General features: G+C 53.6%; 47 protein-coding genes, 3 tRNA genes, 1 rRNA gene and 5 pseudogenes (1 of these 56 running past the window's edge). 33 read left to right on the plus strand and 23 right to left on the minus strand.

The features are described from left to right. Nucleotides 1-9 precede the first annotated feature (9 nt). Nucleotides 10-125, plus strand: a 5S ribosomal RNA gene (gene rrf, locus F7Q90_RS08105). Nucleotides 126-650: 525 nt separating this feature from the next. Here rrf and F7Q90_RS08110 read toward each other — a convergent pair. The 12 genes and pseudogenes from F7Q90_RS08110 to msrP all read right to left on the minus strand — a co-directional run. Then, nucleotides 651-1355, minus strand: a pseudogene (locus F7Q90_RS08110) (amino acid ABC transporter ATP-binding protein); the annotation flags it as partial. Then, nucleotides 1352-1432 (minus strand): annotated as a pseudogene (locus tag F7Q90_RS27830) (hypothetical protein); the annotation flags it as partial. The pseudogenes F7Q90_RS08110 and F7Q90_RS27830, both read right to left, overlap by 4 nt. 546 nt (nt 1433-1978) lie before the next feature. Further along, nucleotides 1979-2275, minus strand: coding sequence for a DNA-binding transcriptional regulator Fis (fis, locus tag F7Q90_RS08120; protein ID WP_003855228.1), 297 nt, complete (start codon nt 2273-2275; stop codon nt 1979-1981). A 23-nt stretch (nt 2276-2298) separates the two neighbouring features. Continuing rightward, nucleotides 2299-3264, minus strand: a complete 966-nt coding sequence (dusB, locus tag F7Q90_RS08125) for a tRNA dihydrouridine synthase DusB (protein WP_006120988.1) — start codon at nt 3262-3264, stop codon at nt 2299-2301. 400 nt (nt 3265-3664) lie between these two features. Then, nucleotides 3665-4549, minus strand: a complete 885-nt coding sequence (gene prmA, locus F7Q90_RS08130; RefSeq protein WP_006120987.1) for a 50S ribosomal protein L11 methyltransferase — start codon at nt 4547-4549, stop codon at nt 3665-3667. Between the two features lie 15 nt (nt 4550-4564). Further along, a complete protein-coding gene (gene panF, locus F7Q90_RS08135; RefSeq protein ID WP_006120986.1) occupies nt 4565-6010 on the minus strand; it encodes a sodium/pantothenate symporter in 1446 nt (481 codons plus the stop codon). Next, nucleotides 6000-6242, minus strand: a complete 243-nt coding sequence (locus tag F7Q90_RS08140) for a YhdT family protein (RefSeq protein ID WP_006120985.1) — start codon at nt 6240-6242, stop codon at nt 6000-6002. Before F7Q90_RS08140 ends, panF begins: the two co-directional genes overlap by 11 nt. 72 nt (nt 6243-6314) lie before the next feature. Further along, entirely contained in the window at nt 6315-7664 is a 1350-nt protein-coding gene (accC, locus tag F7Q90_RS08145; protein WP_006120983.1) for an acetyl-CoA carboxylase biotin carboxylase subunit, read from the minus strand. An 11-nt stretch (nt 7665-7675) separates the two neighbouring features. Next, a complete protein-coding gene (gene accB / locus F7Q90_RS08150; RefSeq protein WP_006120982.1) occupies nt 7676-8140 on the minus strand; it encodes an acetyl-CoA carboxylase biotin carboxyl carrier protein in 465 nt (154 codons plus the stop codon). A gap of 25 nt (nt 8141-8165) precedes the next feature. Then, nucleotides 8166-8618: a type II 3-dehydroquinate dehydratase gene (gene aroQ, locus F7Q90_RS08155; protein WP_006120981.1), complete on the minus strand. Its 453-nt coding sequence runs from the start codon at nt 8616-8618 to the stop codon at nt 8166-8168. A gap of 221 nt (nt 8619-8839) precedes the next feature. Then, nucleotides 8840-9442, minus strand: coding sequence for a protein-methionine-sulfoxide reductase heme-binding subunit MsrQ (msrQ, locus tag F7Q90_RS08160; protein ID WP_006120980.1), 603 nt, complete (start codon nt 9440-9442; stop codon nt 8840-8842). Then, the gene (gene msrP, locus F7Q90_RS08165) at nt 9443-10447 is read right to left on the minus strand and encodes a protein-methionine-sulfoxide reductase catalytic subunit MsrP (RefSeq protein ID WP_006120979.1); all 1005 of its coding nucleotides are present in this window, start codon (nt 10445-10447) and stop codon (nt 9443-9445) included. 282 nt (nt 10448-10729) lie between these two features. Between msrP and csrD the strand changes: the two genes are divergently transcribed. The 8 genes from csrD to tldD all read left to right on the plus strand — a co-directional run bounded on the left by csrD (nt 10730) and on the right by tldD (nt 23220). Further along, on the plus strand, nt 10730-12679 hold the full coding sequence (gene csrD / locus F7Q90_RS08170) for an RNase E specificity factor CsrD (protein ID WP_006120978.1): 1950 nt from the start codon (nt 10730-10732) through the stop codon (nt 12677-12679). A 309-nt stretch (nt 12680-12988) separates the two neighbouring features. After that, nucleotides 12989-14032: a rod shape-determining protein MreB gene (gene mreB / locus F7Q90_RS08175; RefSeq protein WP_003855260.1), complete on the plus strand. Its 1044-nt coding sequence runs from the start codon at nt 12989-12991 to the stop codon at nt 14030-14032. Nucleotides 14033-14179: 147 nt separating this feature from the next. Then, the gene (gene mreC / locus F7Q90_RS08180; RefSeq protein ID WP_006120977.1) at nt 14180-15202 is read left to right on the plus strand and encodes a rod shape-determining protein MreC; all 1023 of its coding nucleotides are present in this window, start codon (nt 14180-14182) and stop codon (nt 15200-15202) included. Then, nucleotides 15199-15687 (plus strand): rod shape-determining protein MreD, encoded by a 489-nt coding sequence (mreD, locus tag F7Q90_RS08185; RefSeq protein ID WP_006120976.1) that lies wholly within the window; start codon nt 15199-15201, stop codon nt 15685-15687. Before mreC ends, mreD begins: the two co-directional genes overlap by 4 nt. Before the next feature lie 8 nt (nt 15688-15695). Next, nucleotides 15696-16277 (plus strand): Maf family protein, encoded by a 582-nt coding sequence (locus tag F7Q90_RS08190; protein ID WP_006120975.1) that lies wholly within the window; start codon nt 15696-15698, stop codon nt 16275-16277. A gap of 1 nt (nt 16278) precedes the next feature. Then, nucleotides 16279-17748, plus strand: a complete 1470-nt coding sequence (rng, locus tag F7Q90_RS08195) for a ribonuclease G (RefSeq protein WP_006120974.1) — start codon at nt 16279-16281, stop codon at nt 17746-17748. A gap of 133 nt (nt 17749-17881) precedes the next feature. Next, a complete protein-coding gene (gene yhdP / locus F7Q90_RS08200) occupies nt 17882-21709 on the plus strand; it encodes an AsmA2 domain-containing protein YhdP (RefSeq protein ID WP_006120973.1) in 3828 nt (1275 codons plus the stop codon). Between the two features lie 65 nt (nt 21710-21774). Then, entirely contained in the window at nt 21775-23220 is a 1446-nt protein-coding gene (tldD, locus tag F7Q90_RS08205) for a metalloprotease TldD (RefSeq protein WP_006120972.1), read from the plus strand. Nucleotides 23221-23400: 180 nt separating this feature from the next. On the opposite strand, the gene aaeR is transcribed toward tldD, so the two are convergent. Next, nucleotides 23401-24318 carry an HTH-type transcriptional activator AaeR gene (gene aaeR / locus F7Q90_RS08210; protein WP_006120971.1) on the minus strand — a complete coding sequence of 306 codons (918 nt, stop codon included), beginning with the start codon at nt 24316-24318 and terminating at the stop codon, nt 23401-23403. 229 nt (nt 24319-24547) lie between these two features. On the opposite strand from aaeR, the gene aaeX reads away from it, so the two are divergent. The 4 genes and pseudogenes from aaeX to F7Q90_RS08230 all read left to right on the plus strand — a co-directional run. Then, nucleotides 24548-24751 (plus strand): p-hydroxybenzoic acid efflux pump operon protein AaeX, encoded by a 204-nt coding sequence (gene aaeX, locus F7Q90_RS08215; protein WP_006120970.1) that lies wholly within the window; start codon nt 24548-24550, stop codon nt 24749-24751. Between the two features lie 7 nt (nt 24752-24758). Continuing rightward, on the plus strand, nt 24759-25691 hold the full coding sequence (aaeA, locus tag F7Q90_RS08220; RefSeq protein WP_006120969.1) for a p-hydroxybenzoic acid efflux pump subunit AaeA: 933 nt from the start codon (nt 24759-24761) through the stop codon (nt 25689-25691). A gap of 9 nt (nt 25692-25700) precedes the next feature. After that, nucleotides 25701-26222, plus strand: a pseudogene (locus F7Q90_RS08225) (FUSC family protein); the annotation flags it as partial. After that, nucleotides 26222-26718, plus strand: a pseudogene (locus tag F7Q90_RS08230) (Rpn family recombination-promoting nuclease/putative transposase); the annotation flags it as partial. The pseudogenes F7Q90_RS08225 and F7Q90_RS08230, both read left to right, overlap by 1 nt. 205 nt (nt 26719-26923) lie before the next feature. Here F7Q90_RS08230 and yhcN (F7Q90_RS08235) read toward each other — a convergent pair. The 4 genes and pseudogenes from yhcN (F7Q90_RS08235) to argR form a co-directional block, all read right to left on the minus strand. Continuing rightward, nucleotides 26924-27187 (minus strand): peroxide/acid stress response protein YhcN, encoded by a 264-nt coding sequence (gene yhcN / locus F7Q90_RS08235; RefSeq protein WP_006120965.1) that lies wholly within the window; start codon nt 27185-27187, stop codon nt 26924-26926. Between the two features lie 94 nt (nt 27188-27281). Then, a complete protein-coding gene (locus tag F7Q90_RS08240) occupies nt 27282-27554 on the minus strand; it encodes a YdgH/BhsA/McbA-like domain containing protein (RefSeq protein WP_006120964.1) in 273 nt (90 codons plus the stop codon). Between the two features lie 73 nt (nt 27555-27627). Next, nucleotides 27628-27891 (minus strand): peroxide/acid stress response protein YhcN, encoded by a 264-nt coding sequence (gene yhcN, locus F7Q90_RS08245; protein WP_006120963.1) that lies wholly within the window; start codon nt 27889-27891, stop codon nt 27628-27630. Between the two features lie 485 nt (nt 27892-28376). Further along, nucleotides 28377-28848: pseudogene (gene argR, locus F7Q90_RS08250) on the minus strand (transcriptional regulator ArgR). A 527-nt stretch (nt 28849-29375) separates the two neighbouring features. Here argR and mdh point away from each other — a divergent pair. Further along, on the plus strand, nt 29376-30314 hold the full coding sequence (gene mdh / locus F7Q90_RS08255; protein ID WP_006120961.1) for a malate dehydrogenase: 939 nt from the start codon (nt 29376-29378) through the stop codon (nt 30312-30314). Between the two features lie 137 nt (nt 30315-30451). Here mdh and mscM read toward each other — a convergent pair whose 3' ends face one another. The 3 genes from mscM to rsgA form a co-directional block, all read right to left on the minus strand. Next, nucleotides 30452-33790: a miniconductance mechanosensitive channel MscM gene (gene mscM / locus F7Q90_RS08260; RefSeq protein WP_006120960.1), complete on the minus strand. Its 3339-nt coding sequence runs from the start codon at nt 33788-33790 to the stop codon at nt 30452-30454. A gap of 11 nt (nt 33791-33801) precedes the next feature. Then, on the minus strand, nt 33802-34698 hold the full coding sequence (gene asd / locus F7Q90_RS08265; RefSeq protein ID WP_006120957.1) for an archaetidylserine decarboxylase: 897 nt from the start codon (nt 34696-34698) through the stop codon (nt 33802-33804). 92 nt (nt 34699-34790) lie between these two features. Continuing rightward, nucleotides 34791-35840, minus strand: a complete 1050-nt coding sequence (rsgA, locus tag F7Q90_RS08270) for a small ribosomal subunit biogenesis GTPase RsgA (protein ID WP_006120956.1) — start codon at nt 35838-35840, stop codon at nt 34791-34793. Between the two features lie 99 nt (nt 35841-35939). Here rsgA and orn point away from each other — a divergent pair, with 99 nt between their 5' ends. The 4 genes from orn to F7Q90_RS08290 all read left to right on the plus strand — a co-directional run bounded on the left by orn (nt 35940) and on the right by F7Q90_RS08290 (nt 36921). Continuing rightward, nucleotides 35940-36488 carry an oligoribonuclease gene (orn, locus tag F7Q90_RS08275; protein WP_006120954.1) on the plus strand — a complete coding sequence of 183 codons (549 nt, stop codon included), beginning with the start codon at nt 35940-35942 and terminating at the stop codon, nt 36486-36488. 153 nt (nt 36489-36641) lie between these two features. Further along, nucleotides 36642-36717 (plus strand) — tRNA-Gly (locus F7Q90_RS08280). A gap of 26 nt (nt 36718-36743) precedes the next feature. After that, nucleotides 36744-36819 (plus strand) — tRNA-Gly (locus F7Q90_RS08285). A 26-nt stretch (nt 36820-36845) separates the two neighbouring features. Beyond that, nucleotides 36846-36921, plus strand: a tRNA-Gly gene (locus tag F7Q90_RS08290). A 342-nt stretch (nt 36922-37263) separates the two neighbouring features. Here F7Q90_RS08290 and queG read toward each other — a convergent pair. Next, a complete protein-coding gene (gene queG, locus F7Q90_RS08295) occupies nt 37264-38403 on the minus strand; it encodes a tRNA epoxyqueuosine(34) reductase QueG (protein ID WP_006120950.1) in 1140 nt (379 codons plus the stop codon). Between queG and nnr the strand changes: the two genes are divergently transcribed. The 15 genes from nnr (at nt 38402) to F7Q90_RS08370 (ending at nt 56455) form a co-directional block, all read left to right on the plus strand. After that, a complete protein-coding gene (nnr, locus tag F7Q90_RS08300; protein ID WP_006120949.1) occupies nt 38402-39922 on the plus strand; it encodes a bifunctional ADP-dependent NAD(P)H-hydrate dehydratase/NAD(P)H-hydrate epimerase in 1521 nt (506 codons plus the stop codon). The two genes, queG and nnr, sit on opposite strands and share 2 nt — an antisense overlap. Continuing rightward, nucleotides 39919-40395, plus strand: coding sequence for a tRNA (adenosine(37)-N6)-threonylcarbamoyltransferase complex ATPase subunit type 1 TsaE (tsaE, locus tag F7Q90_RS08305; protein WP_006120947.1), 477 nt, complete (start codon nt 39919-39921; stop codon nt 40393-40395). Before nnr ends, tsaE begins: the two co-directional genes overlap by 4 nt. Then, nucleotides 40392-42068 (plus strand): N-acetylmuramoyl-L-alanine amidase AmiB, encoded by a 1677-nt coding sequence (gene amiB, locus F7Q90_RS08310; protein ID WP_006120946.1) that lies wholly within the window; start codon nt 40392-40394, stop codon nt 42066-42068. The genes tsaE and amiB overlap by 4 nt, the downstream gene beginning before the upstream one ends. Before the next feature lie 49 nt (nt 42069-42117). Beyond that, the gene (mutL, locus tag F7Q90_RS08315; RefSeq protein WP_006120945.1) at nt 42118-43962 is read left to right on the plus strand and encodes a DNA mismatch repair endonuclease MutL; all 1845 of its coding nucleotides are present in this window, start codon (nt 42118-42120) and stop codon (nt 43960-43962) included. After that, nucleotides 43955-44905: a tRNA (adenosine(37)-N6)-dimethylallyltransferase MiaA gene (gene miaA, locus F7Q90_RS08320; protein WP_006120944.1), complete on the plus strand. Its 951-nt coding sequence runs from the start codon at nt 43955-43957 to the stop codon at nt 44903-44905. Before mutL ends, miaA begins: the two co-directional genes overlap by 8 nt. A 104-nt stretch (nt 44906-45009) precedes the next feature. After that, on the plus strand, nt 45010-45324 hold the full coding sequence (gene hfq, locus F7Q90_RS08325) for an RNA chaperone Hfq (RefSeq protein WP_006120943.1): 315 nt from the start codon (nt 45010-45012) through the stop codon (nt 45322-45324). Nucleotides 45325-45399: 75 nt separating this feature from the next. Further along, nucleotides 45400-46680 carry a ribosome rescue GTPase HflX gene (gene hflX / locus F7Q90_RS08330; protein ID WP_006120942.1) on the plus strand — a complete coding sequence of 427 codons (1281 nt, stop codon included), beginning with the start codon at nt 45400-45402 and terminating at the stop codon, nt 46678-46680. A 177-nt stretch (nt 46681-46857) separates the two neighbouring features. Next, nucleotides 46858-48090 carry an FtsH protease activity modulator HflK gene (gene hflK / locus F7Q90_RS08335; RefSeq protein ID WP_006120941.1) on the plus strand — a complete coding sequence of 411 codons (1233 nt, stop codon included), beginning with the start codon at nt 46858-46860 and terminating at the stop codon, nt 48088-48090. A gap of 3 nt (nt 48091-48093) precedes the next feature. Next, on the plus strand, nt 48094-49098 hold the full coding sequence (hflC, locus tag F7Q90_RS08340; protein ID WP_006120940.1) for a protease modulator HflC: 1005 nt from the start codon (nt 48094-48096) through the stop codon (nt 49096-49098). A 55-nt stretch (nt 49099-49153) separates the two neighbouring features. After that, on the plus strand, nt 49154-49354 hold the full coding sequence (locus tag F7Q90_RS08345) for a DUF2065 domain-containing protein (RefSeq protein WP_006120939.1): 201 nt from the start codon (nt 49154-49156) through the stop codon (nt 49352-49354). Nucleotides 49355-49520: 166 nt separating this feature from the next. Next, on the plus strand, nt 49521-50819 hold the full coding sequence (locus tag F7Q90_RS08350) for an adenylosuccinate synthase (protein ID WP_006120937.1): 1299 nt from the start codon (nt 49521-49523) through the stop codon (nt 50817-50819). Between the two features lie 222 nt (nt 50820-51041). Next, nucleotides 51042-51485 carry a nitric oxide-sensing transcriptional repressor NsrR gene (gene nsrR, locus F7Q90_RS08355; RefSeq protein ID WP_006120936.1) on the plus strand — a complete coding sequence of 148 codons (444 nt, stop codon included), beginning with the start codon at nt 51042-51044 and terminating at the stop codon, nt 51483-51485. Nucleotides 51486-51501: 16 nt separating this feature from the next. Beyond that, nucleotides 51502-53937 carry a ribonuclease R gene (gene rnr, locus F7Q90_RS08360; protein ID WP_006120935.1) on the plus strand — a complete coding sequence of 812 codons (2436 nt, stop codon included), beginning with the start codon at nt 51502-51504 and terminating at the stop codon, nt 53935-53937. A gap of 66 nt (nt 53938-54003) precedes the next feature. Then, nucleotides 54004-54738, plus strand: coding sequence for a 23S rRNA (guanosine(2251)-2'-O)-methyltransferase RlmB (gene rlmB / locus F7Q90_RS08365; RefSeq protein ID WP_006120933.1), 735 nt, complete (start codon nt 54004-54006; stop codon nt 54736-54738). Between the two features lie 85 nt (nt 54739-54823). Beyond that, complete coding sequence (locus tag F7Q90_RS08370) at nt 54824-56455, plus strand: isovaleryl-CoA dehydrogenase (protein WP_006120932.1); 1632 nt, start codon at nt 54824-54826, stop codon at nt 56453-56455. On the opposite strand, the gene bsmA is transcribed toward F7Q90_RS08370, so the two are convergent. Together bsmA and F7Q90_RS08380 are read right to left on the minus strand one after the other, a co-directional pair. Continuing rightward, the gene (gene bsmA, locus F7Q90_RS08375; protein WP_006120931.1) at nt 56429-56755 is read right to left on the minus strand and encodes a biofilm peroxide resistance protein BsmA; all 327 of its coding nucleotides are present in this window, start codon (nt 56753-56755) and stop codon (nt 56429-56431) included. The genes F7Q90_RS08370 and bsmA overlap by 27 nt on opposite strands. Nucleotides 56756-56812: 57 nt before the next feature. Continuing rightward, nucleotides 56813-57671 carry the 3' end of a methyl-accepting chemotaxis protein gene (locus tag F7Q90_RS08380; protein WP_006120930.1) on the minus strand. It continues 1073 nt past the right edge of the window, so 859 of the gene's 1932 nt are visible here — the last part of the coding sequence; its start codon lies off the right edge, out of view; the stop codon is at nt 56813-56815.

Below are 57671 nucleotides of genomic sequence, written 5' to 3' on the forward strand. Positions count from 1 at the left end.
CAGAATCTGCCTGGCGGCTGTAGCGCGGTGGTCCCACCTGACCCCATGCCGAACTCAGAAGTGAAACGCCGTAGCGCCGATGGTAGTGTGGGGTCTCCCCATGCGAGAGTAGGGAACTGCCAGGCATCAATCAGGTGAAGAAGCCCCGTACGAAAGTACGGGGCTTTTTTACGTCGGTTATTCGCCTGAAACCGAAAGGGACGAGCCGCACCTCAGCGGAAGCCGCGCTACCGCCGGCCCCACAGCCGTGAAACTCGCCTCATTGGTGGGCTGGCTGACTTCCGCAACGTCGATTTCTACCTGTCGCCAGCAGGCTCGTCCACATAAAGTGCATCACGGGCCAGCTCAGGCAGACGCGTATCAGGGTTAAAGCGGAAAGATCTGTGGATCACCCTATAAGCCGTCAGTAAACCCGCCTGAATCACCCATATCCGATCAATGTACAGGCGAGCACTGGCTGGGCCAGCTCACCCTTGCTGAATACAGCACGATTCAGGCATGCACCGTCGACGACAGCGTTTCCTCAGTCGCTAAAAAGCGGAGTTTTATAAAGGATGACGGTGGATTTACAACGTGGTGCATCATCCGGACAGGAAAGGTCAGAACCGTACCTCTGTCAGAGACGGAGGTACGGTCAGAAACGAGAGCGGTCAGTGAATAACCTGGGACAGGAAAGCGCGGGTACGTTCTGACTTCGGATTTGCAAAAAACTCCTGCGGTGGCGCAACCTCCACGATCTCGCCGCGATCCATAAAGATCACCCGATCGGCAACGGTACGTGCAAAGCCCATCTCATGCGTGACACACAGCATCGTCATGCCATCTTCTGCAAGCCCAATCATGGTATCCAGCACCTCTTTCACCATTTCCGGATCCAGGGCAGAGGTGGGCTCATCAAACAGCATAATTTTAGGTTTCATGCACAATGAACGCGCAATCGCGACACGCTGCTGTTGGCCGCCTGAAAGTTGTCCAGGAAACTTATGCGCATGTTCAGCAATGCGTACGCGCTGCAGATAGTGCATCGCAAGCTCCTCCGCTTCTTTTTTGGCAATCTTACGCACCCACATCGGCGCTAGCGTACAGTTCTGCAAAACCGTAAGGTGAGGAAAAAGATTAAAGTGCTGAAAGACCATACCGACTTCAGTACGAACGCGCTCTATATTCCGTACGTCATCATTCAGATGAATACCATCGACCACAATCCGCCCCTTCTGATGTTCCTCCAGATGGTTGATACAACGAATCGTCGTCGACTTTCCTGACCCTGACGGACCGCATAGCACGATACGTTCGCGCGGTTTCACCTGCAGATTAATGTCTTTCAGCACATGAAACTGGCCATACCATTTGTGGCGCCTGCGTGGGCTTGCTGAGCAACGGCGAGCAGCGAAGCCGCAGCAACCAGAGTAGAGAGCATCATCTTTTTCATAAAGCATCCTGTGTGGCATGTCGTGTTGTGTTGTTATGTAGTGCGCACTTTGGTGTGCGTTTCCTGTCTGTGGCGATCAGCCATCCACGACTTTGCAAAGCCAGTGCCAGGTTTGCAGAATTCTGAATTCACCTGAAATATCGGGTAATAATCTGAATTATCCGGAAGGCTGCAATAATATGGCGCACCAAAAGGATGCATTTCGAGTCGGGTAGATCACATTTAGTGCAATTTGTTTCACTATTTAGCAACAGTGTGAGCCTGTTTGCATGTGGCTGATGTAAGCAGACATGAGATTGCTTAAAAAGGTAGCCGTGCTCACAAAAGGCCGACAGGGCTGGGCTGAAGGGCATGGTGGTACAAAAGACAAAGACCGCGAAGAAGAGAAAATGTGAAAGGTAAGTCTGTTAAAGTCACGCTGGCGACTGCAACTACAGTTACCATATGTGATGCAACTGTTTCAGCGTTTTTAAAAAAATTTGCGTAGTAACGCACAAATAAAAACGCCAGCCCGAAGGCTGGCGAGATTAACGGTGTGAACCTGAATCAGTTCATGCCGTATTTTTTCAGTTTCTTACGCAGCGTACCGCGGTTGATACCCATCATCAGGGCAGCACGGGTCTGGTTGCCACGGGTATACTGCATCACCATGTCCAACAGAGGCTGCTCGACTTCAGCCAAAACCAGCTCATACAGGTCACTCACATCCTGACCATTCAGTTGAGCAAAATAGTTCTTCAGTGCCTGTTTAACCGAATCACGCAAAGGTTTTTGAGTTACCTGATCCTGTGAGTTAACGGTAGAAACGGTCAGTACGTCAGAATTTACGCGTTGTTCGAACATAGTTCTTTCAGCTCTTTATTTCGTTACGCAAGATTTTCGAAGTATGCCTCCAACGCCTCCAGCTGTTCGCTGGCATCCTCAATGGCGTTGAATGTGCGCCGAAACTGGTCATTTGGGGCATGTTCCTGGAGATACCAGGACACGTGCTTCCGCGCTATACGGTATCCCTTGCCTGGACCGTAAAAGTCGTGCAGCTCACGTATATGCGAAACAAGCAAACGCTTGACCTCTGCCAGTGGCAGCGGGGCAAGCAGCTCCCCAGTGTCCAGATAATGCTGGATTTCCCGGAAGATCCACGGTCTTCCCTGAGCAGCACGTCCTATCATCAAAGCGTCGGCTCCGGTGTAGTCGAGCACTGCTCTGGCTTTATGCGGGTCAGTTATGTCTCCGTTCGCGATAATCGGAATAGAGACACTCTGCTTAACTGTCCGAATGCTGTCGTATTCAGCGTCTCCGTTGAACAGGCAGGCACGAGTGCGGCCATGTATCGTCAAAGCCTGAATGCCACAACGCTCAGCCAATTGGGCAATCGCGACACAGTTTCTGTTTTCTGGATCCCAACCGGTACGGATTTTCAATGTGACCGGTACATCAACCGCATTTACCACGGCAGAGAGAATAGACTCGACCACGGTAGGATATTGCAGTAAGGCCGACCCCGCCATTTTGCGGTTCACCTTTTTGGCTGGGCAACCCATATTAATATCAATCACCTGTGCACCAGCATCGACATTAATACGTGCAGCCTGAGCCATCTCACTGGGATCACAGCCTGCAATCTGGACGGCACGAATGCCGGGTTCATCACTGTGCACCATGCGTAAACGAGATTTGTCACTGGCCCACACTTCGGGATTGGATGACAACATCTCAGAAACCGCCATTCCTGCACCCATCTCATGACAAAGCGTTCTGAAAGGCCTGTCTGTAATACCGGCCATCGGTGCCGCAATCAGTCGATTTCTCAGCTGGAGGTTTCCAATGCGCATGAAGTCGTAATGCCATACTGTGTCTGCAAGGCGGCGTATATTACGCATTTTTTTCTTAAGATGAAAGGCCAAACTTTGAACAATTCGCAAGAAAACTGCTTTTAGTCTGCTCTGACAAGGGTGTTATGGATAAATGGCATTAAAAATCATGGCTTTATCCAGTTGTGTTTATTTTGTGAACAAAGGTTTTTCCGACGAAGATTCGGCATTCGCCAGATAAAAAACGTCACATACCGTGATTAACGACACAACACGCCGTACAGACGATTGACAAAAGCATAGCGATTGAGCGTGAAAGGCAGCGACGACCAGACAGGTTCGCTTTCATCTGTATGAGGAGAAGGTATACAGCCCTGCGACGTTTGCAGGGCTGAGTCTGACGCTCGCATCGTTTACGACGCTAAGCGTTTTTTACACCCGTAATCCGGCACCATTCTTCCTTAACGGCGACAGGGTCCAGCGCAAAGTGCATGGCATAAGCTTCACAGACACTCTCGGCCTGGCTTTCCAGCACGCCTGATAATCCCAGATGCCCGCCTGGTTTAGGCAGCACGCGGATAAGCGGCGCTAACTCACGCAGCGGTCCGGCAAGAATGTTTGCCACCACCACATCAGCCTGCAGGTTTTCCGGTTGCTGATGCGGCAGATAAAGAGACAGACGGTCCGCCACCCTATTGCGCTCGGCATTGTCGCGGCTGGCCTGAATCGCCTGAGGATCGATATCAATGCCAATGGCCTGCGCTGCACCCAGCTTTAAGGCGGCGATCGCCAGGATCCCAGAGCCGCAGCCAAAATCGATCACCGTTTTACCGTTCAGATCCAGACCGTCGAGCCACGTCAGACAGAGCGATGTGGTGGGATGTGTGCCGGTTCCGAAAGCCAGCCCGGGATCCAGCATGACATTGACGGCATTCGGATCGGGCACATCGCGCCAGCTCGGGCAGATCCACAAGCGTTCGCCAAAGCGCATAGGATGGAAGTTCTCCATCCACTCGCGTTCCCAGTCTTTGTCTTCGATCTGCTCGATCTTTTGGCGAAAATTCTCTCCCAGCAGTGGATGCTGTGAAAGTTCGGCAATGACGCCTTCCATGTCGCTTTCGGCATCGAACAACCCGATAACATCGGTATCGCCCCATAAACGGGTTTCCCCGGGCAGAGGTTCGTAGACGGGCGTGTCATGGGTATCCTGAAAGGTCACTGACACGGCACCGGTTTCCATCAGTGCATCGCTCAGCGCCTCTGCGTTGGCACCAGAACTGTTAATTTTGATTTGAATCCACGGCATAACATCTCTCTTAATTCAGTGTTGTGGTGCGTTAACCACGGCGGGTAAACGCCCAAACAGATTGCCGACCAGGAACGCCAGCAGACTTAACAATAAGGAAGGCACGATGGGATGAAATCCCCACAGTTGCAGGCCCAGGGTTGCCAGAATGGCATAACAGCCTCCGCCCACCACCATCCCGCTGAGCGCGCCTGCGGCATTGGCGCGTTCCCAATATAACCCCAGAACCAGCGGCCACAGGAATACTGCCTCCAGCCCACCAAACGCCAGCAGGTTAAGCCAGATAATCATGTCGGGCGGATGCCAGGCCACGAACAGCAAAACGACACCCAGGGCAAATGTCACCGTGCCCGATAACATCCGCAGTCGTGGCTCATTGTCCAGTTGCTGAGGTGCGAGGCGTAAATACAGATCTTTAACCAGCGTAGCGGAAGCCTGCAACAGCTGCGCATTGATGGTCGACATGATCGCCGCCATCGGCGCCGCTAAAAACAGCCCTGCGGCCAGCGGCGGCAGGACGGTAATCATCAGCGTCGGGATAACCCGATCCGGCACGGTCAGATCGGGCAATATGGCGCGGCCCAGCGCGCCTGCCAGATGCATTCCCAGCATCAGTACCACCACCACGATAGTGCCGAGAACAATCGCCCGGTGAACGGCTTTACTGTCCTTGTAGGAAATACAGCGGACAGCGGTATGGGGCAGACCGATAACGCCAAAGCAGACCAGAACGATAAACGAGCTCAGGAACGTCGGCGTAATGATATCGCCCGGCCCCTCAGGAGACAGCAGTTTGGGATCAATCGCATGCAGTTTTTCTACAGCAGTGTGGATCCCTCCGGCATGGTGAATAATCGCAAACAGCAGCAAAAAGGTGCCAATCAGCATCACAATGCCCTGCATGGCATCGTTAAGCACGCTGGCCCGGAAGCCGCCAAATGCCGTATAAAGCGCGATAGTTCCACCGAAGATCAGTAATCCCGTGTCGTAGGGGATACCGGCTGCGGTTTCCAGCAGGCGTGCGCCACCGATAAACTGCACGGCCATCGCGCCCACAAAGGCAACGAGTAAACTCAGGCTGGCCAGGACCACCAATAGTGTGCTGCCATAGCGCGCATAGAGCATATCGTTAAGCGTGACCGCATTATGCTTACGCGCCAGAATGGCAAATTTCTTCCCCAGTACACCCAGTGAAAGCCACACAGCAGGAACCTGAACCATGGCCAGCAGCACCCAGCCCAGACCATATTTATACGCTGCGCCTGGGCCACCGATAAAGGAGCTGGCGCTGATATAGGTGGTGGTGATGGTCATAGCCAGCACAAATCCGCCCATCGAACGGCTACCCAGAAAATACTCGGTCAGGAAATTTCCTTTGCGCTGTTTACGCATCGCAAAGATGGACAGACCGGCAATAACGACCAGATAAGCCAACAGTGGCAGGATGATTTCAGTGTTCATCTTCCTCCTCAAGAGACATCTCACGGAAGCGTGTACGGACCATTAGCCAGCACAGAAAAATGAACAGCAGAGGCGCAAAAATGCAGGAGAGCTCAAACCAGCGTGGCAAACCGGTTATGCCAACCGCATCGCCGCCCGACCAGGCGGAAATGCCCCAGACAGCCAGCCAGGCCAGCGTGAGATAGAGCGACCAGCGAGCCTCTTTGTGAGCCTGTAAAAAACGCGCGTCCATGATGTGACCTTAACGCCTGCGGGAAAAGAAAAAGGCCGGAATATCCGGCCTCAGACTAACTCAGCGTTGCGATTACTTCTCGTGCAGGCCGAGTTTTTTCTCCAGATAGTGGATATTGGTGCCACCGTGCTGGAAGTTTTCATCGGACATGATTTTCATCTGCAGTTCGATGTTGGTTTTGATGCCGTCGATAATCAGCTCCGCCAGCGCGTTTTTCATACGGGCAATAGCGATATCACGGGTTTCACCGTAGGTGATGAGCTTTCCGATCATGGAATCATAATACGGCGGCACGCTGTAACCCGCATAAATATGGGATTCCCAACGCACACCAAAACCACCCGGTGCATGGAAACGGGTAATCTTACCAGGGCTTGGCAGGAAGGTGACCGGATCCTCGGCGTTGATACGGCATTCAACCGCATGACCACGAATAATCACATCTTCTTGCTTGATTGACAGCGGCTGGCCAGCAGCAATACGCAGCTGCTCTTTAATCAGGTCGACGCCGGTGATCATTTCGGTGACCGGATGTTCAACCTGAATACGGGTGTTCATTTCAATGAAATAGAACTCGCCATTCTCGTACAGGAACTCAAACGTCCCTGCGCCGCGATAGCCGATATCGATACAGGCTTTAGTACAACGCTCACCGATGAATGAACGCAGCTCTGGCGTAATGCCCGGTGCTGGCGCTTCTTCCACGACTTTCTGGTGGCGGCGCTGCATAGAACAGTCACGCTCGCCCAGATAGATGGCGTTGCCCTGGCCATCAGCCAGAACCTGGATTTCGATGTGACGTGGATTTTCCAGATACTTCTCCATGTACACCATGTCGTTGTTGAAAGCCGCTTTGGCTTCCGCTTTCGTCATGTTGATGGATTGTTCCAGATCTTTGTCACTGCGCACAACGCGCATACCACGACCGCCGCCGCCGCCGGAGGCTTTAATAATGACCGGATAGCCGATGCGCTTGGCGAAGGCACGGTTTTTTTCCATGTCATCGGTCAGTGAGCCATCGGAGCCAGGTACGGTCGGCACGCCAGCTTTATTCATCGCCGTGATGGCCGACACTTTATCGCCCATCAGGCGGATGGTGTCAGCTTTTGGGCCCACAAAGATAAAGCCAGAGCGCTCAACCTGCTCAGCAAAATCCGCGTTCTCAGACAGGAAGCCGTAGCCAGGGTGAATCGCCACCGCGCCGGTTATTTCTGCAGCAGAGATCAACGCCGGGATGTTGAGATAACTTTTGACCGACTGTGCCGGGCCGATGCAAACCGTTTCGTCTGCCAGCAGCACGTGTTTCAGGTCACGGTCCGCGCTTGAGTGAACAGCGACAGTCTTAATGCCCAGTTCTTTACAGGCACGCAGAATGCGCAGTGCAATCTCACCGCGGTTAGCAATAACAATTTTATCCAGCATGGTTCGCCCCGTTATTCGATGACAACAAGTGGCTCGTCAAATTCTACCGGATGACCACTTTCGACCAGAATGGCTTTAACAACGCCAGATTTGTCGGCTTCGATCTGGTTCATCATTTTCATGGCTTCAACGATGCACAGCGTGTCACCGGCATTGACTTTCTGGCCCACTTCCACAAACGCTTTCGCATCCGGGCTTGGTGTGCGGTAGAAGGTACCGACCATCGGTGAACGTACGATGTGACCACTGATTTCTGCTGGTGCAGCTTCTGCGACAGCGGCAACAGGTGCCACGGCGCTCGCCAGCGCCGGTTGCTGAGCAACAGGCGCAGCATAAGCCTGCTGCATCATCGGATAACCAGTGTTTGCAGGTGCACGACTGATACGAACAGACTCTTCACCTTCGGAAATCTCCAGCTCAGAAATGCCAGATTCTTCAACCAGTTCGATCAGTTTTTTAATTTTACGAATATCCATGAATGGGGTTCCGTACTCAGTTTGATTAATTAGCCTGAGACAGGCGCTTTACTGCCGTTTGTAATGCCCACGAGTAGCCATCGGCGCCAAGCCCACAAATAACGCCCGCAGAGACATCAGAAAAATAGGAATGTTGGCGGAAGGGCTCGCGGCTGTGCACATTTGACAGATGAACTTCGATAAAGGGAATGTCCACTGCTAACAGCGCATCACGAAGTGCGACGCTGGTGTGCGTAAACGCGGCAGGATTGATGATGATATAATCCACGTTGCCTTTTGTCTCATGAATGCGATCAATGAGCTGATATTCAGCATTGGACTGCAAATGGCTTAACGCTACATTCAACTGGTCTGCCTGCTGCACCAGACGAGAAACGATCTGATCCAGCGTGACGTCCCCGTATTTTTCAGGCTCGCGCGTTCCCAACAGATTAAGGTTGGGACCGTTCAAAAGCAGAATATGTAATTTATCGGCCATCTTGCTGCCATCTCCCGCAATCATTGAGGCATCGCGTAAAATACCTTGCCGCTTTCCATTTGTCACCCGTCACGGTGAAAAAGAAGCGTCAAATCGCAATAAAGCCGGCTATTATATCCGTTTCGTGGCATTTCGCAGCAAAATACTGGTCTTATCTGCGAAGTTGATCGGATGCGGTCCGGAGACCGCATTTATGCAGACGATAGCGGGGAAAAGAGCGGTTAACGCGGCCACCACTTAATGAACTTTTTGTAGCGCCAGGCTAACAGGACCAGAGCTAAAAGCGCATAAATAATGGGTTGCGGCGAAAGGATTTTGACTGACCAGAGATAATGGACAGGTGCCAGGATCGCGACCAGATAGATCAGGTTATGCAATGTTTGCCACCGTTTGCCGAGTTTACGCTGCATGCGCTGGAAAGACGTGACGGCCAGCGCCAACAAGATAAACCAGGAGAGGATCCCCAGCGTCAGATAGGGCCGGGAAATCAGCTCACTGCCCAGCAGGCCGATGTTATTTATTCCCAGCTCCAACAGGTAGTAGCTGGTCAAATGCAAACTGGCCCAGAAAAATGTCCAGATCCCCAGCAGGCGTCGGGTCCGAATGAGCAGGGGTTGTTTTATCAGGCGCGTTAAGGGCGACACCAGCAACGTAGCCAGCAGCAGTTTCAATGCCATTCGGCCGGTAAAATGCTGGATATCCTTTGCCGGGTCGGCGCTCAGTCCACCGTGCATCGCGGCCATGATCAAATAAACCAACGGCAGGAACGCAGCCAGATGCAACAGGACTTTAAGCCAGCCGATCTGCTTTATTGTCAGGCGCACTCAATAATTCTCCCGCAAATCCATGCCGCGATAGAGCGAGGCAACCTGATCGGCATAACCGTTGAAGAGTAACGTGGGCTGACGATCCACATTAAAGCTACTGCCCGGCCCAATAAAACGTTCGGTCGCCTGTGACCAGCGTGGATGGTTCACATGGGGATTCACGTTGGCATAGAAACCATACTCATTGTCGGCAATCTGATTCCATGTCGTTGGCGGTTGATCGTGAGTGAGCGTAATTTTCACAATGGACTTGATGCCCTTAAAGCCATATTTCCACGGAACCGTCAGGCGAATCGGCGCACCATTCTGCGGCGGCAGCGCTTTACCGTATACGCCCGTTGTCAGAATCGTAAGCGGATGCATCGCTTCATCCAGACGCAAACCTTCTACATAAGGGTAATTGAGCCCGCCGCCGATAAACCGGTCTTTTTGCCCTGGCATCTGATCGGGCGCGTACAGCGTCTGGAAGGCGACGAAGCGGGCTTTGCTGGTGGGTTCTGCCAGCTTCAGCAGTTTATTCAGTTCAAATCCGATCCAGGGAACGACCATCGACCAGGCTTCAACACAGCGCATGCGATAGATTCGTTGCTCCATCGCGAAGCGCTTAAAAATATCATCCATGTCCAGCGTCACGGGCTTAGCCACTTCGCCCTCAATTGTCAGTTTCCAGGGATCGGTTTTTAGGGTACCGGCGTTCGCCGCAGGATCGGCTTTATCCAGACCGAATTCGTAGAAATTGTTGTATCCGGAAACTTTATCGGCGGGCGTTAAGGGCAGGTTAGCCTGGTACTGGGCGGGTTTGGTAAAGTCAAGCGGACGGCCTGCGGGGGCAGCAGGGCGGTCGTTGCCTTTGAACCAGCTCAGGATATCAGCATTTGCCATGCCGGGAAGGCCCATGGCTGCGGCACCCAGCCCCAGCGTCTGAAGCACCCGACGACGGTTCATATTAAAGATGCTTTCTGGCGTTACATCTGCTTCGGTCAGGCTTTTAGTCGGCTTCATCGTTTTTCTCCAGGCGCGATAGTCTCAACCAGCATGATGACTATTACTTATGCTGGCGAATTTCGCTGCAAAAATGTGAAATTTCCTGGCTTCGCTCTCAAATGGGAATCCACTGAAAAATGTAGAATCAGGCGCTGTGAGATCTTCTCAGCGGTATACTTCGCCTTCACGCACAACGCCACTGTTGCCAGACGACATTTGTGTTATTTTGCACAAATTTCTTCCGGCTGCCGTGCAGCGCCAGCGTGATCCGGCGACAACCGAAGTGAAACAGGCACAGGGATGCGATTAACGACCAAACTTTCTGCATTTATTACACTGATTAGCGTACTGGCAATGGTTTTAATGCTGGTGGGTTGTGCTTTTAGTGTTTTCTGGCTCACGCATCAGCGCGTCGAAAGTCGCGTACAGGTGCTGGCGACCGAAGTTGATAACGTCTTGCTGAGCCAGCCTCCCGATGCGCTCAAGGCCTGGCTGGCCCCGATGTTGCCTGTTATTAACGCGGAGCAACTTTCTCTCTATAACGGTCGCCAACCTGTTTTTACGCTGTCCCGCCATGAAAATCAGATGCTCGAGCACGAAAAAAACCGCTATATCCATTTTGACATTGCGCTAATGCACCAACCGGGAATGCGGCTCCAGTTGACGATTCTCGATCCTGCACAAACCTGGCTACGCTCGATTCCTGCGACTTATACCCTTGTCGCCCTCGTGCTGGTTGTACTGATTATGGCGGTGATGCTGTCCATCATCCATCGCTGGCTGGTGCGTCAATGGCGCGGGATGGAACACCTGGAAAGTCGTTCGGCATCGATTCTTGCTGGCGAGCGTACCTTCTTCCGCCAAAAGCAGCGTGATGAGTGGCCGCCCAAAGCCAGTCGGGCGATCGATCAGCTTCTGTCAGATTTACAGGAAGCCGGCGAGCAGCGCGTTCGCATTGATACGTTAATTCGTACCTTTGCTGCGCATGATGGCCGAACCGGGCTGAATAACCGGCTTTTCTTCGATAATCAGTTGGCCACCTTGCTGGAGGACCAGGAAGATGTCGGGACACACGGCGTGGTCATGATGATCCGCTTTCCTGAGCTCGACACGCACGATCACTCGCTTGGACCGGTGCTGGTTGAAGAGTACCTGTTTAACGTCGTCAATATGCTGTCCACTTTTGTCATGCGTTATCCCGGCGCGCTTCTTGCGCGTTATTTTCGCAGTGATTTTGCGGTATTGCTGCCGCACCGCAGCCTGAAAGAGGCCAACAGCATCGCTGACCAGTTAATTAATGCCGTTGATGCGTTACCCCCTATGCGCATGGTGAACCGTGACGACTTTATTCACATTGGTATCAGCGCCTGGCACAGTGGCCAGACGGTGCCGCAGGTAATGGAAAATGTGGAGATGGCGACGCGACGGGCAACGCTGTCCGGTGGCAATAACTGGTCAAACGGTGCGGGCAATCCGCAGGATGCCGGGCGCGGCAGTGTTCGCTGGCGCACTTTGCTGGAAAATACACTCAGTCGCGGTGGGCCGCGGCTCTATCAGAAACCTGCCGTGGACCGTGAGGGCAAGGTTCGTCATCGAGTCATACTCAGCCGCATCTTTGATGGTGATAAAGAAGTGCTGTCGGCTGAATACATGCCACTGGTGCAGCAGCTTGGCATGGTAGAGAGCTGGGACAGGCAGATGGTGTTGCGCATTGCCGCTTTGTCAGAGCTGTGGCCTGAAGAAACACTGGTTATCCCGGTCAGTATCGACTCTCTGTTAAAGCGTCCCTTTGTCGTCTGGTTGCAGCGAATGTTGCTGGCCTGCCCAAAAAGTCAGCGAAAACGATTTTTATTTGAACTTGCGGAAGGGGATGTTTGTCAACACATCAGCCGTTTGATTCCGGTGTTGCATTCGCTCCAGGCATTTGGCTGCCGGATTGCCATCAGTCAGGCAGGATTGACGGTAGTCAGTAGCGCCTATATCAGGCAACTGCCGGTCGCGTTAATCAAGCTGGATGCCGGCCTGGTGCGCAACATTGAGCGCCGTACTGAAAATCAGCTGTTTGTGCGGAGCTTGCTGGACGTCTGCAAGCCGACCGGTACCCGGCTTTATGCGGCAGGCGTTCGCACAAAAGCGGAGTGGCAAACTCTGGTCGAATTAGGCGTTGAAGGCGGGCAGGGCGACCTGTTTTCACCTTCTCAGCCGGTCAACAGTAATGTGAAAAAGTACTCGCAACGTTACCAGATTTAATCGTTTGCCTGAATTCGCCGGTTTTACGCCAGCTTTTAGTGAATACAGGACAACAAACAGGCAGAAGAGAGCGCCTGAAATGTTAGATTTTATGTCGGAGTAAAGTTAAGAAAATTCTTTAACAAGCAGCTCTGATAGCGTGATATCGCTGTTCCGCTCGTGTGCGAAACAGCTGTAAATGATTTAATGCGAATGTCGCCTAATTTTTCACCGAAGCAGAACGTTTTTGCGCCTTGTGGCAGCTTCGTGTGGTTGGTAAAGTAAGCGGATTTTATTTTCCGCCTCCAGCTTGCAGGATTATCCCTTAGTATGTTTAAAAAATTTCGTGGCATGTTTTCCAATGACTTGTCCATTGATCTGGGTACCGCGAACACCCTGATTTATGTAAAAGGACAAGGCATCGTGCTGAACGAGCCTTCCGTAGTGGCTATTCGCCAGGATCGTGCCGGCTCACCTAAAAGTGTAGCGGCCGTTGGTCATGACGCCAAACAGATGCTAGGCCGTACACCGGGCAATATTGCAGCCATTCGTCCTATGAAAGATGGCGTTATCGCCGACTTCTTCGTGACCGAGAAAATGCTGCAGCACTTCATTAAGCAGGTTCACAGCAACAGCTTTATGCGTCCAAGTCCGCGCGTGCTGGTATGTGTGCCTGTCGGTGCCACGCAGGTTGAGCGCCGCGCAATCCGCGAATCTGCCCAGGGGGCGGGTGCACGTGAAGTGTTCCTGATTGAAGAACCTATGGCGGCCGCCATTGGCGCTGGCTTACCGGTTTCTGAAGCGACCGGGTCAATGGTAGTCGATATTGGTGGCGGTACCACTGAAGTTGCCGTCATTTCTTTGAACGGCGTGGTTTACTCTTCTTCCGTGCGTATCGGTGGTGACCGCTTCGATGAAGCCATCATTAATTATGTGCGCCGTAATTACGGTTCACTGATTGGTGAAGCCACAGCGGAACGTATCAAGCATGAGATCGGCTCTGCTTACCCAGGTGACGAAGTGCGTGAGATCGAAGTGCGTGGTCGTAACCTGGCAGAAGGTGTGCCACGCGGCTTTACCCTTAACTCAAATGAAATCCTTGAAGCCCTGCAAGAGCCGCTTACCGGAATTGTGAGTGCAGTAATGGTCGCGCTGGAACAGTGTCCGCCAGAACTCGCCTCTGACATTTCCGAGCGTGGCATGGTCCTGACGGGCGGTGGTGCGCTGCTGAGAAATCTGGATCGTCTACTGATGGAAGAAACAGGCATTCCTGTTGTCGTCGCGGAAGATCCGCTGACCTGCGTTGCGCGCGGCGGCGGTAAAGCCCTGGAAATGATCGACATGCATGGCGGCGATTTATTCAGCGAAGAATAATGGCCTCAACCGGCTGAGACCGTCGTAACAGTGCGCAGGGAGTAGCGTGTAAACCGGCGCTGCGTGCATCGGTATGATGTGTCCAGCCCAGGAAAGTGCGGTACGTCCGTACTTTCTTACCTTGTAGTCGAGGAACACGCAGATTATATGAAGCCGATTTTTAGCAGAGGCCCTTCTCTGCAATTGCGTCTCTTTCTGGCGGTGATTGTGGCGATTGCCATCATCATCGCAGATAGTCGCGTGAGTTCATTTACGCAAATACGCAACTATCTGGACACATCGGTCAGTCCGTTTTACTTCCTGGCCAACGGCCCGCGTCAACTTCTGGATGGCGTGTCAGATACGCTGGCTTCACGCCAGCAGCTTGAGCTGGAAAATAAAGCGTTACGTCGGGAGCTGTTTCTGAAAAACAGCGACCTGCTCATGCTGGGGCAATACAAGCAGGAGAATGCACGCCTGCGCGAATTGCTGGGTTCACCTCTGCGTCAGGACGAGCATAAGATGGTGACCCAGGTGATCTCCACCGGTACCGATCCCTATACCGATCAGGTCGTGATTGATAAAGGCAGCGCCAATGGCGTATATGAAGGTCAGCCGGTCATCAGTGATAAAGGGGTTGTGGGCCAGGTCATCGCTGTCGGTCAGTTTACCAGCCGCGTTCTGCTCATTTGTGATGCATCACATGCGCTACCCATTCAGGTACTGCGTAATGATATTCGTGTCATTGCGGCGGGCAATGGCTGTACGGAAGATTTACAACTTGAACATCTGCCAGGCAATACCGATATTCGCGTGGGCGATGTGTTAGTCACCTCAGGCTTAGGTGGCCGCTTCCCTGAAGGCTATCCTGTCGGTGTCGTGTCCTCGGTAAAAGTGGATACGCAACGCGCTTATACCGTGATTCAGGCACATCCTACTGCGGGTCTGCAACGTCTGCGCTATTTGCTGCTGCTTTGGGGAGCCGATCATAATGGTGATATGCCTATGGCGCCTGATGAAGTGCATCGGGTCGCGAACGAGCGCCTGATGCAAATGATGCCGCAGGTGCTGCCGCCTGCCGGCGAAATGGGGCCGCCTGCGCCCACCACACAGACTACCACACCCGCTTCGGGCAGCAGCGAAAGTCGTTCGCAGGATGCCGCTTCCCGCTCACGCGGAGGCCAGAATTGAGTCGATATCGCAGCCAGGGACGATGGGTGATCTGGCTGTCCTTTCTGATGGCGTTTATTCTGCAAATCATGCCATGGCCGGAACAGATCTATATGTTCCGGCCATCGTGGCTATTGTTGATTCTGGTGTATTGGGTGCTGGCGCTGCCGCATCGCGTGAATGTGGGCAGCGGTTTTCTGCTGGGGGCGATTATGGATTTAATCGCCGGTTCGACGTTGGGCGTTCGCGCACTGGCGCTCAGCATTATCGCCTATCTGGTTGCGTTTAAATTCCAGTTATTCCGTAACTTAGCATTGTGGCAGCAGGCGTTAATGGTTATGGTGCTGTCATTAGCAATGGATGTGATCGTCTTCTGGGCAGAGTTTCTGGTGATCAACGTCTCATTCCGCCCTGAAATTTTCTGGAGCAGTGTTGTCGACGGGATTCTCTGGCCGTGGCTATTCTTATTGATGAGAAAGATCCGCCGTCAGTTCGCTGTTCAATAAGGAAATTTATGGTAACCCTGTATCTGGCCTCCGCGTCTCCCCGCCGACGTGAACTGCTGAGCCAGCTTGGCATCACCTTCGAGCGTCTTGTCACTGATGTTGAAGAGCAACGTCAGCCCGGTGAAACGGCGGAGGGCTATGTTCGACGCCTGGCGCATGACAAAGCTAAAGCGGGCGTCACGGTTGCCCGGCAAGACTTACCGGTGCTGGGTGCCGACACCATCGTGGTGCTCAATGGCGAGGTGCTGGAAAAGCCCCACGATGCCGACCATGCCAGCGCGATGCTCAGTAAACTCTCGGGAAAAACGCATCAGGTCATGACGGCTATCGCGCTGGCCGATCGTCAGCAGGTGCTGGACTGTCTGGTGGTCACCGAGGTGACGTTTCGTAACTTAACCGCACACGACATCAATGAGTACATCGCCACAGGTGAACCTATGGATAAAGCAGGCGCTTACGGTATTCAGGGAAAGGGCGGAAACTTTGTTCGTAAAATCAATGGAAGTTATCACGCAGTCGTCGGATTACCGTTGGTTGAGACCGCGGAACTGATCGACCAGTTCCAGTCACTGCGTGCCGTAAGGGGTTAACATGACGGCAGAACTACTGGTTAACGTTACGCCTGCTGAAACGCGCGTCGCCTACATTGATGGCGGTATCCTGCAGGAAATTCACATTGAGCGCGAAGCCCGGCGTGGCATCGTCGGTAATATTTACAAAGGGCGCGTCAGCCGGGTTTTGCCTGGCATGCAGGCGGCATTTGTGGATATCGGGCTTGATAAAGCGGCCTTCCTGCATGCGTCCGACATCATGCCGCATACAGAATGCGTTGCGGGCGATGAAAAGAAAAATTTCGTGGTACGTGATATCGCGGAGCTGGTGCGTCAGGGACAGGATCTCGTGGTGCAGGTGGTGAAAGATCCCCTTGGCACTAAAGGCGCGCGGCTGACCACAGATATCACGTTGCCCTCGCGCTACCTGGTGTTTATGCCCGGCGCTTCACACGTTGGCGTTTCACAACGCATTGCCAGTGAAAAAGAGCGTGAATGCCTTAAAGCCGTCGTGGCTGACTACTGTGACGACCTGGGCGGTTTCATCATCCGCACCGCAGCGGAAGGCATTGGCGAAGAAGAGCTGGCGCAGGATGCTGCGTTTCTGAAACGGCTCTGGACCAAAGTCAGCGAGCGGAAAAAGCGCAATCAAACCCGTTGTTTACTCTATGGTGAGCTGGCGCTGGCGCAGCGTATTCTGCGCGATTTTGCGGGCGCTGCGCTGGATCGCATTCGTGTCGATTCGCGCCTGACCTGCGATCTCCTTAAGGAATTCACCAGCGAATACATCCCGGAGATGTCCAGTAAGCTCGAGCTTTACAATGGCAAACAGCCCATCTTTGATCTGTTTGATGTTGAGAACGAGATTCAGCGCTCACTGGAACGTAAAGTTGAACTGAAATCTGGCGGATACCTCATCATCGACCAAACTGAAGCGATGACGACAATCGACATCAACACCGGTGCCTTTGTCGGACACCGAAACCTTGATGAAACTATTTTTAACACCAATGTGGAAGCGACACAGGCGATCGCCCGCCAACTGAGGCTACGTAACCTTGGCGGCATCATCATTATCGACTTCATTGATATGAGTAATGAAGATCATCGCCGTCGCGTGCTGCATTCGTTGGAAACCGCTCTCAGTAAAGACAGAGTGAAGACGGGCATCAGCGGGTTTTCCGCCTTAGGGCTGGTGGAAATGACGCGCAAGCGTACGCGCGAAAGTATCGAACACGTGCTGTGTGAGGATTGCCCGGTGTGTAAAGGGCGCGGCACACTGAAGACCGTCGAAACGGTGTGCTACGAAATTATGCGTGAAATTGTTCGTGTTCATCATGCTTATGATTCTGACCGTTTCCTGGTCTACGTGTCGCCGACGGTGGGCGAAGCGTTGAAAACGGATGAGTCCCATGCGCTGGCGGAAGTGGAGCTGTTTGTCGGCAAGCAGGTAAAGGTGCATGTTGAAGCGCTCTATACTCAGGAACAGTTCGATGTGGTCATGATGTAGTGCTGGCCGGTCAGGCTCACGATGTCTGGCCGCACATTTTAGGGTAAAATGTGGCCCCATACCGCTTATGTCATAAGACGCCGGGTATGAGCAGCAACCATCCGTCGTTAACGGTAGACAAGGAGAGGTGTGAGTGAGGCAGTTGCCAAGAGTGATGTTACTGCTGCTCGCGACAGTCATTGTGATTGTGGCGCTGCTGGTCAGTGCGCTGCGTCTGGCGATGCCGCACCTCGATAACTATCGTAGTCAGGTCTTAGAGTTTGTTTCTGACGTCAGCGGTGCCAATGTTAACGCCAGCCAGCTGAAGGGCAAGTGGGAAAATTTTGGGCCCACGCTGCAAATCCGTGACCTGAACGTGGACATGAAACAAACGGGGACGCTCTCGATCGCGCGTATTACCGTTGCGCTGGACGTCTGGCAGTCATTGCTCCACTGGCGCTGGCAGTTCCGCGATCTGACGTTCTGGCAGTTGCACTTTAACAGCACTCAGCCTCTCCTGACCAGTGACAACGAGAAGCACAGCTTCAGGCTCACCCAGATCAACGATCTGTTTTTACGCCAGTTCGATCACTTCGATCTGCGCGACAGCACGATTGGTTTTATCACGCCATCCGGTCAGCATGCTGAACTGGCTATCCCTAAACTCACCTGGCTGAACGAACATACGCGACATCGCGCAGAAGGTGAGGTCAGCCTGTCGAGTTTTACCGGACAGCACGGTGTTGTGCAGGTCCGTCTCGACCTGAACGATAACGAAGGCTTACTCAACGACGGTCGCATCTGGATGCAGGCTGATGACGTGGATATGCGCCCCTGGCTGGGCCGCTGGGTACGGGATAACACCCGTCTGGACAGCGCCCGGTTTAGCCTGGCAGCCTGGGTCACTCTGCGTGATGGTGATATCTACGCTGGCGACCTGTTGTTAAGTCAAGGCGGCGCAAGCTGGCAGGGCGAGAGCGGTCCCCATACTCTCAACGTTGATGGTCTGACGGCGCACCTTTCGCGTTATAAAAATGGCTGGGTGGTAACGGTGCCGCAAACCAAACTCAGCACAGACGGCAATGCGTGGCCTGCTGGTCATTTTTCGCTGTTCTGGCAACCGCAGGACGAGCAGATGCTGGGCAGCAACAGCGAGGCCGAAGTCCGCGTTCGTGCGACGCAGTTAGCATTAGATCGCATCGCGCCGCTGGTGCCGCTTTTTGCGCCTCTCTCACCTGCGCTGTTTGATAACTGGCGTGCATTGCGGCCGCGGGGCACGATTGATGGGCTTGCGTTAGATATTCCCTTAGCACAACCCGAGCAGACCCGCTTTCAGGTAAAGTGGCGTGATTTTAGCTGGCAGTACTGGAAGCTGGTTCCCGGCATCAGCCATCTTAATGGTGAGGCGACAGGCAGCCTGAACGATGGGCAAGCCGCAATTGCGATGGGGCAGGCTACGGTGCCTTATGGTGATATGTTCCAGGCACCGCTGGAGATCAAACAGATCACCGGCAACCTTAACTGGACGCAGGATAAGCAGGGGCTGACGCTGGCGGGTCACGACCTTGACATTCAGGCCCGTTCCCTTTGGGCGCACGGCGATTTCCGCTATCAGCAAAACAGTGATGCGCAACCTCAACTGAATATTCTGGCCGGCATTAACGTCACGAACGCTGGTGATGCGTGGCGCTATTTTCCGACACCGATAATGGGCCACTCGCTGACACACTATTTAAGCGGTGCGATTAAAGGCGGCAAGGTCAGTAATGCCACGCTGCTGTTTAACGGTAATCCAGCGCTTTTTCCCTTCCAGCACAACGACGGGATGTTCCAGGTTTGGGTGCCGTTACGCCAGGCAACCTATGCGTTCCAGCCGGGCTGGCCCGATCTCAGCAATCTTGATATCGATCTTAACTTCCTGAATGACGGCCTTTGGATGAATGCGCCACTGGCGAAACTGGGTGAAGTCGATGCCCGCAATGTCAGCGCTGTCATCCCGGATTATCTGAAGGAAAAGCTGATTATTAATGGCGATATCAGCGGTGACGGGCAGCAAATCGGTGAGTACTTCCAGCACACGCCGCTCAAATCGTCGCTGGGAGCGGCACTGGAACAGCTCCAGGTCAAAGGCCTGACCAAAGGTCATCTCAAGCTGGATATTCCATTGAATGGCAAAGATGTTCACGCCTGCGGGGATGTGCAGATGAATAACAACAGCCTGCATATCAAACCCCTGAATACCACAATGACCCATTTGACGGGGCAGTTCCGCTATAACAACGGCAATCTCGAAAGCGATACGCTGCAGGCCAACTGGTTTGGACAGCCGATCGATGTCAGCTTCACGACGCAGGAGAATCCTGACGATTTTGGCGTGAACGTCAAATTACAGGCGGACTGGCAACTGGCAAAAATCAATGATATACCCCGACAGATTAGCAGCCAACTGGCCGGTCATCTTCCGTGGCAAGGTGAGGTAAACGTCACCTTGCCTCACAAGGGCGGTGCACATTATGCCGTGCAACTCAAAGGAGACGGTAAGGAAGTAAGTAGTCGCTTACCTCCGCCACTCCACAAAAAGGCTGGCGAGAGCCTGCCGGTTACCGTTAATGCAAACGGCGACTTAACGCATTTCGATCTGAGCGGCAGCGTTGACGAGCGGCACCGGTTTAACAGCCGCTGGCTGCTGGAGCCTACGCTGCGCGTTGAGCGAGGCATCTGGCTTAACGACACCAAAACCACACCGGCGCTGCCGGATCGTTCAGGCATGGTGCTGAATTTGCCTGCGCTCGATGGCGAAGCCTGGGCGGCACTCCTGATGGCAGGCGAAGGCGGAGCGGCCAGCCCGACGGGTGAGCATAAGATGGGCGGGGCAACGCTGCCAGGCAATATTATCTTACGTAGCCCCGCTGTCAGTCTGGCAGGGCAAGAGTGGCATGACGTGGATACCACCGTCACCCAGGAGATGGGCGGTAAAACCCAGGTGAAGGTTAATGCCAAAGAGTTACGTGGCCAGCTTACGACCTCGCCGTCAGCAGCGTGGCAGGTTGCTCTGGATTATCTTTATTACAATCCCGACTGGCAGGGCGCTGACGGAAAAAATACCGCGGCTTCGCCACTGGGGCAAAAAAGCGATCAGATTGACTTTAGCAAGTGGCCTGCGGTGCAGTTTCAGTGTGCAGAATGCTGGCTGATGGGACAAAAATACGGGCGCGTTTCCGCCGGGCTGCAACCTAAAGGAAGTACGTTAGCACTTACTAATGGCTTGGTGGATACAGGCAGTTCGCGTCTGAATATTCAGGGCGAATGGGTTAACCGGCCCAACGACCAGCGTACCTCGCTGAAAGGCACCTTGCAGGGCAGCAACATCAATAACACAACCAACTGGTTCGGCGTAAATACGCCATTACGCGATGCACCTTTCAAAATTAACTATGACCTGCACTGGCGCGCTGCACCCTGGCAACCATCAGCGGAAACGCTGAGCGGCACACTGAAAACACACTTTGGTAAAGGCCAGATAACGGATGTGGATACCGGTGCGGCGGGGCAGATTTTGCGCCTGCTCAGTTTTGATGCACTGCTACGTAAACTGCGTTTCGACTTCAGTGATACTTTTAAACAGGGTTTCTATTTCGATTCAATCAATGGTACCGCCTGGATTGAAGATGGCGTCATCCGTACTGATAACCTGTCAGTCGATGGGCTGGAGGCGGATATCGCCATGCAGGGCAATATGGATCTTGTGAAGCGACGGATTGATATGGAAGCCATAGTTACCCCGGAAATTTCCGCCTCCGTTGGTGTCGCCACCGCGTTCGCGATTAACCCGGTCGTCGGGGCCGCGGTATTCGCGGCCAGTAAGGTTCTGGGGCCGCTCTGGAGTAAAATTTCTGTGCTGCGCTATCACATCAGCGGCCCGCTCGATAAGCCCAAAATTGACGAGGTTATGCGTAAGCCACGCGAAACCTATAACAAGTGATATTTGACGGCGTAACATAATTGCCTCAGGCTATGAATATCCGAGCACATATTGAGTGAGAAACGATGACTCTGAATCTGGTAAGTGAGCAGTTGCTAACTGCTAACAACATTAATCAGCAGGACCTTTTTTCCCTGTTAGGGCAGCTTTCAGAACGTCGTCTGGACTATGCCGATCTTTATTTTCAGTCCAGCTTCCACGAATCCTGGGTTCTGGAAGATAAAATCATTAAAGATGGTTCCTACCATATCGATCAGGGCGTGGGTGTCCGCGCCGTCAGCGGCGAAAAAACCGGCTTCGCCTATGCCGATCAGATCACAATGAATGCCCTGCGTCTGTCATCAGAAGCGGCCCGCAGCATCGTACGCGAGCAGGGGAATGGCAAGGCGCACACGCTGTCAGCCGTCGTCAACCGCGCGCTCTATGCGCCTGTCGATCCGCTTGGCAGCCTCAGCCGTGAAGACAAAATCGCCCTGTTACATCGTGTTGACCAGGTTGCGCGGGCTGCTGACCCACGGGTTCAGGAAGTGAATGCCAGCCTGACCGGCGTATATGAGCAGGTCCTGGTGGCGGCAACCGATGGTACCCTGGCCGCCGATGTGCGTCCGCTGGTGCGTCTGTCCATCAGCGTTCAGGTGGAAGATCAAGGCAAACGCGAACGGGGTACCAGCGGTGGCGGTGCGCGTACTGGCTACGCGTTTTTCCTCGCTGATGAAAATGGCGATGTGCGCGCTGATGCCTGGGCACGCGAAGCGGTACGCATGGCACTGGTCAATCTTTCCGCAGTGGCTGCGCCTGCAGGCGCTTTACCGGTGGTGCTGGGGGCGGGCTGGCCAGGCGTGCTGCTGCATGAAGCGGTAGGTCATGGTCTGGAAGGCGACTTCAATCGCCGTGGAACCTCCGTTTTTAGCGGTAAGATGGGCCAACTGGTGGCGTCTGACCTTTGTACGGTGGTTGATGATGGCACGATCGAGGGATTACGCGGTTCACTGGCTATTGACGATGAAGGCGTACCCGGACAGTACAACGTACTGATTGAAAATGGCGTATTGAAAGGCTACATGCAGGACAAGCTGAATGCCCGGCTGATGGGCGTGAATCCTACCGGAAACGGTCGTCGCGAATCTTATGCGCACCTGCCAATGCCTCGTATGACCAACACCTACATGCTGGCGGGTAAATCGACGCCGCAGGACATTATTGAAAGTGTGGAATACGGGTTGTATGCGCCTAATTTTGGTGGCGGCCAGGTCGATATTACGTCGGGTAAATTTGTGTTCTCCACGTCCGAAGCCTATCTGATTGAGAAAGGCAAAGTCACCAAACCGGTAAAAGGGGCGACATTGATCGGCTCCGGTATTGAGGCAATGCAGCAAATCTCTATGGTTGGCAACGATCTGGCGCTCGATAAAGGCGTTGGCGTGTGCGGTAAAGAAGGCCAGAGTCTGCCGGTTGGCGTGGGCCAGCCTACGCTCAAGCTGGACAAGCTGACTATCGGCGGCACCGCCTGATTAGCCTGACAAACCCGCCTGCTGGCGGGTTTTTTTAGTGCGCTACTATTACATCCTGAAGGCGCCCCATTCAGTAAACGCTGGCGCGATTTTCCTGTCTCTGCCGTAAATGATGCCTGTTTAAAGTCCTGCCCCGCACCTTTGTGATGCCCTGTTGAGTACCTTGCTAAAGGCGAAGGGCTATGTCTTTCGGTGCTGCTTGTACTGCTCGGCAACCTGTTCAAAGTAGTGCGTCAGGTAGTCGATACAGACCTGAACTTTCAGCGGCAGCTTGTCTTTTTCGGTGTATAACGCATAAACCGGACGCGGGTCGGATTGATAGTGTGGGAATAAAATATCGATCTCTCCGCTCTTGATCTCATCTGCCACCCACATCATCGGGACATAGGCGATGCCGTTGCCTGCCTTAAGCCAGCGAATTAACGTCTGGGAGTCATTGGTGACGAAACGCCCCTGAGGTGACAAACGAGTCACAAGGCCTTCGGGTGCAATCAATTCAAAATTGTTGTCGGGGCGGACGCTGTATTCCAGCCAGGCGAATTTTGTAATGTCCGCCGGTTTTTCGGGTGTTCCATGCTGCGCCAGGTAGGATTTAGCGGCACACACCACCATGGGCATTGCGCCCAGCCTGCGTGAAAACAGACTGGAATCTTTCAATGCGCCCACCCGAATAACCACGTCCAGGCCATCGGCGATTAAATCGGGGGCAGGAATGCCGGTGACAAGATTGACACTCAGGCCGGGATAGTCACGCAACATATCACTGGTCATGCCGGCCAGGACGTTCTGCGCCATCGTGGAGGAACTGCCAATCCGTAACACCCCGACAGGCGTATTATTAAACGCATATAACTGCTCATGTACCTGGCTGGCTTCAGCCAGCATGCGGCGGCAACCCTGATAGTAAATTTTCCCCGCTTCGGTCAGGCCAATGCTGCGTGTGCTGCGATTGAGTAACTTAACCTGAAGGGCATCTTCCAGCCTGGCGATTATCTGGCTGATGGATGACACGCTGAGATGAAGCTGTCGTGCGGCCGCCGTGAAAGAACCTAATTCAACCACTTTGGCAAATATCGACATACCTTTAAGTCGTTCCATTGTTTACTCTGGCTAAAAAGTGATTTAGATCACATTCAGTAGAAAACGTATAGTTAAGCGCGTTACTATAAGCGTACCGGGGTATCACCTGGCGACGCTTCATTACCTGAAAACACCCGATGATACGCTATTATTAAGCCAGCCGTAGTTCAGATGTGGCTTAGGGCGCAGGCTTTTGCGTCGATCAAGGCGGTGGACTATCCCGGCCGTGTCGAACTAAGGATTTTTAATGAGTGTACTTCCGGTCTTTGTTATGTTTGGGCTCTCTTTTCCGCCCATTTTTATCGAACTCATCGTTTCACTTATGCTGTTTTGGCTGGTGAAACGCGTGCTGACGCCCAGTGGTATTTACGATCTTGTCTGGCACCCGGCACTCTTCAATACAGCTCTCTACTGCTGTGTATTTTATTTAGTATCCCGTTTATTCGTTTGAGGTTTACGTGAACACGCTTATAAGAAAAATCGCGCGTTACGCGATCACCATCCTGCTGGTCATCATCGCCGTTATCATCATATTCCGTGCCTGGGTGTTCTACACCGAATCGCCCTGGACGCGTGATGCCAGATTTGCAGCCGACGTGGTGGCCATTTCTCCTGATGTCACTGGGTTAATTACGGATGTGCCGGTTCATGACAACCAGCTCGTTAAAAAAGGCGATACGCTGTTTGTTGTCGATCGTCCCCGCTATCAAAAGGCGCTGGATGAAGCCCAGGCGGACGTAGAATATTACCAGGCGCTGGTGAATGAAAAACGCCGTGAGGCCGGACGTCGTAACCAACTCGGCACCTCTGCGATGTCGCGTGAAGCCATCGAGCAATCCAATAACGATTTGCAAACCACAGAACACCAGCTGGCGAAATCTGTTGCGACCCGCGATCTGGCGAAAATTGATCTGGAACGGACCACGATTAAGGCACCGTCAGACGGCTGGGTGACGAACCTGAATGTTTACCAGGGTGAATTCATTACGCGCGGCTCGGTTGCGGTCGCCCTGGTGCAGCAGCACTCCTTTTATGTGCTGGCCTATCTGGAAGAGACCAAACTGCACGGCGTCAGACCGGGCTTTCGGGCAGAGATCACGCCATTGGGCAGCAACATCACCTTACGTGGCACCGTGGACAGCATTGCGGCAGGCGTAACCAACAGCAGCAGCAGTGTTGACAGCAAGGGGATGGCAACCGTTCAGTCTAATCTGGAATGGGTTCGCCTGGCTCAGCGCGTACCGGTCCGCATCCGACTTGATCAGCAGCCTGGTAATCAGTTCCCTGCCGGCACGACGGCGACCGTGGTGATTACTGGCGCGGAGGATCGTCCGCACCAGACGGTTTCACCCATGATGTCCTTCTTTAACCGCCTGCGTGAGTTTGGTTAAGAGGGCGATATGATCGAATTTCTGCGTTTCCCGATAAAGCTGACCTTTGCGCTGGTGGCAGCGTTGATGATCGGCTTTCATCTCAACCTTGAAACACCGCGCTGGGCCGTGATGACTGCCGGGATTGTTGCAGGGGGAACGGCGTTTGCGGCAGGAGGCGATCCCTACTCTGGCGCATTACGCTATCGCGGTCTTCTGCGTATTATCGGTACTTTAATTGGCTGTGTTGCCGCCCTGGTTATCATGATTGCCACTGTGCGAGCGCCAGTGGTCATGCTGTTGCTGTGCTGTATCTGGGCCGGTTTTTGCGTATGGCTTTCGTCGCTGATTAAAGTCGAAAATTCCTATGCGCTCGGTCTCGCGGGCTATACCGCATTAATTATCGTGGTCACGGCAAACGCCAGCGGCGGCCTTACGCTGGTTCCGCAATATGCGGTGGAACGCTGTAGCGAAATTATCCTGGGCATCCTTTGCGCCATTCTGGCAGACATGATTTTTTCCCCGCGCTCCATTAAAAAAGTGATTGATGCGAACTGTATGGCAACGCTTTTCCGCTGGTGGACGTGACGGTTATTCCGGATGAGGACATTATCGGTCACCGCAGCATGGCGGCTTTAACATTGCTGCAAAGCATATACATCAAAGAGAGTTGACAGAACTCATCGATAAGCTGGCTCCCGTCTTACTGGCTGGATATCTCTCTTCATCGCAAGTGATATCGTTGGTACACTATCTCTTGCAGGCAGGCGAAACAGCCGACGCCGACATTTTCGTCAGGACGCTGGCACAGCGAGTACCGCAACATGAGGATGCATTGATGACTATTGCACAGCAGCTTGAGCAGAAAGGCATTGAAAAGGGCATTCAGCTCGGTGAGCAACGTGGTCTGGAGAAAGGACGCAGCGAGGGAGAGCGTGCGGCCGCGCTGAAGATCGCACGCACGATGCTGCAAAATGGTTTGCATCCCCGTGTTGTCGCCGAGATGACAGCACTCTCTGATGACGACTTAGCGCAACTCTGTCATTAAATACGTCACCCATTTCGCGTCAGAGCACCTCATGCGAAAGCCAGTTCCTTTCTTTTAACGCGCCTGAGTGTTGTGCCGCTGACGCGATAGTTAGCCGATGTCCGTTTTCCTGCGCCTTACGGCTGTCAGGTTCTGCCTCGCCGTTTCAGACAGAAAAAAGCCCCGGCGACCGGGGCTAAAGGGTTCGCCATGAACAGACGAGGAACTATTTATAAAGCTGTGCGGTGAGGTGATAACTGTCACCGGTATTTGCTTCAATGATTTTGTACGCGCTTGCGCCTTGCTCATCAGCTTTTTGAGACAGCTGAGCACGATAATCAATCGGAGAGCCTGCTACACCGCTGATGCTTACGGTTCCGGCAGGTTGTAAGTTCTGTGCTTGTTCGGCGGTCACCAGCTGTGCAGCGGAAGCGCCGAATGTCATAGCAGAAAGAAGACTTACTGTTGCGATGGTTGCTTTGATGTTCATGTTTATTTCCTCATAACTGTCAACAACCTACGGAGTCAAAACACAGAGCGGGTTGTCGATTAATTTCAGATGCGGCACGATTGCCGTCGATGTATTACTTATAAAGTTCAGCGGTAACGTGGAACGTATCGTCGCGATTATTTTCAATGACGCGATAGTGACCCGCACCCTGGGCATCTGCCTTTTGAGACAGAACCTGGCGAACATTCGTCTGATCGCCGTCGATGCCGCTGACGGTGATGGTTTGATTCAGGGGCTGCAGGTTCATCTCCTGCGCCTGTTGATTTGTTACCGGGCTGGCGGCATGGGCACCAAAGGACAGGAGCGAAGCCAAACTCAGGGCGGCAAAGGTTAATGTGGTTTTCATTACTCTTCTCCAGCAATGTTAATTAACCAGTGAGCATGTGGTCTCATCTGGTTACCTGTCAGTTCAAACGCTTTTATTTGTACAACTCAGCGGTGGCGTGATAGTTGCCATCGTTGTAAGCCTCGATAACACGAAAAGCTTTAGCGCCGTGTTGATCCGCTTTCTCACTCAGTTGCTGTCTGATATCTGATGGTGCACCGGCGACACCACTAACGCTCACAGTGCCGACAGACTGCAGATTCTGAGCACCCGCAGCAGAAACATATTCAGCTGCAGATGCACCAAATGACAGGGTAGAGAGAATGCTTAAAGCAGCGATGGTAGTTTTAATTTTCATGAAAGATGTCCTCGTCGTGGCTGTTCTTCTTTTTTATTAGTGTGATTCACATCACGAAAGTAAGCATAGGACTAATAACGGCAGAAATTAATATCTGCCTAATAATGTTTTGTCGTCATACTTTAACCTTATGGGATTTTTTTATAACTAAACGTTATTAAAAGCGGTTAAAAAACGGCCTTTAGCAGGTATTTACTTATAAAAACAGTAAGATGCGCAACTTTAACTTTTGGTGCGGAAATTTATGGTCGATCAGGCTGCTTGTGAACATAACCTCAAAGGATAGCACCATCGATGCGGTGCAGAGCAGTGTAAAATAGCGTGGAAAAGTAGTCAGGATAAAGGGTATGACCAATAGTACAAGGTAAATAGCGGCAATGAGATAGGCTCAACTCGTTGATAATAGAGCGTTTAAACAGAAGAGAACACAAGGAGGGACGCGCTGCAGATCAACCGGCAGATGCGCTGCCGGTCAGAGATAAAGGCTAAAGTTCTTGTTCAAACAATACCAGAATAGCATCGTGCAGCTGCCTGACAGTAAAGGCGCGTGCTGGCGTGATAAAAATGGTGTCGTCTCCCGCAATCGTGCCCAGGATGCCTTCGGACTTACCTAATGAGTCAAGTAAACGTGCAATTAACTGTGCGGCACCCGGGCTGGTATGAATCACGACCAGAGCATCGTTATAGTCAATATCAAGCACCAGATTCTTCAGGGGACTGGTGGTGGTCGGCACGCCCAGTTCCGCAGGTAAACAGTAAACCATTTCCATTTTGGCATTGCGGGTGCGCACCGCGCCAAATTTCGTCAGCATACGAGAAACTTTTGACTGATTAATGTTCTCGAAGCCGTCTTCCTGAAGACGCCTGAACAATCTCGCCCTGAGAGCTGAATTTTTCTTCTTTTAATAATGCCTTGAAGGCTTTAATCAGATCGTCTTGTTTCGATGGGTTTCGCATAATTTACCAGTATACGTAAGACAAACCGCGAACCAGGCCGCAGCAAAGACATTATTATGCATATAAATGAATTTTTATGCAATAGGTTGTTAATTGTACTGCGAGGTCATCATCGCGGGCGGCGATAATAGCAAAGAATCTCCTCAGACCAAAACCCAGCTCACAGCCTGAAAAGGCAAAGGTGTTATATTATTGATGAGGTAAGAAAATAAAAATGTACATTGCCGATCTCTTTCTGCGGATAATACGGTTGCCAGTTCACGGGTATAATGTTTACAGCCTGTTAGTGAGAATGATGCCTTCATCATTTGTTACTAAAGTAAGCCTGAACCGGGAATTGCCTGACTCGCGTGAGTAACCTGGCGAGTAAGGGACAGGAAGATGATGTGTCATTTTTTATCCGGCGCTTCTGTATTGAAGCAGGTAGAGCAGGCACCGGACAAACGTCATCCACTGAGCCGTTGGTTACGCTCTGATACAGATGGAATATCGGATCTTCTCTGCCCCACCTTAATAAGGAGTTATGAATGAAAGTTGCCGTTCTCGGTGCCGCGGGTGGCATAGGCCAGGCGCTCGCACTTCTACTCAAAACCCAGCTTCCAGCAGGTTCAGAACTGTCTCTTTACGATATCGCGCCTGTCACGCCGGGCGTGGCAGTAGATCTCAGCCATATTCCCACCGCAGTAAAGGTGCAGGGGTTCAGCGGTGAGGATGCCAAACCAGCCCTGAAAGGGGCCGACGTTGTGCTTATTTCCGCGGGTGTGGCACGCAAACCGGGCATGGATCGTGCGGATCTCTTTAATGTTAACGCCGGCATCGTCAGCAACCTGATCGAGCAGGTGGCGACTACCGCCCCTAAGGCGCTGATTGGTGTCATTACCAACCCTGTTAATACGACCGTGGCGATTGCGGCGGAAGTGCTCAAAAAACACGGCGTCTACGATAAGAATCGTCTCTTCGGTGTCACTACGCTGGACATCATCCGTGCAAACACCTTCGTTGCGGAGCTTAAAGGTAAACAACCTGGCGAAGTTGAAGTGCCTGTCGTCGGTGGGCATTCCGGTGTGACCATCCTGCCACTGTTGTCTCAGGTGCCGGGCGTCAGCTTCAGTGAGCAGGAGGTGGCTGACCTGACCAAACGTATCCAGAATGCGGGTACTGAGGTCGTTGAGGCCAAGGCCGGTGGCGGCTCTGCTACATTGTCTATGGGCCAGGCAGCTGCCCGTTTTGGATTATCGCTGGTGCGCGCATTGAATGGCGAAGCGAACGTAGTGGAATGTGCTTATGTTGAAGGTGAAGGAAAGTATGCCCGCTTCTTCTCCCAACCGCTGCTGCTGGGCAAGAATGGGGTTGCTGAGCGCAAGCCCATCGGCGCATTAAGTCCGTTTGAACAGCAGGCACTGGAAGGCATGCTTGAAACGCTGAAAAAAGATATCGCGCAGGGCGAAGCCTTTGTGAAGCAATAAAGCGTTTCAGACAACATAACGCCCGGTTCGACCGGGCGTTTTTTATTGCGTTCTGATACCTAACCTGAACAAGATTACGCGCTGTCTCGCTGCGCACCAATCCGCTCTTAACCGGCCCGTTACGGCAATTTTTATTCTCAGAGCCCACCTGAGCGGAACGTTCGGGTGGTCGATGCGCTATTACCTGTCGGCGTTTTTCGGCTCAGCGCTTCTACGCGCATCTGGAACGGCGGGAACGGCATTTCAATGCCATGCTCTGCAAAGCCATGTAAAATAAGCTGATGCAGTTCATGGCGAAGCGGCATTCGATGGCCCATTTCCGCCGCATGCACGCGCAGTTCAAACAACTGAATTCCCTGCTGTAAATCCACCAGGAACACTTCAGGTGGCGGTGTATCCAGCACATAGCTGCAGCGCTCTGCCGCCTGTTTAAGCAGGGTAGTGACTTCTTCACTGCTAACGGTAGCGGGGGCAGGGATGGTCAGCACCACACGCGTGACGGAATCGGAAAGCGACCAGTTAACAAACTGCTCAGTAATGAACGCCTTATTGGGCACGATAATCTCTTTGCGATCCCAGTCAGTGATCGTGGTTGCGCGGGTATTGATGCGCGTAATGCTGCCGGTAAGGTCGCGGATGGTCACGGTATCACCGATACGAATCGGTTTTTCAAACAGGATAATCAGGCCGGAAATAAAGTTCGCGAAAATCTCCTGCAGACCAAATCCCAGCCCGACGCCCAGACCGGTAACCAGCCATTGTAGTTTTGACCACTCAATGCCGATGAGTGAGAAGCCCAGCAAGCCACCGATCAGCAACAGCACATATTTTGTCAGCGTGGTGATGGCATAACCGGTGCCCGGTGACAAATCAAGATGCTGCAGTAACGCAAGCTCAAGCAGAGCCGGCATATTGCGCACCAGTTGTGTGGTAATCACGAATACCAGAATGGCAATCAGGACGGCACCCAGCGTAATAGGTTGAATGCTTTCGACGCCCTGAACGGAGGTATTCACGTCCCACAGACGAATATTTTCAAGGAAACCAAATGCAGAGTGGATTTCTGACCACAGGACGATGACCGATACCAGCGCGATAAGTGTCAAAATGGAGCGTACCAGACGCAGCGACTGAGCACTGATGGCGTCCAGGTCGATAACAGGCTCTTCAATTTCAATTACGTCAGTATTTTGTGCGGCCTGATCTTTCTCCTCTTCGTTGCGCGCACGGTTGGCGAGCATATCGGCACGGCGTTGGCGTGCGCGATCAAAGCCCAGCCTGCGTCGCTGAATCAGCATCCAGCGGCGAATGATGTGGTAAATCACCAGCAGGAAAAACCAGATCGCCACAGAGGTTTCCAGACGGGCGAGCAGCGCCTGCGCGGTTTCAAGATAGCCCGTCATTGACGCAAGGGCGGCTACCAGTGGAATAGCGATCATTAGATTCCACAGCAGGCGGTTAATCATATTCTCGCCGCTGCCCTCTTTATCGAGATAAAGCGGTATGCCCGCACGCTTCAGGCTTACCGTCACAATACTGAGCGCGCCACAGATCAAAATAAAGCACAGCCGCCCTAGGGTGGCGGAGAACAGGCGATCGTCAAGGTTATCGAAGGTAATCAGCAACATGATCAGCGGCACGATCAGGCCAATACTCAACGAGTAATAGCGCATCGCGCGTGCAACACGCACCTGAGGCCAGCGGAAATGCACGATGAACAGGCCGTTTGGGCGCGCAAACTGTGCGCTGACCATAAAGATCCACAGCAAAGGTAAGGTGGCGGTGATGCCGTCGCCTATCGCCACGGCGACAGGATAGGGCCAGGCATTTTGCAGGCCGTATCCCAGCGTAGCCCAGAGTACCGGCAGCGGCAGCGCCACCAGAATCGACCAGAACACGGTACGGATTGTCAGGCGAAAACGATCCTGCGTCACCTTACCGACTTTACTGGCTGAGCGTTCAAGAAAAGCATTGAAGTGACGGCGGGTACTGAGACTGAAGCCGACCAGCAGCACCGCACCGAGAATGGGTAATACAGTGCTGCGGCTGGTAAACATCATGGCCAGCGCTTTACCGAGCTGCCCCAGTGTGTCCAGCGTCAGCAGGTGAGACAGGCCGTTAGCCACATCAAGGGGATAACTCAACGAAATCGGGCTGACATCGGCCGTCCAGAACAGGTAGCGGTGCGTCGCGTCTTTAACTTCGGTTAGCGCATCCTGTAGCTGCGTGTTCGCCACTTTCAGCTTGGTGATTTCCAGAATCAGCGTATCGCAGCCCGAAATCAACGAGTTAAGCAGTTCGCGTTGCGTTTTAAGCTGCGCATCCAGAATCCGCTTTTGTTCGCTGGTAAAAGGCTGTCCGTCGGGCTGATGGGCCTTACGCAATACGTTTTGCTGTTCGAGCAAATCCTCATAATGCAGTCGCTGAACACGAAGCTGGGCCATCTCATTGTCGATCTGCTGAGATTTCGGCATGTCAGGTAATCGTGCGACCTGCGCGCGAAGAGCATCACCGAGAAGACTGGATGCGCCCAGCCATTGAGATTGTTCCCGTAACGTGGACAGTGCCTGGCGGACCTGAATGATTTGATTGGTAGCGAGGCGTTGTTGTGAGGCCACCAGGTCCATTCGCTGCGCCTGCTGATTTAGTGCGCCAGATAACTCACGGTTAACGTGAAATTGTTTACTGATCGCTGGCGGCAGATCACCGCTGTTTTCCGCCAGCTGTTCTGTCCGGGCCAGTGCAGTTTCTGCCTCGCGCTGACGTTGCTCATTAAGTTGATTACGCAGCGCCTGAAGATAATTATCGAGCTGGGTGACCTTACGCTGGTGGACTTCGGCGCGCATGCGCGCCAGTTCCTGACGATTATTTGCCGACAGCTGCGCCAGCTCAAACTCATCCACCCGGGCCTTATTCGCGGCATTTTCTGCCTGACGGGCCATCAGCTGTGCCTGGCCGGCTGGCGTGGCAGGGCTGCCCGCGCTCTGCAGACGTCGCTCGCTCTCCGTCAGCGCCCGACGTGCTTCCGTTTGCTGCTGCGGCAGTTGTGACAGGGAATCGCTGATCTCACGGGCCCGATCCTGCTCCTGTTGAGCCTGGCGTCCTTCCTCAATCAGCTGACTGCTGATTTGCAGAATCTCTTGTTCCAGCTCGGCACTGCTCATTGTGCTGCGTACCGTCTTCACACTGTCGTTGAGTGAGGCGATTTGTTGTCTCAGCTCGCGTGCCAGACGCGGAAAATCATCAATGACCTGTTGATACTGCTGCGCGCGCTCAACAGCATCATCACGTTCAGAAAGGGCCGCCAGTGCAGCTTCAAGCGACTGAATCTGATCGGTTTGCGAAGTGGCGTTTTTAGCGGACTTGACTTCTTCCAGCTGTTGTCTGAGCTGGCTGGCATCTGGCAGGCTGGCGGCAAACGTAGTACTGCTGAGCCCCAGGCTCAGCAGCAAACAGAGGAACGCGCGTACGAACACAGGGCTTACTCTTATTCGACAGCGTCAGACGGTGTGGTGGCCAGAGGCAGGGCGACCGCCATAGGTTGTCCCATCCGGACTTTGCTTTCGGCCTCAAGGCTTTCTGCCAGCCTGACACGGCCAGGCGCAAACAGGTTAATCACGGTCGAGCCCAGCTTGAAGCGGCCCATTTCCTGGCCTTTAAGCAGAACAACGGCACCGTCGTGGTCGGCGGCCGGATAGTGCCAGCGTTTGATAATGCCTTCGCGTGGTGGCGTGACCGTGCCAGCCCAAACGGTTTCAATGCTCCCGACGATAGTCGCGCCCACCAGGATCTGTACCATCGGTCCCATATCGGTCTCGAAGTAACAAATGACCCGTTCGTTACGGGAAAACAGGTTAGGGATGTTGCGTGCGGTCAGAGGATTCACTGAGTAAAGATCGCCTGGCACGTAAATCATTTCACGCAGGATGCCGTTGCACGGCATATGGACGCGGTGATAATCACGCGGTGCCAGATACGTCGTGATAAATTCACCCTCACGAAACAACGCGGCCAGTTGCTCGTTCCCTGCCAGCAGCGCGTCGATCGTATAGTAGTGGCCTTTTGCCTGAAAAATCTGGTCGCCTTCGATATGCCCAAGTTGACTGATGGCACCGTCCGCAGGCAGCGCAATCAGGCTCGCATCCGGATCCACAGGGCGCGCCTCATCCTTTAACGGGCGGACGAAGAAATCGTTGAAGGTGCGGTAACTGGCGGTATCCGGTTTACGTGCTTCAGTCATATCGACTTTATAAAACCAGACGAAGCCGTCAATCACCAGCTTAGTAAGCCAGCCGCCGCGACGGCTTGCGCCCCAGCCAGCAAGTTCAGTCAGCCATTTTTTGGGGAGAATGTGGTTCAAGCCAAGTTTAAAACGATCAAACACCCTAGCCTCCTGGCTATCTTTTATAACATTGACAAAATGGGGGCGGATTGTAGCAGCGCCCCGGTCAGATGGCGACTACGCTGTTACTGGCCTTAATCTTCACTCTCAGCAAAGTTTTTCCGGACTTTCACCTGCGCCATACTGTCCAGAATGCGGTGATAGTTGTCAAAGCGGGATGCGTCGATTTTTCCTTGCTCAACGGCTTCACGGATGGCACAGCCAGGGTCCGAGCCATGTTTGCAGTCACGGAACTTGCATTCGCCTAAAAACTCACGGAATTCGACAAATCCCCGGGTGATTTGTTCCGGCTCCAGATGCCATAAACCGAACTCACGAACGCCGGGCGAATCGATCACATCGCCGCCGTCGGGGAAATGATAAAGCCGGGATGCTGTCGTCGTATGCTGACCCAGACCCGACACGTCGGACACGTCATTGGTCAGAATGGCCGTATCTTCCTGTTGATCAAAACCGAGCAGGGCATTCAACAGGCTCGACTTGCCGACGCCGGACTGTCCCGCAAAGATACTTATCCGGTCAATCAATGCCGCCTGCAATTCACTCAGACCGGCTTTCTCATGGCTGGAGACCATTAAGACCCGATAACCAATCTTGCGATAGATCGCCATTTGCTCATCGACAAACGTGCGGGCTTTATCATCCAGCAGGTCGATTTTATTGAGCACCAGCAGCGGCTCGATATCCAGCGTTTCACTGGCGACCAGATAGCGGTCAATTATGTTCAGGGAGAGCTCGGGCAAAATGGCCGACACGATAATAATCTGATCGATGTTCGCGGCAATAGGTTTAACGCCGTCGTAAAAATCAGGACGTGTCAGTACGCTGGTGCGCTCATGCACCGCTTCAACAATGCCTTTGCCGCCGTTGAGGGCAGGGCGCCAGACCACACGATCGCCCGTCACCAGTGAACGAATCGTCCTGCGAATATTGCAGCGATGCGTAATGCCCGCACTGTCTTCGACATCGGCATGCATGCCAAATCGGCTGACCACAATGCCCTCAGCATCTTCACCAAATAAATTATCGTCCGCTTCCGGGCGCGTTTTGCGCTGATTTAAACGACGATCGTGGTTAGCGCTTACGCGGCGTTGTTGACCTTTCGACAGTTTATTTTTACTCACTCACCCTCACCGGTTTAGCTGGATTTCGCCATAGGGGCAAAACGTCTATGATACACCTTATTGATGACGAATGACGACTCAGCAACCACAGGTAATAGCATGGCCACTGGAAACGAAAATAATTTAATCTGGATTGATTTGGAAATGACCGGGCTCGATCCGGAACGCGATCGTATCATTGAGATTGCCACTCTGGTGACTGATGCCGATCTGAATATTCTGGCGGAGGGGCCGGTGATGGCGGTTCATCAGTCTGATGAACAACTGAGCCTGATGGATGACTGGAACGTCCGTACTCATACTAACAGTGGACTGGTTGCGCGCGTTAAAGCCAGCCAGACAGATGACCGTGCTGCTGAAAAGGCAACGATCGAATTTCTGAAACAGTGGGTGCCAGCCAATACCTCGCCGATCTGCGGCAACAGTATCGGCCAGGATCGCCGTTTTTTGTTTAAGTACATGCCGGAGCTGGAAGCCTACTTCCATTATCGCTATCTGGATGTCAGCACACTGAAAGAACTGGCTCGCCGCTGGAAGCCAGACATCCTGCCAGGCTTCAAAAAGACGGGTTCGCACCAGGCACTGGACGATATTCGTGAGTCTGTTGCCGAGCTTGCTTATTACCGTCAACACTTTTTGCAGCTTTAACCAGCAAAGGGTGCACAGGAAATCGCCATGTTGCTGCAATAATCAGCAAACGCGTTAAAAGCGCAAAATTTTGTTGTCAGCATCTTGCAGCAGCAGCGATTTCTCGTATAATGCGCACCCCGTACCAGTGAAGAATTTATGACGGTACAAGGCGCGGGAATAGCTCAGTTGGTAGAGCACGACCTTGCCAAGGTCGGGGTCGCGAGTTCGAGTCTCGTTTCCCGCTCCAAATGATGTTTAGCAGTATCCTACTATGCGGGAATAGCTCAGTTGGTAGAGCACGACCTTGCCAAGGTCGGGGTCGCGAGTTCGAGTCTCGTTTCCCGCTCCAAAATGTGTTTTGCAGTGCCCTTCTATGCGGGAATAGCTCAGTTGGTAGAGCACGACCTTGCCAAGGTCGGGGTCGCGAGTTCGAGTCTCGTTTCCCGCTCCAGATTTATCGTCACGTTTTTGTTAACAGCCTGTCAGGCTGGCAGCAGTATCAACGACAATTCAGTCCAGTTATCCACAGCCGTTATCGCGTTGTCTGTGCCGTTTTCGCCCTTCTGAAATTTTGTTTTAAACAGAGTTATCCACAGGTTTGTGAATTAAGCCAGACGGTAGACGCATTTGCAAAATAACACAAATTTTATTTAAATTACTGATTTTTAATGAAATAATAATATTTCATTATGTTATTCTTTTCTGTCAGTTGTGTTATTACGATTGAATGACAACGCGTTTTTATTTTTATTCACAGGATGTGGAAATCCCTGTTTTCTGGACAGTTGCGCAATCAGGCATCACGTGGTAATCCCTTTTCAATAACTCTCACCAGCCGTTTTTGCTGCGCGGGTTGAACATCGATCGCCAGCGCTTTTCGCTTATGTAACTGTTGCGTGATGGCCCACTCAATATGTTCGTCCAGCAGATCGCTTTCGCCACGTCGTTGCTCAAGGACGCTAAGGATCTCTGTATGCCAGGGTGCATTGCCCAGCGCGACGGCAATATTACGGGACCAGCGCTGATAACCAATGCGCCGAATAGGGGACCCTTCAGTAATGCGCAGGAATTTAGCTTCATCCCACTGAAAGAGCGCGGTTAACTCTGGCGCATGCAGCGCGGCGCGGGGCGAAAAATCGGCTTCGTCAGTCAACTGCCCATAGCGATTCCAGGGGCAAATCAACTGGCAGTCGTCACAGCCATAAATCCGGTTTCCCATGAGCGGCCGAAACTCCTCCGGTATAGCTCCTTCGAGTTCGATCGTCAGGTAGGAAATGCAACGTCGCGCATCGACGGTATAGGGCTCAACAATCGCGCCCGTCGGGCAAATGGTCATGCAGGCAACGCAGCGCCCACACTGTTCTTCCTGCGGCGTATCGATGGGAAGGGGCAGATCGATCAGCAGTTCACCCAGAAAAAACCACGAACCGGCTTCACGATTCAGGATCAGCGAATGTTTACCGGTCCAGCCCAGTCCGGCTTTCGCCGCCAGCGGGCGTTCAAGCAGCGGCGCAGAATCCACAAACGGGCGAAACTGGCTTTCGCCACAGTGCGTCTGGATCATTTCTCCAAGCTTTTTCAGGCGATTGCGCAATACTTTGTGGTAATCGCGGCCCAGCGCGTAACGGCTGACATAACCCAACTGTGGGTTTTTCAGCGTGCTGGCAAACGCGGCTTTCGCGGGCAAGTAGTTCATGCGAACGCTGATCACCCTCAGCGTGCCGGGTAGCAGTTCATGCGGACGTGCGCGCATCATTCCATGGCGGGCCATCCATTCCATTTCGCCATGGTACTGCTTATCCAGCCAGTCTTGCAGACGCGGTTCTTCTGCGCTGAGATCGGTATCGGTAATACCGACCTGCTGAAAGCCCAGATCGCGTCCCCACTGCTTAATGTGTTGAGCGAGTTGATCAAGATCCAGAGGGTATGACATGACTAACCAGAATCCGAAGAGAAACCGCGGCAGTTTACCACACTCTGTCTGGCCTGCGCAGGCGCTGAAACAACTTGAGCGCGAGGGGGCAGATGCGCTGGGCATTACGCTCTACGAGCTGATGTTACGTGCAGGTCAGGCGGTATATGAACATATTATGGCGCACTGGCCAGAAGCTCAGCACTGGCTGGTGTTGTGCGGTCACGGCAACAACGGAGGCGATGGCTATGTTGTTGCCCGGTTGGCTCAGGCTGCAGGTAAACAGGTGACGTTGCTGGCGTGCGATGGCAGTAAACCTTTACCCGACGAAGCGCGTACTGCGCGAGACGGATGGCTTGAATCGGGCGGCGAAATTCACGCGCCCGACGCCGCCTGGCCTGAAAACGTCGACGTGATCGTAGACGCGTTGTTAGGCACTGGCGTTTCACGGGCGCCGGTTGAGCCTTTATCGACCCTGATTGCACAGATAAATCAGCATAGCGCGCCGGTCGTGGCCATCGATATGCCATCCGGCCTGTCGGCAGAAAACGGCATGACGCCGGGTGAGGCGACAGAAGCCACGCATACGGTGAGCGTGATCGCGTTAAAACCCGGACAGCTCACCGGTAAAGCACGGGATTGTGTCGGACAACTTTATTTCGCCGGTCTGGGTTTACACGACTTTCTGACAGCACAGCAGCCCCCCATGGCCCGATACGATGCACACAGTTTACGCCAGTGGCTTAAGCCGCGTAAGGCGACCTCCCATAAAGGTGATCAGGGCCGCCTGCTGATTATTGGTGGGGACAGTGGAACCACGGGCGCTATTCGGATGTCTGCGGAAGCAGCGCTACGCACCGGTAGCGGCTTGGTGCGAGTACTTACTCACAAGGATAATATTGCGCCCATTCTTACCGCGCGCCCGGAAGTGATGGTGGACGAGCTGACGGATACGCGCCTGGATGATGGCATCGCCTGGGCGGATGTCATTGCGATTGGACCGGGGCTGGGACAGCGTGAATGGGGCCAGAATGCACTGGAGAAGGTTAAAAGCGCTGAAAAGCCGATGCTTTGGGATGCTGATGCGCTTAACTTGCTGGCAATAAAGGCAGAGAAACGTCAGAATCGCATTATAACGCCGCATCCAGGCGAAGCGGCTCGCTTGCTGGGTGTTAAAACCAGCGAAATTGAAAGTGACCGCTTACATGCTGCACAGGAACTGGTGAAACGCTATGGTGGTGTCGTGGTCTTAAAAGGCGCCGGCACCATTATTGCCAGTGAAAGTGGTCAGATGGCTTTTGCCGATGTGGGTAATGCAGGAATGGCATCGGGTGGTATGGGTGATGTGCTCACCGGTATTATTGCCTCGTTGATGGGACAAAAATTGGCGCTGTTTGATGCTGCCTGCGCAGGTTGTGTCGCTCACGGTGCTGCCGCTGATAAGCGAGCGGCACTATGGGGCACGCGCGGTATGCTGGCATCAGACTTATTTGATCTGCTGTGGCAGTTTGTTAATCCAGAGATGAATCAAGAAGTATGAAGAGCTGTGTTATACCTTTGCCCACTGAGGCGGCAACACTCGACTTGGGTGCTCAACTGGCGCATGCCTGTGGCAGGGCGGCGGTTATCTATCTTTACGGCGACCTCGGTGCGGGAAAAACCACATTCAGCCGCGGTTTCTTACAGGCATCCGGCCACGTGGGCAATGTGAAAAGTCCGACCTATACGCTGGTTGAGCCGTATGTTCTGGACGGGCGGGCTGTCTATCATTTTGATCTTTATCGCCTTGCCGATCCGGAAGAACTTGAGTTCATGGGGATTCGTGATTACTTCACCAATGACGCGATTTGTCTGGTGGAGTGGCCGCAACAGGGTGCCGGTATTTTGCCTCCCCCGGATATCGCCTTAACGCTGCGTTATGTCAATGAGGCACGCGAGGCCGAACTGGTGGCACATTCCGAACAGGGACAGCGCTGGGTGACGCAGATTGAACAAGGCAGGGCACCGGCATGATGTCATGGATGAAAACAGTTATCGTGGCAGGATTGCTACTGGTTGCGGGTCCGCTGTTTGCCGCTAATTTATCGGACATTCAGGTATCAAATGGCGGGAATCAGGCGACAGTAACGCTCAGTTTTTCTGGCCAGCCGGTTTATGCCTATTTTCCCCTACATAATCCCGACCGTGTTGTTCTGGATATCCGTCAAAGTGGCGTGATTAAAGGGCTACCCTTAACGTTTAGCGGCGATAACATCGTAAAGCGTATTCGTACCAGCACGCCAAAAGATAAACAAAGTATCCGGCTGGTTTTTGAGCTAACGCAGTCGGGAAAAACCCGCGCAGTGACACAGCGCAATGGCAGCAATTACAGCGTTGTCTTTACTATTCAGGGTAAGCATCCCGCCGTTACGCGCAGCGCACCTGCTGCCGTGGCAGAATCCCAGCCCACCCGAACGCGACAACGCAATGCCAGCAATCCGTTCAATGCGAATCCGGTCACTACGGTAACCAATACCAATAGCACGGCCGTACCGGGTGGCACGTCCAGCCGCAACGATACGGTGATTGTCGCCATTGATGCGGGACATGGCGGTCAGGATCCCGGCGCAATTGGGCAGCACGGCCTGAAAGAGAAAAACGTCACTATTGCGATTGCGCGTAAATTGAAGGTGCTTTTAAACAATGATCCGATGTTTAAAGGTGTATTGACGCGTGATGGCGACTACTTTATTTCAGTGATGGGCCGGTCAGACGTGGCGCGTAAAGCGAATGCCAACGTGCTGGTCTCTATCCATGCGGATGCTGCCCCCAGCCATGCGGCCACAGGTGCCTCGGTCTGGGTCTTGTCTAACCGTCGTGCAAACAGTGAGATGGCGAACTGGCTGGAGCAAAAAGAGAAACAGTCTGAGCTCCTGGGCGGGGCCGGAGATTTACTGGCCAACAGCCAGGCCGATCCTTATCTGAGCCAGGCGGTGCTTGATCTCCAGTTTGGTCACTCGCAGCGCGTCGGATATGACATTGCGGTGAAAGTCATCCAACAGTTGCGCGGTGTGACATCATTACACAAACGTTTACCGGAGCATGCCAGCCTTGGCGTGTTGCGTTCGCCGGATATTCCGTCGCTTCTGGTGGAAACCGGATTTATCAGTAATGCCTCGGAGGAGCGACTGCTCGGCAGTAGCGCACACCAGGATAAGATTGCACAGTCAATATATAAAGGACTGCGCGCTTATTTCCTGGCGCACCCGCTACAATCGGTCCCAAAGGAGGAAAACCGGCCGCTGGGCTCGTCGCCAGCGGTCAGCGTAGCCAGTAATCCGGCTACCGGTGAGACGCAGTATACGGGCGCTGTGCAGCGGCATACCGTGACACGTGGAGAGACGCTGTCCGGTATTGCAGCAAAATATGGCGTAAGTATGGCAACGTTACGGCAGATGAATACCCTGAAGCGCGATGTCGTCTGGGTGGGACAGCGACTGAAAGTGCCTGCCAGCGCGGTAGCCAGCAGGACAACGCCAGCTGCAACGACTCCCCGTCGCCCGATCCGACATAAGGTGGTTCGTGGTGATTCACTGAGCAGCATCGCCGCCCATTACGGTGTCAGCCCGAAATCGATCCTTCAGGCGAATAACCTGAAATCAACCAACGTGATGTTGGGTCAAAACCTGAAAATCCCTGCATCCTGATTGTGGGCCCGGCCAGCAGGCCGGGCAACCAGCTACAAGGATATCCCGCATGCCAATACAAATTTTACCGCCGCAACTCGCTAACCAGATTGCCGCCGGAGAAGTGGTTGAGCGCCCCGCATCGGTTGTGAAGGAACTGGTGGAAAACAGCCTTGATGCGGGGGCAACGCGAATAGATGTGGATATCGAAAAGGGCGGTGCAAAACTCATCCGCATCCGCGATAACGGCTGTGGTATCGCAAAAGATGAACTCGCGATGGCGCTGGCTCGCCATGCAACCAGCAAAATTGCATCACTGGACGATCTGGAAGCCATTATGAGCCTGGGGTTCCGTGGGGAAGCGCTGGCCAGTATCAGCTCGGTTTCCCGCCTGACGCTGACGTCGCGCACGGCCGAACAAAGCGAAGCCTGGCAGGCGTACGCGGAAGGCCGTGATATGCAGGTGACCCTCAAGCCTGCCGCGCATCCCTGTGGATCGACGCTGGAAGTCCTTGACCTTTTTTACAATACGCCAGCGCGCCGCAAGTTTATGCGTACTGAGAAAACCGAGTTTGGTCATATTGATGAAGTCATCCGTCGCATTGCGCTGGCGCGGTTTGACGTGGCGATTTCTCTGAACCATAACGGCAAGCTGATGCGTCAGTACCGGGCGGTTAACGATGAGCGCCAGCGTGAACGTCGCCTTGGCGCGATTTGTGGCACGACCTTCATGCAGCACGCACTGCGAATCGACTGGCAGCATGACGATTTAGCTCTGCGCGGCTGGGTTGCCGATCCCGCCGGCTCTCGTCAGATCAGCGACATCCAGTACTGTTATGTTAATGGCCGCATGATGCGTGACAAGTTCATCAACCATGCCATCCGGCAGGCGTTTCAGAGCCAGTTGCAGGACGATCAACAGCCCGCCTATGTGCTTTATCTGACGATCGATCCTCACCAGGTCGACGTCAACGTCCACCCGGCAAAACATGAGGTGCGTTTTCATCAGTCACGTCTGGTGCATGATTTTATCTACCAGGGCGTCATGAGCGTCTTGCAGGAAAGTGCGGCGCCCGTTCTGCCAGCCGTACAGGCAGAGGAGCCTGCACCACGCTGGCAACAGGAAAACCGCCAGGCCGCAGGCGGCAATCATTTCAGCCAGCCTGCGGCAACGCCGCGTAACAGTGGTGGCACAACCGGTGGGGCGGGTTGGCAAAGTAAAGAGCCGGGTTATCGCCCGCGTGAAGGCAAGGTTTATCAGCAGTTGCTGGATACCGCAGCCCCTCCTGCCACTGCGGCAAAAGCGCCGGTCTCGCCGCCACGTGAGGCGACGATCACGCCAGCGCCTGTGAAAGCGCATCTGCACAGTTTTGGTCGCGTACTGACGGTGCTGGCAGATCAGTATGCCGTGCTGGAGCAGGACCAGACTTTACTGTTATTAGCCCTGCCCGTGGCGGCGCGGTGGTTAAAACAGGCCCAGTTAGAGCCGCAGGAAGGTGGATTAAAAGCACAACCGCTTTTGATTCCTGTGCGGTTAAAAATCGCCTCGGCAGAGCGCAAGGCGGCACAGGACAATCTCAGTCTGCTTAACCAGATGGGCATTGATTTGCATCCGAAGGGCGACCACATTATCTTGCGCGCCGTGCCTTTACCGTTACGAACACAAAATTTACAAATCTTGATTCCTGAACTGTTAGGCTATCTCGCCCGACAGCAAGAGAACTCTGCGACGCAACTGGCCCAGTGGCTGGCGCGACGAGAGGATGCAGAGCCTCAGAACTGGAATCACTCCCAGGCGATTACGCTGTTGACGGAGCTGGAAAGGCTTTGTCCACAGCTGCTGAAATCGCCACCTTCAGGCTTGTTGCAAGCCATCGAGATTGAGAGCGCGATAAACGCGTTGAAGCATGAGTGAATTAAACCAGGCTGGCCGGCCAAAGGCGATTTTTTTGATGGGGCCGACAGCGTCAGGCAAAACCGCATTAGCGATTGAGCTGCGTAAACAGTTGCCGGTGGAACTGATCAGCGTAGATTCTGCTCTGATTTATCGAGAGATGAACATCGGTACGGCGAAGCCTTCTGCGGAGGAGCTGGCGCTGGCACCCCATCGTTTGCTGGACATTCGCGATCCTGCTGAGGCCTATTCGGCAGCGGAGTTTCGGCGAGACGCGTTAGCAGAAATGGCGGATATCGTTCAGCATGGACGAATTCCGTTGCTTGTTGGTGGAACTATGCTCTACTTCAAGGCGTTACTTGAAGGATTGTCGCCGCTGCCCTCGGCCGATCCGGATGTCCGCCAAAAAATAGAGCAAATGGCGAGTGAAAAAGGCTGGGAAGCTTTACATCGTCAACTTTGCGAAATTGATCCGGTCGCAGGCAGTCGTATTCATCCGAATGATCCGCAGAGACTTTCGCGAGCACTGGAAGTTTTTTTTATTTCGGGTAAAACTTTAACGGAACTGACTAAAATTTCCGGCGAAGCGCTCCCTTACGATGTTCACCAGTTTGCTATCGCCCCCGCGAGCCGCGAGCTGTTGCATCAACGCATCGCGTTGCGTTTCGACCAGATGTTGGCGTCAGGATTTGAAGCGGAGTCTCGGGCCCTGTTTGCACGAGGTGATTTGCATACGGATATGCCTTCCATTCGTTGTGTCGGCTATCGCCAGATGTGGTCTTATTTAGCGGGCGAGATCGACTACGACGAAATGGTTTATCGGGGAGTTTGCGCAACCCGGCAACTCGCTAAACGGCAGATGACCTGGTTACGTGGCTGGGAGAACATTCACTGGTTAGACAGTGATGAACCTCACTTAGCGCGTGATACAGTACTTCAGGTTGTTAGTGCGAAGCATGGGTGATTGTGTACAATTGGCAAGTTACGTGCGCAAATTTTTACGCAGTTTTTTTCAGAACCACTGTGTTCTACAAGCAACAAACAACAAGCATATAAGGAAAAGATAGAATGGCTAAGGGGCAATCATTACAAGACCCGTTTCTGAACGCACTGCGTCGTGAACGTGTTCCGGTTTCGATCTATTTGGTCAACGGTATCAAGCTGCAAGGTCAGATTGAATCCTTTGATCAGTTCGTTATTTTGTTGAAAAACACGGTAAGTCAGATGGTGTATAAGCATGCCATCTCTACTGTTGTGCCTTCACGTCCGGTTTCTCACCATAGCAACAATACCGGCGGTGGCAGCAACAACAATTACCATCACGGCGGCAGCAATACGTCTGCTCAGTTGCAGCCACAACAAGACGGTGATAACGCAGAGTAAGGCGGCACCGTTTAACCAGGACTGGAAAGCCTCAGGTTTTCCGTCCTGGTCTTTTTATATAAGCGAGGTTATAGCTTGTTTGACCGTTATGATGCCGGTGAGCAGGCCGTACTGGTACACATCTGGTTCTCCCAAGACAAAGAGCTCGAAGATTTACAGGAATTCGAAACCCTGGTTTCTTCTGCTGGCGTTGAAGCACTGCAGGTTGTCACCGGCAGTCGTAAAGCGCCACATCCCAAGTATTTTGTCGGTGAAGGAAAAGCCGTTGAAATTGCCGATGCGGTAAAAACAAGTGGAGCATCGGTCGTCCTTTTCGATCATGCCTTAACGCCCGCTCAGGAACGTAATCTTGAGCGCCTGTGCGAGTGCCGTGTTATCGACCGCACTGGCCTGATTCTTGATATTTTTGCCCAACGTGCACGTACCCATGAGGGGAAATTGCAGGTTGAGCTGGCGCAGTTGCGTCACCTGGCAACACGCCTGGTACGAGGCTGGACGCACCTTGAACGCCAGAAAGGCGGTATTGGCCTGCGTGGCCCGGGTGAAACGCAGTTAGAAACCGACCGCCGTTTATTGCGTGGCCGTATCAGCCAGATTTTGTCACGTCTGGAACGCGTTGAAAAACAGCGCGAGCAGGGACGACAGGCGCGCGCTAAAGCCGATGTGCCGACTGTCTCGCTGGTGGGTTACACCAACGCCGGCAAGTCTACCCTTTTTAACGCCATCACCTCTGCCAACGTTTATGCCGCGGATCAGCTGTTTGCCACGCTGGATCCCACGCTGCGTCGCCTGAATGTTGCCGATGTCGGTGAAGTTGTGCTGGCCGATACCGTCGGCTTCATCCGCCATCTGCCGCATGATTTAGTGGCCGCATTTAAAGCTACCTTGCAGGAAACCCGCCAGGCCACGTTGCTGATGCATGTGATCGATGCAGCCGACGTACGGGTCAATGAAAACATAGATGCTGTCAATGAGGTGCTTGAAGAAATCGAAGCCGATGAAATTCCCGCGTTACTGATCATGAATAAGATCGATATGCTGGACGGTTTTGAACCGCGCATTGACCGTGACGAAAATAACCTGCCGGTGCGAGTATGGCTCTCTGCGCAGACGGGGGCGGGGATTCCGCTGTTATGGCAGGCGCTGTCCGAGCGTCTGTCGGGCGAGATTGCCCAGTACGATTTACGTTTGCCACCGGATGCGGGGCGCTTACGCAGCCGTTTCTATCAGTTGCAGGCGATTGAAAAAGAGTGGAACGAAGAGGACGGCAGTGTGGGGTTGCATGTGCGAATGCCGATTGTTGACTGGCACCGCTTATGCAAGCAGGAGCCGTCGCTGACCAGTTATATTGTTTGAGATTGCCAAACCGAACTTACCCTGACGATTTTATGTTGTTGCGCGGCGTTAGTTGACATATTTCCCGACGGCCACTCTCTTCACCTGGTCGGCGAGTCGGGAACACAGACGCAGCCAATGCCGCCACAACGGAAAATCACAAGGGTAAGCCGCTAAAACTATAAATGGAGTAATGACATGGCGTGGAATCAGCCCGGAAATAACGGACAGGACCGCGACCCGTGGGGAAGCAGCAATAATCAAGGCGGCAACTCTGGGGGGAATAAGGGAGGTAAGGAATCTGGGCCTCCTGATCTGGATGATATCTTCCGCAAGCTGAGTAAAAAGCTTGGCGGATTCGGCGGCGGCAATAAAGGTGACAATGGTCAGCGCAGTTCCGGCGGTAGCGGCAAACTTTTTGGCATTGTCGCTGTTGCGGCAGTGGTGATCTGGGCAGCAAGCGGATTTTATACGATCAAAGAAGCGGAACGCGGTGTTGTCACGCGCTTTGGTAAGTTCAGCCACATCGTTGAGCCAGGCCTGAACTGGAAGCCCACCTTTATCGATCAGGTCCGCGCCGTGAATGTCGAAGCCGTGCGTGAACTGGCGGCATCGGGCGTCATGCTGACCTCTGATGAAAACGTCGTGCGCGTGGAGATGAACGTGCAGTACCGCGTAACCGATCCGGAACGCTATTTGTTCTCTGTTACCAGCCCGGACGACAGCCTGCGTCAGGCAACGGACAGTGCGCTGCGCGGCGTAATTGGTCGCTCTACCATGGATCGTATTCTGACAGAAGGTCGTACGGTCGTGCGTAGCGAAACGCAGCGCGAAATCGACGAAACCATTCGCCCGTACCATATGGGCATCACGGTGCTTGACGTTAACTTCCAGGCGGCGCGTCCTCCTGAAGAAGTGAAGTCAGCGTTTGATGATGCGATTGCCGCGCGTGAAAACCGTGAGCAGTATGTGCGTGAAGCGGAAGCCTATGCGAACGAAGTTCAGCCGCGGGCTAACGGTCGTGCGCAGCGTGTGCTGGAAGAAGCACGTGCTTACAAAGAGCGCACGGTGCTGGAAGCACAGGGTGAAGTGGCGCGTTTTGCCAAGCTTTTACCAGAATACAAAGCCGCGCCGGAAATTACCAAAGAGCGTCTGTACATTGAGACCATGGAGCGTGTTCTGAGTCATACACGTAAAGTGCTGGTGAACGATCGTGGTAACAACCTGATGGTTCTGCCTCTCGATCAACTGATGCGTGGTGTTCAGTCTTCCTCTGCGAAGAACGGGCAAAAGAGCAGCACAGCATTGCCGTCACTTTCCGATCAGAGTGCAAGCCGCACGGACACGTCGTCATACAGTCCAGACAGCATCATGGATCAGCGTCGAGCCAACGCTCTGCGCAACGATACCCAGCGCGAAGGGAGAGAGTAATCAATGCGTAAGCCAGTCATAGTTGTCATTATTATCGCGTTGGTCGCCATTTATGCGTCGCTCTTCGTGGTACAGGAAGGTGAGCGCGGTATTGTCCTGCGCTTTGGTAAAGTCCTGCGCGACAGCGAAAACAAGCCTCAGGTTTTTGCACCGGGTCTGCATTTCAAGATTCCGTTTATCGAAACGGTTAAAATGCTGGATGCGCGTATCCAGACCATGGATAACCAGGCCGATCGCTTCGTCACCAAAGAGAAGAAAGATCTGATTGTCGACTCTTACATTAAGTGGCGCATCAGCGATTTCAGTCGCTACTACCTGGCAACCGGTGGTGGGGATGTGTCTCAGGCCGAAGTGCTGCTGAAGCGTAAATTCAGTGACCGTTTACGTTCAGAAATGGGCCGTCTCGACGTGAAAGACATCGTGACCGATTCTCGTGGTCGTTTGACCACGGATGTCCGCGATGCGCTGAATACCGGTACGGCAGGCGGTGACGATGACGTGTCTACACCAGCCGCAGATGATGCTATCGCCAGCGCAGCGGCACGGGTTGAACGGGAAACCAACAGCAGTGAACCTGCGCCAAATCCAAACAGTATGGCGGCGTTAGGGATTCAGGTTGTTGACGTGCGGATCAAGCAGATCAATCTGCCGACGGAAGTCTCAGATGCGATCTTTAACCGTATGCGCGCCGAGCGTGAAGCGGTTGCGCGTAGCCAGCGTTCACAAGGCCAGGAAGAGGCGGAAAAACTGCGTGCTCAGGCTGACTATCAGGTTACCCGTACGCTGGCAGAAGCCCAGCGTGAAGCCCTGATTACTCGCGGCGATGGCGATGCAGAAGCGGCAAAACTGTTTGCGAATGCTTTCAGTCAGGATCCGGATTTCTACGCCTTTATCCGCAGCCTGCGTGCTTATGAAAACAGCTTCAACGAAAATCAGGACGTGATGGTGTTGAGCCCGGACAGTGACTTCTTCCGCTATATGAAGGCACCGTCTAACGCCACGCGCTAAGAACTGATATAACTGACAGGCCGACAATGTTGTCGGCCTTTTTTTTGGATGCGGAATGAACGTAAATATCTGGATGGCACTGGCATTGGTTTTAGTGCTCGAGGGACTGGGGCCGATGTTTATGCCACGGCTGTGGCGGCGCGTAGTGTTGAGCATGACCCAGTTGCCCGATCGGCTTTTACACCGTTTTGGTGGGGGATTAGTGGTTGCCGGCGTGGTGATTTACTGCATGCTGCGGCTGCATGGCGAAGCCTGATAAGGTGGCGCTCGCCGTCTGTGTGGTATCTGAAGTCGTGTTTACCCCCTGGATGTAGTAGTGATCAAAACGCAGGCAAAAAAGCGCGCAATCGTGTGCTAAAAGTGCTGAAAACCATAAAATCAGATGGTAGAATCCTTTTTTAAGCAATCGGTGATTTTGAGAAATGGGTAAGAACGTCGTCGTACTGGGCACCCAATGGGGTGACGAAGGTAAAGGTAAGATTGTAGACCTTCTGACTGAGCGCGCTAACTACGTGGTGCGTTATCAAGGCGGCCACAATGCGGGCCATACACTTGTCATCAACGGTGAAAAAACCGTTCTCCACTTAATCCCTTCTGGCATCCTGCGTGATAACGTTACCAGCATCATTGGTAATGGCGTGGTTCTCTCTCCTGAAGCATTGATGAAAGAGATGAAAGGCCTGGAAGAGCGTGGGATTCCCGTACGCGAACGTCTGCTGATTTCTGAAGCCTGTCCGCTGATCCTGCAATACCATGTCGCCATGGACATGGCGCGCGAAAAAGCGCGCGGTGCAAAAGCGATCGGGACGACGGGCCGTGGCATCGGACCGGCTTACGAAGACAAAGTTGCCCGTCGTGCACTGCGCGTCAGCGACCTGTTCAACAAAGAAACCTTTGCTGCCAAGCTGAAAGAAGTGATGGATCTCTATAACTTCCAGCTGGTGAATTATTACAAAGAAGAAGCCGTCGACTACGATAAAGTGCTAAACGATGTCATGGCGGTTGCCGACATCCTGACCGGCATGGTGGTCGATGTGTCTGAACTGCTGGATACGGCGCGTAAGCGTGGCGATCTGATTATGTTTGAAGGCGCGCAGGGAACACTGCTGGATATCGATCACGGTACCTATCCCTATGTGACCTCGTCTAACACCACCGCTGGTGGCGTGGCGACAGGTTCAGGTATCGGCCCGCGTTTTGTCGATTACGTACTGGGTATTGTTAAAGCCTACTCAACGCGTGTGGGTGCGGGTCCGTTCCCTACCGAGCTGTTCGATGAAACCGGTGAGTTCCTTTGCAAGCAAGGTAACGAATTTGGTGCCACTACAGGCCGCCGCCGTCGTACGGGCTGGCTGGATGCCGTTGCGGTCCGCCGTGCGGTGCAGATCAACTCACTGTCTGGTTTCTGCATGACCAAGCTGGATGTACTGGATGGTCTGAAAGAAGTAAAAATTTGCGTGGCTTATCGCATGCCTGACGGCAGTGAAGTCACCACTACGCCGCTGGCTGCTGAGAACTGGGAAGGCATTGAGCCGATCTATGAAACCCAGCCGGGCTGGAGCGAAACCACTTTTGGCGTTAAAACGCTGGAAGGCCTGCCTCAGGCGGCGCGCAACTACATCAAACGTGTAGAAGAAGTGACCGGTGTGCCGATTGATATTATTTCAACCGGCCCTGATCGTAGCGAGACAATGATTCTGCGTGACCCATTCAGCGCGTAATCATCATCTGGCCGGACAATGTCCGGCCTTTGTTTTTTATGTGATTTAATGCCACTAAAATTCCCTTCGCTTGTCCAACTCTACACTGGCTGAAAAAAATACACAGCCGCCAACACTCTGGTTTATCATCGTAGCGAAATACGTCAGAACCAGTTCAATATTGAAATAAACAACAGGACGGGCGAGCATACAGGTGCCACCGAATGATTGACTGAGGTCACTGTGCAGCTAACAAGTTTTACCGACTACGGCCTGAGGGCGTTGATTTATATGGCCACGCTGCCGGAAGGCAGACTAACCAGTATTACAGAGGTCACCGATACGTATGGCGTGTCGCGTAATCATATGGTCAAAATTATCAATCAACTTAGTCGTGCTGGGTTTGTTGCGGCCATACGTGGCAAAAATGGGGGCATTCGTCTGGGAATGCCTCCGGGAAATATCATCATTGGTGATGTGGTTCGCAAAATGGAACCTTTGCAGTTGGTTGACTGCGCCCGGTGCTCTATCACGCCTGCCTGTCGCCTTAAGCAGGCCTTACATGATGCCGTGCAGTTATTTTTAAAAGAACTGGACGGCTATACGCTGGCAGATTTAGTGGAAGGTAATACGCCTTTATATGAAATTGTATTGTCTGAACCGCCGGTGGCAATGAATACTCAATGACATCGGAGGAACCGTAATGTCAAAAGATCCTTTTCTGGACAGAGAAGCTGAAAAGTACGAAAACCCTATTCCAAGCCGTGAATTTATTCTGGCTTTATTAGAAAAACGCGAAAAACCCGCCAGCCGCGAAGAGCTGGCACAAGAAATGAATTTGCAGGAAGAAGAGCACCTCGAAGCCTTACGCCGTCGTTTACGTGCAATGGAACGTGATGGCCAGTTAGTTTTCACCCGCCGCCAGTGTTATGCCCTGCCTGAACGTCTTGATCTGCTGCGTGGAAAGGTCATTGGTCATCGCGATGGCTATGGCTTTTTACGCGTTGAAGGGCAAAAAGACGATCTGTATCTTTCTGCCGAACAGATGAAATTTTGTATGCATGGCGATGTCATCCTGGCCCAACCGCTGGGGGCCGATCGGAAAGGTCGCCGCGAAGCGCGTGTCGTTCGGGTTCAGGAACCGCGCAATAATCAAATTGTCGGCCGCTATTTCACCGATGCCGGCGTCGGCTTTGTTGTGCCCGACGACAGTCGTCTGAGCTTCGATATTCTGATCGGGCCTGAAGAAACCATGAATGCCCGTATGGGGTCCGTCGTGGTCGTTGAGCTTTTACAACGTCCAACCCGCCGTTCGAAGGCAATCGGTAAAATCGCCGAGATTCTGGGCGATGATATGGGCACCAGCCTGGCCGTGGATATGGCGCTGCGCACCCATGAAATTCCGCACAGCTGGCCGCCAGAGGTTGAAGCTCAGGTGAGCAAGCTGAGTGAAGAGGTGCCCGAGTCGGCGAAAAAAGGCCGGGTCGATCTGCGCCAGTTGCCGTTAGTCACTATCGACGGTGAGGATGCCCGCGATTTTGATGACGCGGTTTACTGCGAGAAAAAGCGCGGAGGTGGCTGGCGTCTGTGGGTGGCCATTGCGGACGTCAGTTACTATGTTCGCCCCGGCACACCGCTGGATAACGAAGCACAGCAGCGCGGGACATCGGTATATTTCCCTTCGCAGGTAGTGCCGATGCTGCCGGAAGTGCTGTCGAACGGCTTGTGCTCGCTGAATCCTCAGGTCGATCGCCTGTGTATGGTGTGCGAAATGACCGTATCGGCAAAAGGTAAACTCACCGGCTTTAAACACTATGAAGCGGTGATGAACTCCCATGCGCGTCTGACCTACACCAAAGTGTGGAATATTCTGCAAGGCAACCCGGAGCTGTGTGAGCAGTACGCGCCGCTGGTCAAAGACCTGCAGGAACTGCACAACATGTACCAGGTACTGGAAACCGCCCGCGAAGAACGGGGTGGTATCTCCTTTGAGACAGAAGAAGCGAAGTTTATTTTCAACGCTGAACGCCGCATCGAACGCGTTGAACGCACCTCGCGCAATGACGCCCACAAGCTGATTGAAGAGTGCATGATTCTGGCAAACATTGCCTCTGCCCGCTTCGTGGAGAAGAATCAGGAGCCTGCGCTGTTCCGCGATCACGATCGCCCCAGCGACGACAGCATCAAAAGTTTCCGCACCGTATTAAATGAACTTGGCCTGAGTCTGCCTGGAGGCAATAAACCGCAGCCTGTCGACTACGCCGCGTTGCTGGAGCAGGTTGCCGATCGTCCGGATGCGGAAATGCTGCAAACCATGCTGCTGCGCTCCATGAAACAGGCGGTGTACGACCCGGAAAACCGTGGGCACTTTGGCCTGGCGCTGGCGTCATATGCTCACTTCACTTCACCCATTCGCCGTTATCCGGATTTACTCCTGCACCGCGCCATCAAGTATTTGCTGGCTAAAGAGCAGGGCGACGTGAAAGGCCTGACGACACCAACGGGCGGTTATCACTACGATATGCAGCAGATGCTGCAACTGGGCCAGCACTGTTCCATGACCGAGCGTCGTGCCGACGAAGCCACCCGCGATGTCGCCGACTGGCTGAAATGTGACTTTATGCAGGATCAGGTCGGTAATGTCTTCAATGGTGTCATCTCCAGCGTTACCGGCTTTGGCTTCTTTGTCCGTCTCAGCGATCTGTTTATCGACGGCCTGGTGCATGTGTCGACACTGGACAATGATTACTACCGCTTTGATCCGGTGGGGCAGCGGTTGATCGGTGAATCCGGTGGACGCACGTATCGCTTAGGTGATGCGGTTGAAGTGCGTGTTGAAGCGGTCCATATGGACGAGCGCAAGATTGACTTTGCGTTGATATCCAGCAAGCGTCAGGTGCGCGGCGAAGGGAAAACCGAACGTGACAAGGCGAAGCGGGACGGTAAAGCACCAACCAAACGCCGTCGCCAGGCCAGCCGTAAAACCAACTTTGAACCGGATTCCGCTTTCCGCAAGAGTGGCAGCAAGCCTGCTGCGGCAAAGACTGAGAAAAAAAGTAAAAAAGTTTCGGAGAAAACCCGTAAAATCGCCGCCGCCACTAAGGCGAAGCGCGCCGCGAAGAAGGCGAAGCCTGCCTGATGCGCCCAGGCCTCTGCGTTCGCGCAGGGGCTGTTATCCATTTATTTCCAACCACTGAGCAGATTGATGAGCGAAATTATTTTTGGTATCCATGCCGTGCAGGCGTTGCTGGAACGTGACCCACAACGTTTCCAGGAAGTCTTTATTCTCAAAGGCCGCGACGATCGTCGACTGCAACCGCTGGTGACCGCGCTGGAAGCTCAAGGGATCGTCATTCAGCTGGCCGACCGCACATGGCTGGACAGCCAGGCCGAAGGCGGCGTACATCAGGGCATCGTGGCACGTGTTAAGCCGGGTCGGCAGTATCAGGAGGGCGATCTGCCGGATCTGCTGCAGAGCCTGGAGAAACCCTTCCTGCTGGTGCTGGATGGCGTCACCGATCCGCATAACCTGGGTGCCTGCCTGCGCAGTGCCGACGCGGCGGGCGTACATGCCGTTATCGTGCCGAAAGATCGCTCTGCGCCCCTGAACGCAACCGCTAAAAAAGTGGCCAGCGGTGCAGCGGAAAACATCCCGTTAATCAGGGTCACGAATCTGGCGCGTACCTTACGTCTGCTACAGGAATATCACATCTGGGTTGTGGGTACCGCTGGTGAAGCCGACCACACCGTTTATCAAAGTAAGATGACAGGCCCGATGGCGCTGGTCATGGGCGCGGAAGGCGAAGGCATGCGCCGCCTGACGCGTGAGCACTGTGACGAACTGATCAGCATTCCAATGGCAGGAAGCGTTTCCTCTCTCAATGTTTCAGTCGCAACGGGCGTCTGTTTGTTTGAGGCGGTGCGTCAGCGCAACGCGTGATCGCCGCCGCAAATTAGGTTTTATGTCCGGTCATAATGGCCACTCACCTTACATACTGAGTGAGTGATATCCGCGAGGAGCCGTTATGACCTGGACAACTCACACCGTGTTTAATCAACCTTTTCCTCTCAGTAACAGCAACCTGTTTCTGTCTGATGTGCCGTTATGTGACGCGCTGTTGCGTGAAGGCGGCGGAGGGGACAGCGACTGGCTGGCATCGGTAGGCAGTCAACTGGGCAGTGCAGAGTCGCTGGAGCTGGGGCGGCTTGCGAATACCTGTCCTCCTGAACTTCACCGCTATGATGCGCGCGGCGTAAGAGTGGATGACGTGCGCTTTCATCCTGCCTGGCATCTGCTGATGCAGGGCGTGTGCAGCAGCCGTCTGCATAACCTCAGCTGGCAGCCTGATGATGTACAGCCAAACGCCAGCGTGGCGCGCGCGGCCCGGTTTATTTTGCATGCCCAGGTTGAGGCCGGCACGCTTTGCCCGGTGACGATGACGCACGCCGCGATTCCCTTGCTGCAACGCTATCTGCCCACCGCGTTTCGGGGCTGGCTTGAGCCATTACTCAGCGATCGTTACGACACACATGCGATGCCGGGCGATCAGAAGCGTGGACTGTTGATCGGCATGGGGATGACTGAAAAGCAGGGCGGCAGCGATGTGCTGACGAATACCACGCGCGCAGAGCCGCTGCAGGGACGGGGAAGTGGCAAAGCGTATCGCCTCATCGGCCATAAATGGTTTTTCTCTGTACCGCAAAGCGATGCCCACGTCATCCTGGCGCAAACGCAGCAGGGACTCAGCTGTTTCTTTCTGCCTCGCCTGCTGCCGGACGGGTCACATAACGCCATTTTCATTGAGCGCTTAAAAGACAAACTCGGTAACCGCGCCAATGCCAGTAGTGAAGTGGAGTTCAAAGACGCAACCGGCTGGCTGCTGGGTGAAGAGGGCGAAGGCGTGCGCCTGATCCTGAAAATGGCCGGCATGACGCGCTTTGACTGTGCGCTGGGCAGCCACGGACAAATGCGCCGGGCCTTCTCCGTCGCCCTTTACCATGCCCACCAGCGCCAGGTGATGGGAAAAAATCTGGTGGATCAGCCCCTGATGCGTCAGGTGTTAGCGCGTCAGGCGCTACAACTGGAAGGGCAAACGGCCTTACTGATGCGGCTGGCGCGTGCCTGGTCGCAGGCGGATGACGCGAATCAGGCGGCGTTTGCCCGGCTGTTAACCCCCGAGGCGAAGTTTGTGATTTGCAAAGCGGGCATGCCGTTTGTAGCAGAATCCATGGAAATGCTGGGAGGCAATGGCTACTGCGAGGAAAGCGAACTGCCCCGGCTTTACCGTGATATGCCCGTTAACAGCATCTGGGAAGGCTCAGGCAATGTGATGTGTCTGGATGTTCTGCGTGTGATAAGCAAAAAGAGCGGCATCGTGGAGGCGTTAATTCGGGAATGTGATGAGGTAAAGGGCGTTAACCGCCACTTCGACAGACGCTGGCGTCAACTGAAGCTGCGCCTGGGCAAACACGATGAAGCCCAGGCGCGGACGTTAACACAGGACATCCTGCAGTTGGCCACAGCGGTTCAGCTGTTACGCCACGCTGAACCGCGACTGGCGGATGCCTGGTGCGGCCAGTGGCTGGATACGCGGGGCGAACCCACTATCGATGCGGCACTGGCCGATCGCCTACTGGCGCGCGCCAGCGGCCGGTGAGGCACCGTAGAGGATCGCGGTGGTATACCAGATGCCAGGCGTTATCGTTTCGTCGACCATCAGAATCTGATAATAAACGGCGCCTGCCTGATTCGCGCGCGCAGCAATCGCCCGCTCCGCGTCATCCGGTGAGCCTCTCACGCTGGCGCTAATCGTACCGAGCTTCGGTAAACCATAGCTTTGCGCGCGGGTAATCGACTGCGCCTGAGCCGTTGGCGCGGGCGGGGCTTTCGGCGTCTCCTGAAACGCCGCGCAGCTACTCAACAACAGACTCAACGTCAGTAACATAACATAACGCATAGCTAATCCTTGAGAGTCACCTTAACAGGATAAGTGTAAGCCACCGCCCCACGATCATCACGACTTAATCGAGAAAACGCTGACAAGCTGCGTCAGGTGGTGGCCTTTATCACTCAGGCTCTGGGCTGTCTGTTCTGCCTGCGTAACCAGTTCACTGTTCTGATGCGTGGCCTGGCTAATCTGATTCATCGCCAGGTTAACCAGGCCAATGCCTGCCGTTTGCTGTTGTGCGGCGACGTTAATTTCACCCATTAACGCCTGAACCTGCTCAATATGCGTCACAATTTCGCTCATCGCATCGCGGGTTTGTTCCGACAATGCATGGCCTTCAGCAACGTGACGTATTGAGGTCGCAATCAACGTATCAATTTCTTTTGCTGCCTGGGCGGAACGCTGTGCCAGCGCCCGTACTTCGGCGGCAACGACGGCGAAGCCGCGCCCGTGCTCACCCGCCCGGGCGGCTTCCACCGCGGCGTTCAGCGCCAGAATATTGGTCTGGAAGGCAATGGACTCAATAACGTGCGTAATGTCAGCGATGCTCTGCGACGAAACGTTAATGGCGGACATGGTGTTGACCGAACGGGTGACCGTCTGGTTGCCGTTATCCACAATACTGCTGGCCTCGGCCACCAGCGACATGGCCTGACGCAGGCTGTCGGCGGTATGCTCAACGGTCGCACCAAACTGCTCCATGCTGGCCGATGTCTCTTCAACGCTGCTTGCTTGGCGCCCAATTTGCTCACTGATGTTGTGACTGCTGGCGGCAATGGTATCCGTGCCATCGCTGATTTCCTGCGCGGCACGGCGAACCTGCGCGACTATTTTCTCCAGCCCTTCGCCAATCCCGTTAATGGCATTAATCAGCTGACCCACTTCATCGTGGCGCGTCGTAGCCAGATGAACCAGTAAGTTACCG

Source organism: Pantoea stewartii subsp. stewartii, from assembly GCF_008801695.1.
Classification (GTDB): Bacteria; Pseudomonadota; Gammaproteobacteria; order Enterobacterales; family Enterobacteriaceae; genus Pantoea; species Pantoea stewartii.

Coding starts and splice junctions, on each gene's coding strand:
- fis (WP_003855228.1), bottom strand. CDS start 2,275: ATGTTCGAACAACGCGTAAATTCTGACGTACTGACCGTTTCTACCGTT.
- dusB (WP_006120988.1), bottom strand. CDS start 3,264: ATGCGCATTGGAAACCTCCAGCTGAGAAATCGACTGATTGCGGCACCG.
- prmA (WP_006120987.1), bottom strand. CDS start 4,549: ATGCCGTGGATTCAAATCAAAATTAACAGTTCTGGTGCCAACGCAGAG.
- panF (WP_006120986.1), bottom strand. CDS start 6,010: ATGAACACTGAAATCATCCTGCCACTGTTGGCTTATCTGGTCGTTATT.
- F7Q90_RS08140 (WP_006120985.1), bottom strand. CDS start 6,242: ATGGACGCGCGTTTTTTACAGGCTCACAAAGAGGCTCGCTGGTCGCTC.
- accC (WP_006120983.1), bottom strand. CDS start 7,664: ATGCTGGATAAAATTGTTATTGCTAACCGCGGTGAGATTGCACTGCGC.
- accB (WP_006120982.1), bottom strand. CDS start 8,140: ATGGATATTCGTAAAATTAAAAAACTGATCGAACTGGTTGAAGAATCT.
- aroQ (WP_006120981.1), bottom strand. CDS start 8,618: ATGGCCGATAAATTACATATTCTGCTTTTGAACGGTCCCAACCTTAAT.
- msrP (WP_006120979.1), bottom strand. CDS start 10,447: ATGAAGCCGACTAAAAGCCTGACCGAAGCAGATGTAACGCCAGAAAGC.
- csrD (WP_006120978.1), top strand. CDS start 10,730: ATGCGATTAACGACCAAACTTTCTGCATTTATTACACTGATTAGCGTA.
- mreB (WP_003855260.1), top strand. CDS start 12,989: ATGTTTAAAAAATTTCGTGGCATGTTTTCCAATGACTTGTCCATTGAT.
- mreC (WP_006120977.1), top strand. CDS start 14,180: ATGAAGCCGATTTTTAGCAGAGGCCCTTCTCTGCAATTGCGTCTCTTT.
- F7Q90_RS08190 (WP_006120975.1), top strand. CDS start 15,696: ATGGTAACCCTGTATCTGGCCTCCGCGTCTCCCCGCCGACGTGAACTG.
- rng (WP_006120974.1), top strand. CDS start 16,279: ATGACGGCAGAACTACTGGTTAACGTTACGCCTGCTGAAACGCGCGTC.
- tldD (WP_006120972.1), top strand. CDS start 21,775: ATGACTCTGAATCTGGTAAGTGAGCAGTTGCTAACTGCTAACAACATT.
- aaeR (WP_006120971.1), bottom strand. CDS start 24,318: ATGGAACGACTTAAAGGTATGTCGATATTTGCCAAAGTGGTTGAATTA.
- aaeX (WP_006120970.1), top strand. CDS start 24,548: ATGAGTGTACTTCCGGTCTTTGTTATGTTTGGGCTCTCTTTTCCGCCC.
- yhcN (WP_006120965.1), bottom strand. CDS start 27,187: ATGAACATCAAAGCAACCATCGCAACAGTAAGTCTTCTTTCTGCTATG.
- F7Q90_RS08240 (WP_006120964.1), bottom strand. CDS start 27,554: ATGAAAACCACATTAACCTTTGCCGCCCTGAGTTTGGCTTCGCTCCTG.
- yhcN (WP_006120963.1), bottom strand. CDS start 27,891: ATGAAAATTAAAACTACCATCGCTGCTTTAAGCATTCTCTCTACCCTG.
- mdh (WP_006120961.1), top strand. CDS start 29,376: ATGAAAGTTGCCGTTCTCGGTGCCGCGGGTGGCATAGGCCAGGCGCTC.
- orn (WP_006120954.1), top strand. CDS start 35,940: ATGGCCACTGGAAACGAAAATAATTTAATCTGGATTGATTTGGAAATG.
- nnr (WP_006120949.1), top strand. CDS start 38,402: ATGACTAACCAGAATCCGAAGAGAAACCGCGGCAGTTTACCACACTCT.
- queG (WP_006120950.1), bottom strand. CDS start 38,403: ATGTCATACCCTCTGGATCTTGATCAACTCGCTCAACACATTAAGCAG.
- tsaE (WP_006120947.1), top strand. CDS start 39,919: ATGAAGAGCTGTGTTATACCTTTGCCCACTGAGGCGGCAACACTCGAC.
- amiB (WP_006120946.1), top strand. CDS start 40,392: ATGATGTCATGGATGAAAACAGTTATCGTGGCAGGATTGCTACTGGTT.
- mutL (WP_006120945.1), top strand. CDS start 42,118: ATGCCAATACAAATTTTACCGCCGCAACTCGCTAACCAGATTGCCGCC.
- miaA (WP_006120944.1), top strand. CDS start 43,955: ATGAGTGAATTAAACCAGGCTGGCCGGCCAAAGGCGATTTTTTTGATG.
- hfq (WP_006120943.1), top strand. CDS start 45,010: ATGGCTAAGGGGCAATCATTACAAGACCCGTTTCTGAACGCACTGCGT.
- hflK (WP_006120941.1), top strand. CDS start 46,858: ATGGCGTGGAATCAGCCCGGAAATAACGGACAGGACCGCGACCCGTGG.
- hflC (WP_006120940.1), top strand. CDS start 48,094: ATGCGTAAGCCAGTCATAGTTGTCATTATTATCGCGTTGGTCGCCATT.
- F7Q90_RS08345 (WP_006120939.1), top strand. CDS start 49,154: ATGAACGTAAATATCTGGATGGCACTGGCATTGGTTTTAGTGCTCGAG.
- F7Q90_RS08350 (WP_006120937.1), top strand. CDS start 49,521: ATGGGTAAGAACGTCGTCGTACTGGGCACCCAATGGGGTGACGAAGGT.
- rnr (WP_006120935.1), top strand. CDS start 51,502: ATGTCAAAAGATCCTTTTCTGGACAGAGAAGCTGAAAAGTACGAAAAC.
- rlmB (WP_006120933.1), top strand. CDS start 54,004: ATGAGCGAAATTATTTTTGGTATCCATGCCGTGCAGGCGTTGCTGGAA.
- F7Q90_RS08370 (WP_006120932.1), top strand. CDS start 54,824: ATGACCTGGACAACTCACACCGTGTTTAATCAACCTTTTCCTCTCAGT.
- bsmA (WP_006120931.1), bottom strand. CDS start 56,755: ATGCGTTATGTTATGTTACTGACGTTGAGTCTGTTGTTGAGTAGCTGC.